The following is a 55347-nucleotide window of genomic DNA, read 5'->3' as shown; positions in this document are numbered from 1 at the left end:
GACCGGGTCGGTGAGGCCCGCAGGCCGGGTGGGGAAGGAACCACGAGGCCGGCGAGCCGTCCGTCGCGGGCGCGGGCGCGGTCCGAAGGAATCACCCCCAGTCCTGGAGGGACCACTTCACATGGCCAAGATCATCGCGTTCGACGAGGAGGCACGGCGCGGCCTCGAGCGCGGCATGAACCAGCTCGCGGACGCCGTCAAGGTGACGCTCGGCCCCAAGGGCCGCAACGTCGTCCTCGAGAAGAAGTGGGGCGCCCCCACGATCACCAACGATGGTGTCTCCATCGCCAAGGAGATCGAACTCGAGGACCCGTACGAGAAGATCGGCGCCGAGCTGGTCAAGGAAGTCGCCAAGAAGACGGACGACGTCGCCGGTGACGGTACGACCACCGCGACCGTTCTCGCCCAGGCCCTGGTCAAGGAGGGCCTGCGCAACGTAGCCGCCGGCGCCAACCCGATGGCCCTCAAGCGCGGTATCGAGAAGGCCGTCGAGGCCGTCTCCGCCGCCCTGCTCGAGCAGGCCAAGGACGTCGAGACCAAGGAGCAGATCGCCTCCACGGCCTCCATCTCCGCCGCCGACACCCAGATCGGCGAGCTGATCGCCGAGGCGATGGACAAGGTCGGCAAGGAAGGCGTCATCACCGTCGAGGAGTCCCAGACCTTCGGTCTGGAGCTGGAGCTCACCGAGGGTATGCGCTTCGACAAGGGCTACATCTCGGCGTACTTCGCCACCGACATGGAGCGTATGGAGGCGTCGCTCGACGACCCGTACATCCTGATCGCCAACTCCAAGATCGGCAACGTCAAGGACCTGCTGCCGCTCCTGGAGAAGGTCATGCAGTCGGGCAAGCCGCTGCTGATCATCGCCGAGGACGTCGAGGGCGAGGCCCTGTCGACCCTGGTCGTCAACAAGATCCGCGGCACCTTCAAGTCCGTCGCCGTCAAGGCCCCGGGCTTCGGCGACCGCCGCAAGGCCATGCTCGGCGACATCGCCATCCTCACGGGCGGCGAGGTCATCTCCGAGGAGGTCGGCCTCAAGCTGGAGAACGCGTCCCTGGACCTCCTGGGCCGCGCCCGCAAGGTCGTCATCACCAAGGACGAGACCACGATCGTCGACGGCGCCGGCTCGACCGACCAGGTCAACGGCCGCGTCAACCAGATCCGCGCCGAGATCGAGAACAGCGACTCGGACTACGACCGCGAGAAGCTCCAGGAGCGCCTGGCGAAGCTCGCGGGCGGCGTCGCGGTCATCAAGGCCGGTGCCGCCACCGAGGTGGAGCTCAAGGAGCGCAAGCACCGCATCGAGGACGCCGTGCGCAACGCGAAGGCGGCCGTCGAGGAGGGCATCGTCGCCGGTGGTGGCGTGGCCCTGCTCCAGGCCTCCCAGGTCTTCGAGAAGCTGGAGCTGACGGGTGACGAGGCGACCGGCGCCAACGCCGTGAAGCTCGCCCTGGAGGCCCCGCTGAAGCAGATCGCCGTCAACGGTGGTCTCGAGGGCGGCGTCGTCGTGGAGAAGGTCCGCAACCTGACCGTCGGCCACGGCCTGAACGCCGCGACCGGTGAGTACGTCGACATGATCGCCGAGGGCATCATCGACCCGGCGAAGGTGACCCGTTCCGCGCTGCAGAACGCCGCCTCCATCGCCGCGCTGTTCCTCACCACCGAGGCCGTCATCGCCGACAAGCCGGAGAAGGCCGCCGCGGGCGGCGCCCCGGGCGGCATGCCGGGCGGTGACATGGACTTCTGATCGACCTCTGGTTGATCGACCGTCCGTCACGTACCGAGGGCGGCACTCCCTGTTCCGGCAGGGGGTGCCGCCCTCGGGCGTTCCCGCGGGCCCCCGCGGCCGCGATGTGCGACGGATCACGCCGGTCGGGGGCCGTGGACGGAATGGCCGCGACGGGTGCGCCTGTTGTCGTGGAGGCACCCTCTATGCACGCGCACATACCCACTGGTACCTCCTTAGGAGCCCCCACGTGACCGTCACCGCCTCCGACACCGCCTCGCGCGCCGCGCACCTCCTCGCCCGCCCGGCCACCATCAACGGCCTGACCGTCCCGAACCGCGTCGCGATGGCGCCGATGACCCGGATGTTCTCCCCGGGCGGCGTCCCCGGCGAGGACGTGCTCTCGTACTACGCGCGCCGCGCCGCCGCCGGTGTCGGCCTGATCGTCACCGAGGGCACCTACGTCGGGCACGACTCCGCCGGGCAGAGCGACCGCGTGCCGCGCTTCCACGGCGAGGAGCAGCTCGCCGGCTGGGCGAAGGTCGCCGAGGCCGTGCACGCGGCGGGCGGCACGATCGTGCCGCAGCTGTGGCACATCGGCATGGTCCGCAAGCAGGGTGAGCCGCCCTTCGCCGACGCCCCCGCCGTCGGCCCCTCCGGCCTGCGCATCGGCGAGGACGAGGCCACCGGCAGGGCGATGACCCAGCGCGACCTGGACGACGTCATCGGCGCCTTCGCCGACGCCGCCGCCGACGCCGAGCGCATCGGCTTCGACGGCGTGGAGATCCACGGCGCCCACGGCTACCTCGTCGACCAGTTCCTGTGGGCGGGCACCAACCGCCGCACCGACGCCTACGGCGGCGACCCCGTCTCCCGCACGCGCTTCGCCGCCGAGATCGTGGCCGCCGTACGCGAGAAGGTCTCGCCGGAGTTCCCGGTGATCTTCCGCTACTCGCAGTGGAAGATGGACGCCTACGACGCCCGCCTCGCCGAGACCCCCGAGGAGCTGGAGACGATCCTCGCCCCGCTCGCCTCGGCCGGCGTCGACGCCTTCCACGCCTCCACCCGCCGCTACTGGACCCCGGAGTTCGACGGCTCCGACCTCAACCTGGCCGGCTGGACCAAGAAGCTCACCGGCAAGACCGCCATCACCGTCGGCTCGGTCGGCCTGGACGGCGAGTTCGGCAAGGCGTTCCAGGGCCAGGGTGCTGGGCTCGGCAGCCTCGACGACCTCCTGGACCGCATGGAGCGCGACGAGTTCGACCTCGTCGCCGTCGGCCGCGCGCTGCTCCAGGACCCGCTGTGGGCCCAGAAGGTCCTCTCCGGCCGCTTCGACGAGCTGGCGCCGTTCGACGCGTCCGCGCTGCGGACCCTGAGCTGACCCGCTCCGCCTGGGCCGCGCACCGCGGCGTAGGGTCCGTGGGATCACCAACTACTGCCGTACGTACGTCCAGCGGCGTCCAGTGAGGGAGTGATCCATGACGAACCCCGAGGTCCCGGAACCCGTGGTGCGCACCGCCGTCGGCCAGGTGCGCGGTCGGCGGGAGGACGGCCTGGCCGTCTTCCGCGGCATCCCGTTCGCCGAACCGCCGGTGGGCGGACTCCGGTTCGCCGCCCCGCGTCCCGCCCGCCCCTGGGACGGGATACGGGAGGCGTACGCCTTCGGCCCGCCGCCCCCGCAGGACATGGGCCTCGCGGGGCCGGCCGGGGCGCTCCCCGAGGGCGAGGACTGGCTGACCGTCAACGTCTGGACCCCCGCGCCGGACCCGGCCGCCCGCCGTCCGGTCATGGTCTGGATCTACGGCGGCGCCTACAAGCTCGGCCACTCCGGCAGCCCCGGCTACGACGCCCGCCGCATCGCCGAGGACGGCGACCTCGTCGTCGTCACCCTCAACTACCGCGTCGGCATGGAGGGCTTCGCCCACATCGACGGCGCCCCCGCCAACCGGGGCCTGCTCGACCAGGTGGCCGCGCTGGAATGGGTACGGGACAACATCGCGGCGTTCGGCGGCGACCCGGGCCGGGTCACGGTCTTCGGCGAGTCGGCGGGCGCCGGTTCCGTGGCCTGTCTGCTGTCCATGCCCCGCGCGGCCGGCCTCTTCCACCGGGCCATCGCCCAGAGCGTGCCGGGCACGTTCTTCTCCGACGCCCTCGCCCGGGACGTGGGCACCGCCCTCGCCGCCGAGCTGGGCCTCGGGCCCACCGTGGCCGACCTGGCGGCCGTGGAGCCCGAGCAGCTGGTCAAGGCGGGGCAGTCGCTCGCCCCGAAGATGCCCGGCATGGTCGCCCGCTGGGGCCAGGCCGCGCCCACGATCACCCCGTACGCGCCGGTCGTGGACGGCGACGTCCTGCCGGACACGCCCTGGCGGGCGCTGGCCTCCGGCGCGTCCCGGGACGTCGAGCTGATCACCGGCCACAACCGCGACGAGAACCGCCTGTTCACCGCCATGGCCGGGAAACTCGGGCAGATCTCCGAGGAACGCGCGAGCGCGGCGCTGCGGCTGTACGCGCCGGGCGGCGAGGCGGCCTACCGGGCCGCGTACCCGGACGCGTCCGCGAACGACCTGTACGAACGCGTCCAGACCGACTGGCTGTTCGCCATGCCGTCCCTGCACCTGGCCGAGGCCCATCTCGCGGGCGGTGGCCGGGCCCACGTCTACGAGCTGACCTGGCCGGCCCCGGGCGCCGGCGGCGCGCTGGGCGCGTGCCACGCGCTGGACGTCCCACTCCTCTTCGGCACGTTCCGCGCCGACCTGGGTCTGCTGCTCTTCGAGGGCGCGGAGCCGTCCGCGGAGGCGCTGGCGCTGTCGTCGCGGTTCCGTTCCGCGTGGACGTCGTTCGCCCGGACCGGCGACCCCGGCTGGCCCGCGTACGACACGCAGCGGCGGCTGGTCCAGGTCCTGGACGCCGAGCCGGTGGTGGCGCCGTACCCGCAGGAGGCGTCCCGGCGCCTGTGGGAGGGTTACGAGTTCGCTGCGCTGCCGCTCATCCAGGGTGCCGAAGGCTTTTGACGAACGCGGTCCAGGCGTCGGCCCGGAACGTCAATTTCGGGCCGAGGGGGTTCTTGGAGTCGCGGACAGCGGTGGAACGGCCTTCCGCTACCTCGACGCAGTCGGCGCCGTCGCCGCCGCTGTAGCTTGAGCTGTGCCATTCATGGGTGTGGTTCTCCATGCCCGTAATCCTGCGCCACCGACTCGATCAGTACCAGGGACTCCCGGGGGGAGAGCGCACTGGCCCTGACTAGGTCGAACGTCAACTCATGACGAGCGACGGTGGATGGATCGTCCGTCAGGTGACCCATGCCGACGCCCTCGACGTACGCGAGGGGAGCGGCGTCGGAGAAGTACATGAGCTTGATGCCGCTCACCAGGGACCCGACCTCTCCGGCGCTGAACATCAGGACCTGCATGATGATCCGGCGGCGGTGGACGAGGGCGGCGACGTGGCGCAGGGCCTCAGCCATCACCCGAGGGCTGCCCACCCTGCGCCGTAGAGCGGTCTCGTCGAGTACCGCCCACAACGTGGGGGTTGTTGGATCGTCGAGGAGTCGACCTCGTGCGATGCGGTCTCCGACCGACGCGTCGATCTTTTCCACCGGTGCCGTCGGCTCGTAAGCGCGGAACAGTGCCTGTGCGTAGCCCGGAGTTTGCAGCAGGCCGGGGATCAGCACGGGCGTGTACTGCTTGATCGAGGTGGCGCGGGACTCGGCTTCCACCGCTTCGGCGAAGTGGGTCGGGTAACTGGACTTGGCGGACACGCCGCAGTTCCGCTGGAAGAAACCCCCCGTCCCCAACACCTCGTCCAGCATCCGCGCATACTCCGGCTGCATCCTGCGCGTGCCGGACTCCAACTGGCCGATGAACGAGCCGCTGACGAACAGCCGCGCGCCCAGGTCCTCCTGGCTCAGTCCGGCCTTCTCGCGGGCGTGGCGCAACTCCGCGCCGAGCAGGGCGCGGGGTGACGACGAGGGGTCGAGGTCTTTCGGTCCCGGCATGGCAGCGGCACTCCCGGTCGCACAACAGGGGCTGTTGGGACGCCCCGTATGGCCAGGTTAGGGCCGTGACGGACACGCTGTGTCGAGAATCACGAACTCAGCGTGGAAGTGAGGAAGCGTGCGGTCGACCGAAGAAGTCGTCGAAAGCCTGCGGCAGGCCCTCGTGGGCGCCGGTGTCGTGCTGCCGTCCCTGGGGGTCGATCCGGTGACCGGCGCGAGTGACGAGCCGTTCCCGCTGGTGGAGTTGGGGCGGTGCAACGTCAGGGTCGCGGAGCGGCTGGCGTCGGTGGTGCGGGGCGAGCGGCCGGCGGTCGGTACGCACGCCGTGGACGTGCGGGACGGAAGGGTGGGGGAGGTCGCGGCGCACGTCGGGGACGGCGTGCGGATGCGGCCCGTCGGCGGGGGCCGGGAGTGGGACTGCCCGAAGGCGTCCGTGGTGGACGCGCGGCCGGAGGAGGTGATGCGGGCCCGGCTGCGCAGGACCAACCACGAGAGCGTCCGGGGTTAGTCGGGCGCGACGAGCCGTCCGGTCCGGGTCAGAGGCCGCCCATCGGCTCGATGTCCACCCGCACCGGCGTCCCCCACACCCGCAGTACCTCGTAGTCCGTGAACTCGTGGACCAGGCGGTACGCCATCGCCGCGCGGGGGGCGCGCAGTTGGGCCGCGATGTACAGCTCCGCCTCGCGGCGGTCGCGGCGCGGGGTGCCGCACAGCTGCCACGCCTGGCCGTTCCACAGCTCGGGCAGCCAGCGCTGCTGGGGCTGCGGCCGGTCGCCCCGGACGCCGTAGCGGGACTGGACCGGCTCGGTGGCGGGCCGGGCGGGCAGCGGGCCGCCGTTGTACTCGGCCCGGCGGGCGGTGCGGCGGCGGGTCTCGCACAGGAGGCACAGGTCGGGGGCGGCCTTGTCGACCGGGCCGTTGGGATGCTCGGGGCAGCGGGTGGTGGGGGCCGCCGCCGTGACGCTCTCCTCCAGCTGGTCCAGCGCGCGCTTCAGGTCAGCGCGGACCTCGTGCAGCTTGGCGTCCGGGGTGTCGGCGGTCAGGGCCTCGCCGTGCTCACCGAGGAGACGCAGGGCGCGGCCCAGGGCGGTCAGCTGGGCGTGGTTCATGTTCCTCAGGGTCGCACACGGCGCCGGCGGTCCCGTGCGCCCGTGACGCGCGCAGGGCCTCGCCGAGGCCGAAGAAGTACGTCGCCGCGAAGCCGACCGCGTATCCGGTGAGCAGGCCCCCGGCGTAGACCGCCGCCGTCGTCGCCCAGCCGGCGTCGCCCGCCAGGAGCGGGAAGAGGGCCCAGCCGGACGGGCCGATCGCCGTCGCCCCCACGTCGGTGCCGAGCATCGCGAACAGGCCGACGAAGGCGCCCCCCGCCGCCCCGCCCACGCAGGCGGTGAGGAAGGGGCGGCCGAGGGGGAGGGAGACGCCGTAGATCAGGGGCTCACCGACGCCCAGCAGGCCGGCGGGGAGCGCGGACCTGATCGTCGTCCGCAGGGACGTGTCGTGGCGCAGCCGGACGTAGACCGCCGCCGCCGCGCCGACCTGGCCGGCGCCCGCCATGGCCAGCAGGGGCAGCAGGACGGTGTGGCCCTGCTGCTCGATGAGGGTGGCGTGGATGGGGATCAGGGCCTGGTGCAGGCCCAGCATCACCAGCGGGAGGAAGAGGCCGCCGAGGAGCAGGCCGGCCAGGGCGCCCGTCGTCGTCAGGAGCCAGTCGGCCGCCGCGCCGACGGCCGTGGCGACCTCGCCGGCCGCGTACATGAGGACGTAGAGGGTGACCAGGCCGGAGACCAGGACCGTCAGGGTCGGGGTGAGCAGGACGTCCAGGGTGCCGGGGAGGCGGGCCCGGCACCACTTCTCGACGCGGGTGCCCAGCAGCGCCGCCGCCAGCGCGCCGAGGACGCCGCCCTGGCCGGGGACGAGCGTCATCCCGAAGGCCGTCACCTGCGCGACGCCGGGATAGACGACCACGGCGGCGACCGCGCCGCCCAGCACGGGTGTGCCGCCGAACTCCTTCGCCGTGTTGTGGCCGACGAACACCGCGATCAGCGCCATGAACGCGGAGGAGAGGGCGGCCAGGGCGGGGGTGAGGCCGGGGAGCCAGCGCAGGTTCGCCAGCAGCCCGGCGACGCCGGCGAGGATGCCGCAGCCGATCAGGGCGGGGATGAGGGGGACGAAGATGTTCGCGACCCGGCGCAGGGCCGCTTTCAGCGGCGTCGCGTTGCGGGCCCGCTGCCCCGCCTTCAGTTCGGCGCCGCGCCGGGCGAGGACGTCCGCCCCCGGCCCGGCGGGGGTCTCCGCCGGGCCGGCGCCCCCGGTGGCCAGCAGCGCCTCGAACGCCTCCGTCACCCGGCCGACCGCGCCCGGGCCCAGCACGACCTGGTACGCCTCGCCGTCCTCCACCACGCCGAGTACGCCGGGCAGCGCCCGCAGCGCCGCGTCGTCCACCCGGGAGCGGTCGGCCAGGCCCAGGCGCAGGCGGGTCATGCAGTGGGCGACGGAGGTGACGTTCGCGGGGCCGCCGACCAGGGGGAGGAGGGCGGCGGCCGTGGAGTGGGGGGTGTCCTTGTGCACCCCCCGAGCGTGCGGTCAGCCCCGCGCCGCCGCCAGCGCGGCGCGCAGGTGGCCGCCGGAGTCCTCCAGAAGGCGGGCGGCCGTCGGGCCGTCCACGTCGGCCAGCAGGGCCAGGATCGCGTGCTTGACCTCGCCGTCGGTGGCGGTCAGGGCGCGCTCGATCTCGTCGTCCCCGGCGCCGGTGGCGAGCGCGACGATACGGCGCGAGCGGGCCCGCAGCTTCTCGTTGGAGGCGCGGACGTCCACCATCAGGTTCCCGTACGTCTTGCCGAGCCGGATCATCGTGATCGTCGACAGCATGTTCAGGACCAGCTTCTGCGCCGTACCGGCCTTCAGGCGGGTGGAGCCGGTGATCAGCTCGGGTCCGGTGACGACCTCGATGCCGTGCTCGGCGGCGGCGGCCAGGGCGCTGCCCGCGTTGCAGGCGAGGCCGACGGTCAGGGCGCCGAGGGCGCGGGCGTGCTCGACGGCGCCGACGGCGTACGGCGTGCGGCCGGAGGCGGAGACGCCGACCACCGTGTCGTCGGCGGTGAGGCCGAGGGCGTCCAGGTCGGCGCGGGCCAGCTCGGCGGAGTCCTCGGCGCCCTCGACGGAGGTCACCATGGCGTCCGGGCCGCCCGCGATGAGGCCGACGACCTGCCCGGGGGCGGTGTTGAAGGTGGGCGGGCACTCCGAGGCGTCCAGCACGCCGAGCCGGCCGGCCGTACCGGCGCCCGCGTAGACCAGCCGGCCGCCGCGTGTCATCCGGGCGGCGATCGCGTCGACGGCGGCGGCGATCTCGGGCAGCCGCTCGGCGACGGCGGCGGGCACGGCGGCGTCCTCGCCGTTCATCAGCCGCGCGATGTCGAGGGTGGGCAACTGATCGATCTCGGCCAGCTCGGGGCGGAACGCCTCGGTGGTGAGACTCTCCAACTGGGAGCGGAGGTCGGGGTGGTGGGGGGTGGAGGTCATGGCCAGCGACTCTTTCCGGTCTCTTCTCGATGCTGGGTGGTGCGGCGCCCCGGGGGCTTCTACGGCCTCCCGCGCGCCCCATGCCGATGCGCCAACGCCTCATAGGACGCCGCCAGAGCCGGCGCCGCCGACTCGTACGTCCGCTGCGCCACCCCCACGAACAGACAGTCCACCACCAGCAGCTGACTGGTCCGCGACGACATCGCCGCCGGCCGCAGCTCGCTCTCCCGCGACGTGGACGTGGTCAGGACGTGGTCGGCGTACTGGGTGACGGGGCTGTCGGGGCGGCCGGTGATGGCGACGGTCGTCGCCCCGCGCTCGAAGGCGACCCGCAGCGGTTCGATGACGTCCCCCGTCGAACCGGAGTGCGTGATGGCGAGGGCGACGTCCCCGGCCCGCAACTGCACCGCGTTGGTGACGGCGAGGTGCGGGTCGCCGGGCGCGTGGGCTATCAGCCCTATGCGCAGCAACTTCTGGGTGAGGTCCTGCGCGACCAGCCCGGACGCGCCGATGCCGTACACGTCGGTGCGGCGGGCGGCGGCGAGCGCGGTGACGGCCGCGCCGAGCTGGACGGTGTCCAGGCCGGCGGCGGTGTCGGCGAGGGTCTGCTGCTCGTCGTAGGCGAGCTTGGCCACGACGTCGGCGATCGGGTCGTCGACCGCGATGTCGGTGGTGATGGCGGGCGCGCGGCCGGACTGCTGCTGGGCGGCGAGCCCGGCGAGCGCGAGGCGCAGGTCCCGGTAGCCGGGGTAGCCGAGCAGCCGGGCGGTGCGCACGACGGTGGCCTCGCTGGTGCCGGTCAGCTCGGCGAGGCCGGTGACCGTGAGCGCCGCGCAGCCGGCCGGGTCGCCCGCGACGGCCTCGGCGACCCGCTGCATGGAACGGGTCATCGACGGCGCCAGCGTGCGCACCTTGGCGGCGAGCGCGGCGGGCGCGGGCGGCGCGCCGCCGCTCCCCGCGCCGCGACGGCCCTGGACCGGACCGCCGCCGCCCACGCCGCCGAAAGTTTCCTTCACTTCATCGGTCACTCATGAAAGATATTTTCGTTTCGGTCCGTGGGTCAAGAGTGCGCACAATGGGTGCATGGACCCCATCAGCCCCCTGGAGCAGGCGCTGCACGCCGCGCGCGCCCTCGTGCTCGCCGATCTGGTGGCGGGCGAGGTCGCCGAGCCCGACGTCGTCTCGCTGGTCGAGGAGTCCGTCGCCCAGCGGCGCTGGTGGGTCGAGCAGTGGCCCGAGGGAGCCTCGTTCGTGGCCGGGCTGGTCGCGCAGGACGTCCAGGACGCCCTGCTGGAGCGGTACGGACGCTGGCCGTTGTGCCCGGTGTGCGGCTCCGGCGACCCGCACGCCCTGGACGTCGAGCCCGAACTGGGGCCCGACCCGCACTGGGTGTGCGGCAAGGCGGGCGTGAAGGTCGCGGCGGTCGGCTCGCTGGGCCCGGCGACCGGCGGCGGGTCCGCGTGAGGGCGGCCCGGTGACCGTCTACATCGACCCGCCGACCTGGCCGGGCCACGGCCGTATGTGGTCGCACCTCGTCAGCGACGTCTCGTACGCCGAACTGCACGCGTTCGCCGAGCGGCTGGGCGTGCCCCGCCGCGCCTTCGAGCGCGACCACTACGACATCCCCGCCCAGCGGTACGCGGACGCCGTGGCCGCCGGCGCGCGGGAGGTCGGCAGCCGCGAGGTGGTGCGGCTGCTGCACCGGGCGGGGCTGCGGCGCCGCAAGGGCTCGGCTCAGCCGCGCAGCTCGTAGGCGTACTGTTCGGCGCCCTCCCCGGCGACCCGGACCCGGCGGAAACCGGCGCGGGTGATCACGGCCTGCGAGGCGGTGTTGTCCGGTTCGGTCGTCGCGCACACGGACGTCACCTCGTCCCGCTCCAGCGCCCACGCCGTCAGCGCGCGCAGGCCCTCGGTGGCATAACCGAGGCCGCGGGCGGCCTCGACGAGGTCGTAGCCGACCTCCACCCGGCCGTCCTCGTCCGGCGGCCCGTGGAAGCCGATGCCGCCGACCGCGCGGCCGTCCTCGCGGCGCACGAGCGCGAACACGCCCCACTCGGGCCGGTGCACGCCCGCCTCGTACGCCTTCAGCAGCATCCCGGCGGCGTCCCGGGTGCCCTGGTAGGGGCCGCCGTCGACCCACGCGAAGCCGCCGTCGCCGCCCGCGGCCAGGTCGCCGGCGGCGGCGGGGGTGACGCCCTGGAGGGTGAGGCGGCCGGCCTCGATCACCAGGTTGTTGCGCCAGCGCCACTCGGTGAGCGGGGCGCGCCCGGGCAGGTCGCCGCGGCCGGTGGCCCACAGCAGGGTGCGCCAGGGGTCCTCGCCGGGCCTCACGTGCGGGAAGAGGCGGGCGAGGACGTCGGCGCACAGCCCGGCGGGCGGCTCGTAGGACAGCCCGACGCCCTCGGCGATGTCGTGCGTGTGGAGCAGGACTTCGGTGATCCCCATCGCGGCGAAGCCCTCGCGGTCCGCGCTGCGGAAGGGGTACGGGTGGAAGGCGCGGACCTCGCGCGGGGTGGTCCGCAGGGTGGCGGCGAGGAGGGCGCCGGTCGTCTCCACGACGTGCAGGACGCCCTCGTTGTCCGTGCCGTCGTCGAGGGTGATCTCGAAGGGGACGTACGCCTCGGTGGCGCGTCCGGCGAGCTGGCCCGCGTAGGCGATGAGGTCGCCCGCGATGTGCTCCGCCGTGTACCGGCAGCTCCACTCCAGGCGTCCGGCCCGGACCGCCTCCCAGTCCCGGTCCGTCGCCGTCCGCAGCAGCGCCACGGCGTCCGCGACGGCCTCCTCCACCTGATCCCCGCCCAAGCTCAGCATGCCGGGCAGGCTACGGGGCGGGAGTGTCCCCGAGCGACAGCATTTCCAGCTCGCCGGTGACGTTGTAGCGGGCGGTCGCCTCCCAGGCGCGCTGCCCGTGCGGGGTGTGGAACAGCCGGGGCAGGTCGAGGAGTCGGCGCAGGATCGCCGCCCGGCCCTCGCGGAAGGCGTCGTTCGGCACGAAGTGGTACTCCTCGCGGACGGCGGCCGTGTACGCGGCGTACGCCGACGGCGGCGAGGCGAGGACCGAAAGGTCGGCGTCGCACAGCACCTGCCCGTCGCGGTCGTCCTCGGCCGGGGCGTGGGTGACGGTGAGCCGGACCAGCCGGGCCACCTCGGCGGTCTTCTCCGCCGGGACGCCGGCCTCGGGCAGCGCGCGCTCGGCGAGGCGGGCCGAGCGCTCCTCGTTCTCGGAGCGGTCGGGGAGGTAGACGGCGTCGTGGAACCAGGCGGCCAGCCTGACCACGTCCGGGTCGTCGGCATGCTCCGCCAGCACGTCGACGTGGTCCAGGACCGCGGTGAGGTGCGTGAGCGTGTGGTAGCGCCGCTGGGGCTCCTGCCAGCGGGCGAGCAGGGCGTCGGCGTACGGCGCCGGATCGGGGCCGGTGCCGGCACCGGAGCCCCGGGCTGCTTCCAGGGCGCGGGTGAAACGGGAGCGCAGGGCGTCGAGGTCGGCCATGCGCTCATTGTTCCAGCGGGGCCGGTCCGCCGGCCCCGGGCGGCACCGGGGCGCCCGCGTTATGCACTGTTCTCTTAGTGAGAAGCTGTAATCGAGTGCAATCGAAGGTGTCAATAGCTTTCGTGATACCTTCTAACCGAATCGTGACCCCGCGGTCGCGCGGAGACGTGGAAAGGGATGCGGACCATGACGGAGGCGCGTACGACGACCCCGCGCGAGCGCTACCGCGGTCAGGTGCGTGCGGAGATCAAGGAGTACGCGCGGGAGCAGATCGCCACGGCCGGGGCGTCCGCGCTCTCCCTCAACGCGATCGCCAAGCGGATGGGCATGAGCGGACCCGCGCTCTACCGGTACTACGCCGGCCGCGACGAGCTGATCACCGACCTGATCAGGGACGCCTACCGGAGCCTCGCCGACACCTTCCGCGCGGCCGCCGGGTCCGGCGCCGACCTGGCCGGCCTGGCACACGCCCTGCGCTCCTGGGCGCTGGCCGACCCCCAGCGGTACTTCCTCGTGTACGGCACCCCCGTCCCGGGCTACCACGCGCCCGCCGACATCACGGACATCGCCTCCGAGACCATGGCCGTCATCCTCGACGCCTGCGCCGCGCTGCCGGACGGTGGCGGCGGCGGGACGCCGTTCGACGCACACGTCGGGGGCCACCGCCAGTGGGCCGACGGGCACCCCGCGACCCCCGCCGCCCTCCACCGGGCCCTGACCTTCTGGACCCGGCTGCACGGCGTGCTCTCCCTGGAGCTGGCCGGCCACTTCACCGGCATGTCCTTCGACCCGGCCCTGCTCTACGCCGCCGAACTGGACGATCTGGCGGCACGCTGACCGCGGGGCCGCCGCGCCCCTAACGTGGAGCCCATGACGACTCCTGCCGACGTGCACGACGTACGCGATCCCGAACGGCCCGGCCGGCTGCTGGCCGTCGAACGGGACGACCTGCTGCCGCTGCTGCGCTCCCGGGCGGACGGCGACTTCGCCCTGCCGGTGGCCGCCTGTCCGGGCTGGACCGTGCGGGACGTGCTGGCGCACTGCTCCAGCGCCCTCATGCGGGCGGTGGAGAACCGCTTCGAGGACGGTGTCTTCTCGCCCGAGTCCAACGACCGCGACATCGCCGAACGTGCCGACTGGACCAACGCCCGGGTCCTCGACGAACTCGAACGCGGCATGACCGAGGCCGGTCCGGTGATCGGCCGCGCGGGCGGCGCCCTGGACGGGCTGGCGCTGGGCGAGTGGGTGCACGCCGGCGACGTACGGGTGGCCCTCGGCGAGCCGGGCGCGTACGCGGGACGCGGGCTGCCCGAGGCCCTCGCGCTCCTCGGCACGCTCACCCGCGACCGCTCCCACGTGCCGCTGCACGCCGACCTCGACGACGTGGACGAGCCGCTGAAGCTGGGCGAGGTGAGCGGCGAGCGGCCCCCGGGGCGGTACATCGGGGACGCGGCGACGCTGGTGCGGCTGTACGCGGGCCGGCCCCTGGACGGCGCGGCCGGGTACGAGCTGGCCGGGGTGGAGGCGGCGGAGCTGAACCTCTTCGGCGGCTGACCGGCGCCGACCGGCGGCGCGGGGGAGTCCTGGCCGGCCTTCGGGGCGTAGTCTGGGATTGGACTAGACCTGTAGTAGGCCGACGAATGGGGTCCCATGAGCAAGCGTGCAGTCCTGGAGGTGATCGCCCTCGACGTCGAGGACGCGGTCGCCGCCCAGGCCGGAGGCGCGGATCGCCTCGAACTGGTCACCGACATGGCGGCCGACGGACTCACCCCGTCGGCCGGGACCGTCGCCGCGATCCGCGCCGCCGTCGACATCGACCTGCGGGTGATGCTGCGGCTCGCGGACGGCTTCGCCGCCGGGGACGTCGAGCGGCTGGCGGAGGTCGCCGGGCGGATGCGGGAGGCCGGGGCCACGCAGTTCGTGCTGGGTTTCCTCGACGCCGACGGTGACGTGGACCTCCGGGCCGTGGAGCGCGTCGCCGGGGTGCTGGACGGGTGCCGGTGGACGTTCCACCGCGCCATCGACCGCGCCGCGAACCGGGACGCCCTGCGCAAGCAGCTCGCGGACTTCCCCGGGCTGGACACGTACCTCACGGCCGGGGCGGCCGGCGGGGTCGACGAGGGCCTGCCCGTCCTGCACGCCGAGGCCCGGCGGCGGGGGGAGCAGGGGTACGAGCAGCGACTGCTGGTCGGGGGCGGCCTGCGACTGGACCACGTTCCGGGCCTGCTGGCGGCGGGCATCGACGCCTTCCACATCGGCGGCGCGGCGCGGCCCACCGGGTGGGACGGGCCGGTGTCGGCGCAGGCGGTGGCGGACTGGCGCCGAGCGCTGGACACCCCCCGCCCGTAGCCGCGTGGCACGGGTGGGCGGTGGGGGCCCCTCCCGCGCGAGCGAAGCCGAGCGTGGGGGAGGCACCCGGCCGGCGCCGGGCCGCGTCACCCACCCCCTGGCGCACCCCGGCTCACTCGCCCAGCTGCGCCGGCAACCCCGCCGCATGCGTCACGATCAGCCCCGACACCGCCCGCGTCAGGCAGACGTACAGCCGCCGCAGCCCCGTCCGCTCGTCCGGCTCGCCGTCCACCACGGCCCGGGGCTCGTCCAGGACCACGTAGTCGTACTCCAGGCCCTTGGCCAGCGAGGCCGGCACCAGGGTCAGCCGGGTCGCCCGGGTCGTCTCCTCGCCGGGTCCGACGAAGCCGATCCCCGCCGCCCCGAGGGCCTCCGCGAGCCCCGGCACCCGCGCGTCCGCCGCGATCAGGCCGACCGAGCCCTCCCGCTCCAGCAGCTCCTGACAGGCCGCCACCACGTCGGCCGTGCCGGCGTCCGCCGCACGGACGTCGAAGAAGCCCGGGTTCTCGCGGATCGACGCCACCGGCGTCAGCCCGGGCGCGATGTGCGGCAGCAGCCGGGACGCGTACGCGATCACGTCCGTCGGCACGCGGAAACCGGCCGTCAGCTCCTCGACCACGGCCCCCTCCTTGCCCAGGTGACCCAGCGCCTCCTCCCAGCTCCGCGTCGCCCACGGCGTGGTGCCCTGCGCCAGGTCGCCGAGGACGGTCGCCGAGCCGGTGGTGCAGCGCCGGCCCACCGCGCGGTACTGCATCGGGGAGAGGTCCTGCGCCTCGTCGAGGACCACGTGCCCGAGGGAGTGCGTGCGCTCGATCAGGTCGGTCGCCTCGTCGATCAGCACGGCGTCGGCGGGCGACCACTTGGCGGACCTCACCGACCGGGCGGGCCTCACCCACAGCACCGCCTTCTGCTCCTCCTCGGTGAGCACACCGTCCGCGTGCTCGGCGAGGAAGTCCGCGTCGGAGAGCAGCCGCAGGACGAGCTTCGCGGGATCGACCTGCGGCCACACGCTCTTGACCACCGCCTTCACGGCGGCGTCGCGCGCCACCGCGTTCTGCGTCCGGTCGTCCGGCGCCTCGCCGGCCCGCTCCATCTGCACCAGCACGGCGTGCGCGATGCGCTGCGGAAGGGCCTCGCGGGCGGCGCCGTAGCGGATGTCGCGGGCGAGCAGCTCGCGGACGATCTCCTCCACCTCGTACGCCGCCACCCGCCAGCGGCGCGAGCCGCGCACCACGACGAGCCCCTCGGCGGGCGGGGTGACGTGCGCGTACAGGGCCCGGCGCAGGACCTCCGCCATCCGCGCGTCGCCCTTGACCACCGCCGCCGTCGCGTCGTCCGCGCCGCGCACCTCGACGTGCGCCACCAGGTCGTCGACGGTGGACTGGCGGACCGTCAGCTCGCCGAGCGCCGGGAGCACCTGCTCGATGTAGTGCAGGAAGGACCGGTTCGGCCCGATGACCAGGGTGCCGGTGCGGGCGAGGCGCTCGCGGTGGGCGTAGAGGAGGTAGGCGACCCGGTGCAGGCCGACGGCGGTCTTCCCGGTGCCGGGGCCGCCCTGCACGCAGACCGAGCCGGACAGTCCGGCGCGCACGATCTCGTCCTGCTCGGGCTGGATGGTCGCCACGATGTCGCGCATCGGGCCCACGCGGGGGCGTTCGATCTCCCGCTGGAGCAGCTTGCTGGTGACCGCCGCCTCGGCGGGGTCGGACAGGTGCTCGTCCTCGTAGGCCGTGAGGTCCCCGCCGGTGTAGCCGAAGCGGCGGCGCAGGGAGACGTCCTGCGGGTCCTTCTTCGACGCCCGGTAGAACGGCTGCGAGACCGGCGCCCGCCAGTCGATCACCATCGGGTCGCCGTCCGCGTCGTGCACGTGCCGGCGCCCGACATAGAAGCGTTCCCCTTCCCCGCCCTCGGCCTGCTCGGCCCCCGGCGCGTGCAGGTAGTCGAGCCGGCCGAAGAACAACGGGGTCTCGCTGAGGTCGGCGAGCGCCTTGACGCGATCCTCGATCTGCCTCTCCAGCACGGCGGCGTTGACCCAGTTCGCGGTGACGTCGGTGATGTCGAGGGACTCGACGTCCTCGCGCATGGCGCGCAGCGCGGAACGGGAGGCGGCCAGGTGGGAGCGCTCTTTGGCGAGGGGGTCGTCGTGGACGGGCGTGGACAAGGGGGTGCCTCCGGATGACCTGCGGTGCGGTGGGCGCGGGTGCGCGCGGCGGGCCGACCGGTTTCCGTCCGGACGGCGGCACTCCGTGGGGAGGCGGGCAAGAGCGGAGATTCTAGAGGGCCGAAGGCGGCACGGGCCAACGGTTTTTCCGTCCCCGCTCGCCGTCCGCGCTCGCCGTCCCCTAGGGGATCGCGTCCTCCGTCGCGGCGGACGCGCTCCCTTCGCTCCCCCCACGGTCGTAGCGGAGGGCGGCGGGGGTTCGGTCCGCGGGCCGATGCCGGTACGGGGGGCGCGGTCGCACCATGGAGACATGAGCGCAGCAACCATCTCCCCCGCCCCGGCACCGGGCCGCGCGTCCGGTGCCACGCCCGTGGCCGGCAGCCACCGGCACCGGCTCGGTGACACCCTGCGCGCGGTCAGGGTGTTCGCGGGCGCCGCCTTCGACGTGGTCGTCCTCGGCGAGTACGGCGAGGAGGCCGGCGTCCGCCGCCGGCCCTAGGGTCCGCGGGACCCGTCAGGCGTCCTCCGCCAGGACCTCGTCCGCGTCCATGATCCGGTACGCGTAGCCCTGCTCCGCCAGGAAGCGCTGGCGGTGGGCGGCGAAGTCCTGGTCGAGGGTGTCGCGGGCGACGACCGAGTAGAAGTGCGCCTGGTGGCCGTCGGCCTTGGGCCGCAGCACCCGGCCGAGGCGCTGCGCCTCCTCCTGCCGGGACCCGAAGGTGCCCGACACCTGGATGGCGACCGTCGCCTCCGGCAGGTCGATGGAGAAGTTCGCGACCTTCGACACGACCAGGACGCTGATCTCACCCTGCCGGAAGGACTCGAAGAGCTTCTCCCGCTGGGCGTTGGACGTCTCGCCCTTGATGACCGGCGCGCCCAGGTGCTCGCCCAGCTCGTCCAACTGGTCGATGTACTGGCCGATGACGAGGATCTGCTGCCCGGCGAAGCGCCGCACGATCGCCTCGGTCACCTTCCGCTTGGTGTCGGTCGTCGCGCAGTAGCGGTACTTCTCCTCCGTCTCGGCGGTGGCGTACGCGAGCCGCTCGGAGTCCGTCAGGTTGACCCGGACCTCCACGCAGTCGGCGGGCGCGATGTAGCCCTGCGCCTCGATCTCCTTCCACGGCGCGTCGAAACGCTTCGGGCCGATGAGGGAGAACACGTCCGACTCGCGCCCGTCCTCGCGGACCAGGGTCGCGGTCAGCCCGAGCCGGCGCCGCGCCTGGAGGTCGGCGGTGAACTTGAAGACCGGCGCCGGCAGCAGGTGCACCTCGTCGTAGACGATCAGCCCCCAGTCCCGGGAGTCGAACAGCTCCAGGTGCGGGTAGACGCCCTTCCGCCGGGTCGTCAGCACCTGGTAGGTGGCGATGGTGACGGGCCGGATCTCCTTGCGCGTCCCGCTGTACTCGCCGATCTCGTCCTCGGTCAGGCTGGTCCGCTTCACCAGCTCGTGCTTCCACTGCCGGGCGGAGACGGTGTTGGTGACCAGGATCAGCGTCGTCGACCTGGCCTGCGCCATCGCCCCGGCGCCGACCAGCGTCTTGCCCGCGCCGCAGGGCAGGACGACGACACCGCTGCCGCCGTGCCAGAAGTTCTCCACCGCCTGCTTCTGGTACGGGCGCAGCGCCCACCCGTCCTCGGCCAGGTCGATCGGGTGCGCCTCGCCGTCGACGTACCCGGCGAGGTCCTCGGCGGGCCAGCCCAGCTTCAGCAGGGTCTGCTTGATCTGCCCGCGCTCGGAGGGGTGCACGGCGACCGTGTCGGCGTCGATGCGGTTGCCGACCAGCGGCGCGATCCGCTTCGACTTCAGGACCTCCTCGAGGACCGGCCGGTCGGTGGTCGTCAGGACCAGCCCGTGCGCCGGGTGCTTGGAGAGGGTGAGGCGCCCGTACCGGTCCATCGTCTCGGCGATGTCGACGAGCAGCGCGTGCGGCACCGGGTAGCGGCTGTACTCGACGAGGGCGTCCACGACCTGCTCGGCGTCGTGGCCCGCCGCCCGCGCGTTCCACAGGCCCAGCGGGGTCACCCGGTAGGTGTGGATGTGCTCCGGCGCCCGCTCCAGCTCGGCGAACGGCGCGATGGCCCGACGGCAGTCACCGGCCTGCTCGTGGTCGACCTCGAGGAGCAGGGTCTTGTCGGACTGGACGATCAGCGGACCATTCACGGGCGGCACCCTTTCGCGCGCGTACGGCCGACGAGACTGGACGGATCGGCCAAACGTCCAGTGTGCCTGATCGCCGGGCGGGGCTACCTGAGACTGATGTTGTTGATCAGCGGCCCCTCGATGGTGAGGCCCTCCGTGACCAGGGGTTCCACCCCGGTGGCCGGCAGGGGCAGCGGCAGCGCGGCGGCCTCGGGGGCGAGGGCGCCGAAGAGCGCGGCGGCGGTGATCAGGGCGGCGAGGGAGACGGCGACGGCGGAACGGGCGGTGGCACGGGCGGCGGTGCGGTCGGGATCGGGGAGCTGCGAACGCATGGGAACCGGCCTTTCGGGGCGGAGGAGTGCTTCCAGGGGGGAGGGGCGACGGGAGGGGAATCCGGAGCGGGCCGGGCCCAGGGGGACTGGGACCCGGCCCGCGGTCGGGAACGCGGACCGGCTAGAGGACCTCTGGCGGCCCCCAGCGGGCCACTAGAGGGTCACGCCTCCGCCGAGGTCGATGCCGATGGCCGCGGCCTCGGCGGCGAACGCCGCGATCAGCGTGGCGGTGGAGGTCAGGACGGTGGCGACTCGGCGAACGGCAGTACGCATCGGGTTCTTCCCTTCGGTTCGATTGCAGGGCACCCGGTGGCTGCCCGACCGCCGTCGGCTCGATGCGGAAGATGAAAAAAGCTCCCTCTCAGGTGCGAATCACCCGGCGTGGCGTGCATGAACCACCGCGTACGCCCGAAAGTGCGCAACAGGGCGGAATTCCCGCACGGCGGGCGTAAAACCCCGGGGGACGGATCGCCGCAGGCCCGCCTCAGGTCGCCTCGTCGGCCAGCTCGGCCACGCCGGTGATCCGGTGCAGCGGATACGTGCGCACCTCGTCCGCCGTGTGGTCGTACGCCGTGACGAAGCCGCCCTCCACCCTGATCGGGGAGATGACGCGCTGGCTGGCGGCGCCCTCGGCGTTCACGTAGCCGATCCACAGCGCCTCGCCGGTCAGCACGGCCGCCTGCGTGGTGGCGAGGGTCTCGGCGGCCCCCGTGCGCGGCAGCTCCCCGCCCGTGACCGGACCCTCGCCCGCACCGGCCCCGGGGCCCGGCTTGCGGGGCGCCGTGGCGGCCAGGTCACCGGCCCGGATGGCCCGCACCGCCGCCGTCAGGAGCGTGTCGTCGGGCACCGGCGGACCGTCGGGAACCGGCTCCGGCGCCGCGCGCGGCGGGGTGCGGTGGGCGTCGGCCCGCGCGATCAGCACGTCACCGGCGGCGGACTCCGCGGCCGGCGCGAACCCCATCGCGCGCAGCCCCTCCAGCAGCGCCGCCGGATCGGTCTGCGCGGCCAGCACGGTCGGCGCGAGGCGGCGCAGGCCGAGACCGGCGGCCCGCTTGTCGGCGAGGATCTCGTCCAGCGTCGCGTCGTCGTCGCAGCGCACGTACGCCGACGCCGCGCCCACCCGCAGCCGCCCGTGCCGCCGGGCCACGTCGTCGATCAGGTACGTCAGCGGCTGGGGCACCGGCGTGCGGGAGTGCCGGGCGAGGAAGGCGTGCAGGTCGGCGGCGGTCCGGCCGGCGTCCAGCGCGCGGCGCACCGACCCCGGCGTGAACCGGTAGACGGTCGCCCCGCCCTTGGACTCCACGTCCGCGAGCACCCCCAGCACGTCGGCCAGTCCGCGCTCCAGCGGCCCCGGCGCCACCGCCGTCAGGTCGGCCTGAAGCAGCACGTGGTCCAGCGGTTCGGGGAAGAGCGGCGCGAGCAGCCGGGCGGCGGCCGCGGTGGCGGCGGCCCGCTCGGCGGGGCTCGCGGGCAGGGGCACGGCGGGCGTGCGGTGATGGACGGGGAGCTTGTCGCCCGGGCCCTCGGGTTCCCCGGGCTCCGGGCCCGCGCCGGGCGCCTGGGGTGCCCCGATCAGGGCCCGCCCCGGCGACGCCAGCGCACCGCGCCCGGTGACGCCCAGCAGCTCGGCCTCCGCGAGCGTCCACCGGGCGAGCCGGTCGCGCAGGTCCTCCTCCTGCGGCTCCCGCTGCTCCCGCTGGGGCGCGCGCGGCGGACGCTCCCAGCGCAGCCGGGCCAGCAGCGACTCCGCGGTGGGCGCGGCGCCCTCGGGCAGCCCCGCCAGCAGGGCCAGCACCCGGTGCCGTACCTCCGGCGCCGCCGAGCGGTCCAGGTTCGGGCCCAGCGCCGACAGCGTCCGGTCCTTCGCGTCCCGCCCCCCGACCACACCCGGTGTCCGCGTCGCCGTCAGCCACGGCCCGGCGAGCCACGCCCAGCGCTCGGCGGGCGGCAGCTCCCGCCACTCGTCGTACGCCGGGGTCGCCGCGTACCGCTCCTCGTCCCCCGCGCCGGCCGGGCCCGCCCCGCCGTCGGAGGCGATCAGCCCGGCCCCGTAGGCCAGCTCGGCCCAGAACGCGGCCACCGGTTCGGGCACGTCCAGCGCGACGGCCGTCCGCTTCAGGTCGCGCACGCTCAGGCCGCCGGCCCGCAGCACCGTCGGACCGCCCTCGTCCCACTCCTTCAGCAGCTCCTCGACGGTCGCCAGCGCCGCCAGCGCCTGGCCGGCCGCGGTGGCGTCCACAACCTGTGGACGGTGCGTGGCCGCGGCCTCCACCGGCGGCGGCACCGGCTGCGGCGTGCGGTGCGCGCGGCCCCCGCGCAGGTGCAGGGCCACCTCGCGGGGCAGGACGACCGTGCCGGGCGCCGTCGGCAGCAGCAGCCCGCGGTCCAGCAGCGCCCGCAGGTGCGGCGCCGGATCGTGGGTGACCTGCCCGTACGGCGGCCCCCACACCAGCCGGGCCAGCACCTCGCGCGACTCCTCGGGCAGCGAGGCCAGCAGCGCCGCCATCCGCGGCCGGTCGGCGAACAGGTCGCCGAGCGCGGACACGGCGGACACGGAATCGTGCGTCGACGGCAGCCCGACGGTGGTGAGGATCTCCTGCATCCTGCCCGGCGACATCCCCGCCGTCGCCTCCCGCACGGCCGGGCCGAGCCCCGTCGGCGAAGGGTGCTGCGGGGACGGCGCGAGCAGCTCACGGGCGGTGCGCACCAGCCGCAGCCGGTCGTCGGCGCCCCACACCAGCGCCTGTTCCCGCAGCAGGGCGACGGCCCGGGGCAGCGCGGCGCGGACGGCCGGGTCCTGCTCGTCGCCCGCCATCAGGCGGAGCAGTTCGTCGTACGGGGCCGGGTCCGAGGCCACGGCCAGCGCCTGGGCCGTCTGCAACGCGAACCGGTCCAGCCGCTCCAGCGCCCGGACGACCGAGGCGCGGGTGCCGGCGCGGGTGGCGAGCTGCGTGAGGTCCGTCGGCACGGGTGTGATGAGGTCCGGGCGGCTGCGCAGGAGGGCGGCCAGCGAGACGTCGTCCCTCACGCGGAGCGCCTCCGCGAGGGACCGGGGGGCCGCGGACTTCTCCTCGGTGCTCATCCGGTCCACGTTAGCGGGTGGGTACGACGCCGGGGCGGCGCGTGCGCCGGTGGACACCACCGCGCGGGGGTGTCCGCCACGGCCGGGAGGATTCGGTACCTTCGTCCGGCGGGGTACCACAACACACCGCCCCGGAGGGGTTCGTGGGGATCGAGAGCGACCAGGTCGTCTTCGAGTATCTGAGCCGCGTCGGCGACGTGGCCCAGCAACGCCAGCTGCCGTCGGCCACCCGCATGCGGCTGGTCGCCGATCTGCGCAACGAGATCGACCGGCACCGGGCCAGGACCACCGTGGACAGTCCCGCCGCCGTCCGCCGCATCCTGGACCGGCTGGGCAGCCCCGACGACGTCGTCGACGCGGCGGGCGGCACGAGCGGTGTCCGCCGGCCGCCGGTGCCGCCGCCCACCGCCGTACCCGAACAGCCGTCCCGCGGACCGCGGGACGCGGACAAGCGCCGGGGCCTGCGCCGCGCCGTACCGCGCCCCCGGCCCACCGCGCCCGCGCCCGAACCCGGTGCCGCGCCCGCGCCGGCCGCCTCCCCGCCGCACCTGGCGGGCGCCCACGAACTGGGGGACACGGCGGCGCGGCCGGACTGGTGGCGGGTGGACGGCGGCCCGTTCGCGGACGCCGGCGACCGGGTGCCGGGGTTCGTCGGCGGAGTGGAGATCCCGGAGCTGCTCAAGCCCCCGCCCAGGGACCGGGACGACCCGGACGCGGCCCACAAGGCGCGGCGGGCCCCCGAGAGGCCCGAGGCGGTGGAGGTGGTGGAGGCCGCGGAACCGGCCGTCGTGGAGACGGGCGGGACCCGGCGCCGCCGCCTGCGCCGCCTGTGGCCCGAGGGCGGCTGGAACAACCCCCTGCTGCTCCTCGCCGCCGCCCTGCTCCTCAGCGGCGCGGTCCTGGGCAGCCTCCTCCCGCTGGGCCTGGGCTGGCTGATCGTCCACCTCTCCCGCCGGCTCACCCCGGCCCAGGCGAAGTGGGCGGTCCTGGGCCTGCCCGGCACGGTCGCCGCGGCCGGTGCCGTCTGGCTGTGGGGCCGTACGGAGGGCCGCTGGGGCGACCCCGTCGCCGAGGGCCACATGAACGACGCCGTGGCCGAGACCTGGCCCTGGGTCCTGCGCACCGCCGCCGTCGCCACGGCCCTCTACCTCCTGTGGCGCTCCCGCCGCCCCCGCTCCTGACCCCGGGCCGGCCGGAGGCGCCGGTGGGACCGGCACAATGGGCCCCATGGCCTCCACGACCCGCCGCCCCGCGCCCACCGTCGGTTTCGATCTCGACATGACGCTGATCGACTCCCGCCCCGGCATCCGCGCCTGCTACCTGGCGCTCACCGAGCGGACGGGGACGTACGTCGACGCCGACCTGGCCGTCACCCGGCTCGGGCCGCCGCTGGAGGAGGAGCTGGCCCACTGGTTCCCGGCCGAGGACATAGCGGCCACCGCCGACCTGTACCGGGAGATGTACCCGTCCTACGCCGTCGCCGCCACGCCCGCGCTGCCCGGTGCCCGCGAGGCGGTCGAGGCGGTGCGGGAGGCCGGCGGGCGGGCGATCGTCGTCACCGCCAAGTACGAGCCGAACGCCAAGCTGCACCTGGCCCACCTCGGCATCGAGCCGGACGCGGTGATCGGCGACCTGTGGGCCGAGCAGAAGGCCGTGGCGCTGCGCGAGCACGACGCGGACGTGTACGTCGGCGACCACGTCGGCGACGTCCGGGGAGCGCGCGCCGCCGGCGCCCGCTCCGTGGCGGTGGCCAGCGGCCCGTGCGACGCCGAGGAGCTGCGCGCGGCCGGCGCCGACGTCGTCCTCGCCGATCTGACGGAGTTCCCCCGGTGGCTCGCGGGCTACCGCGAAGGCGACGCCGACGGCCCCGCCGCCGCCCGCGCCTGACGCCGGCCCGCCGCGATCGACCGGAAGACGCCCGCGCCGGCGATGAGGAAGCCCACCCCCATCAGCATGCTCAGCACGAACATGTAGGTGGGAAAGGGCGTCGTCCCCAGAAACAGCGGGGCCACCGTGACCAGGGTGGCCACCGTGCCGATGAAGAAGACGATCGCACCGGCGCGGATCAGCCGGTCGCCGGGCGCGGCGGAATTCGTTCGGGTTTTGTCACGCACCCGACCAGGGTAGTTCCCAGGCCTGGAGAACGACCGGGCGACGTCTTGTCACCGGCCTGCAGACCATTAGCCTTGGTACCGGCGGGTCCGGACGACCCGCCCAAGTGCTATCAAAAGCCGTTTCCGAGCGGTTCCCGAGCAGTTTTCCGACGAGTACGAGGACGAGGACAGACGTGCCTACCGGCAAGGTCAAGTGGTTCAACAGCGAGAAGGGCTTCGGCTTCCTCTCCCGCGACGACGGCGGTGACGTCTTCGTCCATTCCTCGGTCCTCCCCGCCGGAGTCGAGGCACTGAAGCCGGGCCAGCGCGTGGAGTTCGGCGTGGTCGCCGGGCAGCGCGGCGACCAGGCCCTGTCCCTGACCCTGCTGGACCCGGCCCCGTCGGTCGCGGCGGCGCAGCGCAAGAAGCCCGACGAGCTGGCCTCCATCGTCCAGGACCTGACCACCCTCCTGGAGAACATCACCCCGATGCTGGAGCGCGGCCGCTACCCCGAGAAGACCGCCGGCAAGAAGATCGCCGGTCTGCTGCGCGCGGTCGCCGACCAGCTGGACGTCTGACCGCGCGCCGTCCGACCGCGCGCCGCGCCTACGGGAACGCCAGCGCGTCCGGGCCGAGGGCCGGTACCAGGCCCTCGGCCGCCGCGCGGGTCAGCAGGCCCCGGACCGCCGCGTAGCCGTCCTCGCCGAGGTCGGCCGTGAACTCGTTGACGTACAGCCCGATGTGCTGGTCGGCGACGGCCGGGTCCATCTCCTGGGCGTGCTCCATGACGTACGGCCGGGAGACCTCCGGGTCCTCCCAGGCCGCCCGCACGGACGCGCGGACCGCGTCGGCGAGCCGCGTCAGCCTCTCCTCGCCCAGCGACCGCCTGGCGATGATCGCGCCGAGCGGGATCGGCAGCCCGGTGGTCGCCTCCCAGTGCTCGCCCATGTCGGCGAGCTTGTGCAGCCCGTAGTTCCGGTAGGTGAAGCGCGCCTCGTGGATCACGAGCCCGGCGTCGACCTTCCCGTCCCGCACGGCCGGCATGATCTCGTGGAACGGCATGACGACGATCTCGCCGACCCCGCCGGGCACGGTGTCCGCCGCCCACAGCCGGAACAGCAGGTACGCCGTCGACGTCTCGCTCGGCACCGCGACCGTCCGGCCCTTCAGGTCGGCGCCGGCCTCCCGGGTCAGCACCAGCGGGCCGCAGCCCCGGCCCAGCGCGCCGCCGCAGGGCAGCAGGGCGTACTCGCCGAGGACGTACGGCAGCACGGCGTACGACACCTTCAGTACGTCGAACTCGCCGCGCTCGGCCATGCCGTTGGTGATGTCGATGTCCGCGAACGTCACGTCGAGGGCGGGGGCGCCGGGGACGCGGCCGTGGGCGAGGGCGTCGAAGACGAAGGTGTCGTTCGGGCAGGGGGAGTACGCGATCTGCAGGGTCTCAGTCGTCATGGGGGTTCCAACTCGTGAGGACGGGCGCGAGCTTCCCGAAGGCGTCCGTCAGGGCGGTGAGCGCGTCGCCGATGCGCCAGGCGGCGCGGTCGCGCGGGCCGACCGGGTTGGAGACCGCGCGCAGTTCCAGTACCGGTACCCCGTGCGCGGCGGCGGCCTCCGCGACGCCGAAGCCCTCCATCGCCTCCGCGAGGGCGCGGGGGTGGCGGGCGCGCAACTGCGCGGCGCGTTCGGCGGTGCCGGTGACGGTGGACCCGGTCAGGACGGTGCCGGGGCGGGCGCCGGTCGCGGCGGCGACGGCGCGGACCAGGCCGGGCGGCGGGTGGTGGGTGACGGTGCCGAAGCCGAGGCCGGTCACCGGCACGAAGCCGTCGGCGGTCTCGGCGCCCAGGTCGGCGGCGGTGATCTCGTCGGCGACGACGAGCGAGCCGACGGGCGCCCCGGGCGCGAAGCCGCCGGCGATGCCGGCCGAGACGACCAGGCCGTAGGGCGCGTCGTCGAGGGCCGCGGCGGTCAGGGCGGCGGCGGTGGAGGCGGCGGCGAGGGCGGGGCCGACACCGGCGGCCAGCAGGTCCCAGCCGCCCGGGAGCCGGTGGAGGACGACCCCGGGACGGGCCACGTCGGTGCCCGGCTCGGGAAACGCCCGGGCCACCGCGTCCCGTTCGACGGGGACCGCGGTGGCCACGAGGACGCGCACGGAGGACGTGGTCAGCTGTCCTTCTTGAGCCGGAAGGACCACAGGCCGGTCGCCGCCTCGCTGCCTTCCTTGCCGTCGCCCGCCTTGATGGTGACGAGCGTCGAGTCGCCCTGGGCGCCGTACTGGGCGTTGAAGAACACGCTGCCCGGGACCGTGCGGTACGTGTTGTCCGTGTCGTCGGTGAGCTGCTGACCGTTCATCAGGATCGTCCAGCGCTCGTCGGCGACCTCCGGGTCCACGCCGAAGCGGACGGTGTCGTCCGGGTCGACCGTGATGGACTCGACGTCGTCGTTCTCCAGGCACTTCTGGATGTCGGCGGTCTTCAGCACCTCGCCCTCGCCACCACAGGTGGCCTCGGAGCTGACCGAATCGCTGCCGACCGTGACCGTCGACATCGGGGTCGGCTGGTCGCAGGCGGACAGCAGCAGCAGTCCGGCGGATACGGCGCCGGCGGCGGCGACGGCGCGGCGGCGTCGCACAACGCGGTGTTGATCAGCGGCTGCGCCGCGGGGCAACGTGGTCATGGACGAAGGCTATACGGCGCCCGCGACCGGCCCCCCACCTGGGTGCGGCGTGGCGTGATCACGCCACTCTCGGCCGCGCCGGGCCCCCGTGCCGCGCCGAGCCGATCAGGCCCCGTACGGTCGTCAGCCATCCGGCGGCGATGATCGCGGCCGCCACCGACAGGCCCAGCGTGCCGTTCAGCGGCAGCACGATCCCGACCGCCCCGCCGAACACCCACGACACCTGGAGCAGCGTCTCCGCGCGGGCGAACGCCGAGGTGCGGACCTGCTCGGGCACGTCCCGCTGGATCAGCGCGTCCAGGGACAGCTTGGCCAGCGCCTGCGCGAACCCGGCGACCGCCGCCAGGCACGCCACCAGGACCGTGCTGAAGAAGACCGCGGCCGTGACCGCCGTACCCAGCACCACCGCGACGACCGTCACGATGATGATCTCCGGTGCCCGCGACCGCAGCCACGCCCCGACCGCCGTGCCCAGCGCGTTGCCCGCGCCGGCCGCGACGCCCACGATGCCCAGCGACACCGCCGCGCTCTGCCCGGACAGCGGGTGCACTCGCAGCAGGAAGGCCAGGAAGAAGATCAGGAAGCCGGACAGGCAGCGGATTCCGGCGTTGGCGGCCAGCGCGTGGGTCACCGCCGGCCCCACCGTGCGCAGCCCGGGACGCTTGACCGGCTTGCGGTGCGGCCCGTGCAGGTGCCGCTCGTCGGCGGCGAGCAGCGCCCGGTCCTCGCCGCGCGCCGAGTCCACCTTCGGCGGCAGCGTGAACGACAGGACCGTCCCCACGACGAAGATCACGAAGGCGCCGTACAGCGGCCAGCGCGGACCCACCTGCTGGAGCCCCGCCGCGACCGGCGCGGCGACACCGGTGGCGAGCAGCCCGCACAGCGTGACCCGCGAGTTCGCCTTCACCAGCGAGAAGCGCGGTGGCAGCAGCCGCGGCACCACCGCGCTTCTGACCACGCCGTACGCCTTCGACGCGACCAGCACGCCCAGCGCCGCCGGATACAGCTCGATGCCGCCGCTGATCACCGCTGCCGACAGCACCAGCGCGAGCAGCGCCCGGGCGCCCATCGCGGCTGCCATCGCCGCGCGGCGGCCGTGCGGCAGGCGGTCCAGCAGCGGGCCGATCACCGGCGCCAGGAGCGTGAAGGGCGCCATGGTGATGGCCAGGTACAGGGCGACCCGGCCGCGCGCCTCGTCGGTGGGGACGGAGAAGAAGACCGTGGAGGCGAGCGCGACGGTGATCATCACGTCCCCGGCGCCGTTCACCCCGTGCAGCTCGATCAGCTTGCCCAGGCCGGATTCACCGGCGCCGTGCGCGTGTGTCGCCCGGCGGATGCCGCGCGCGGTCCCGGTGAACGGCAGGCGCAGGGCCCGGCCGAGCGCTCGGAACCGGGAGCCGGGACCCCGCCCCCGGCTCCCGCTCTTGAACTCCGTCCGTGCGGCTGCCACCCCGTCATAGTGCCCCGAGTGCCGGGGCTATAGCGTCCGTACGGCACGGATGGCGGTGATCGAGTCGGGTGACGCCGGCGCCGTCACGGCCGGAGAACGCGGTACCGTACCCCGCCGAAACTCCCGTCGGTGTAGGCCCAGCGCAGCTGAGCAGGTAGCGTGCCTAGCGCGCCGTGGCGAACGTTCTCGGCCGCGCGCCTTACGGCCATCCCGCAGAATGGATGACGTAGGTGTGCCCGAGCGCGATCGGGCGCGGACGTCGACGCGGTCCACAGGTCCGCTCCGTCCGCCCCTCGCAGGCAGCGGCGCACTCGTGAGACGGCGTATGGAGAGAAGCGATACCTGTGAGCGCAGCGACAACGCGAAGCCGCACCCCTGACCGTCTGTGCGCCGAGGCCGTCGACCTCGCCCGCGCCGCAGCCGAGGAGGCCGCCGCCCCCGGCGTCGTCGGCGAGCACGAGGGGATGGTGTCGGAGGGCGACCGGGTCGTCACCCACCACTTCGCCTGCAAGGAACTCGGCTACCGCGGCTGGCGCTGGGCGGTGACCGTGGCCCGCGCCTCCCGCGCGAAGATCGTCACGGTGGACGAGGCGGTGCTGCTGCCCGGCCCGGACGCCCTCCTCGCGCCCGAGTGGGTGCCGTGGAGCGAGCGGCTGCGGCCCGGCGACATGGGCCCCGGCGACCTGTTGCCGACCGACGCGGAGGACCTCAGGCTGGAGCCCGGCTGGACCGGCGAGGACGAGCCGCCGCCGAACTCCGCCGTCTCCCACGAGATGGCCGAGCTGGTGGAGGCGGAGGACGCCGAGGTCACCGCCGGGCCGCCCGCCGAGCTGTCCGCCGTCCCGGCCCGGGGCACGATCTCGGCCGTCGCCGAGGAGCTGGGCCTGCGCCGCGCGCGGGTGCTGTCCCGGTACGGGCTGCACGTCGCCGCCGACCGCTGGGAGGAGTCCTTCGGGCCGAAGACGCCGATGGCGCAGGCCGCCCCCGCGGCGTGCGTGAGCTGCGGCTTCCTGGCGCGTATCGGCGGCTCGCTCGGGCAGGCCTTCGGGGTGTGCGCCAACGAGTTCTCCCCGGCGGACGGCCGGGTCGTGTCGCTGGCCTACGGGTGCGGCGGGCACTCCGAGGCGGCGGTCATGCCGAAGCCGCCGCGGGTGGCTCCGCCGGTGATCGACGAGACGCGGGTCGATCCGTTCCCGTTGCGGCCGGCGGCGGACTCCGGGTCGGTGTCCGTGGGCGAGGACGAAGCGGCGGATCTGGGGCACTCGTAGGTTCTGGCGCGGGTTCCGTGCCGGTTCCGTGCCGGGCGGTACGGGGTTCGGTGCGGGTGCGTCGTGGCTCGGGTTCCTGGGGGCTGCGCCCCCAGACCCCCCTTCGGTCTTGACGGCCTCGTCCTCAAACGCCGGACGGGCTGAATGGCGCCGGCCGCCGACGTCCAGATCGGTGAGGGCGTTTCGTCGCGGTACCTTCGTGGTCCGTCGATGAGGAGAGTCACCGTGAGCATGTTCGTGCGGCCTGCCGCCGAGGGCGCCGATCCGTTCGGTACGGCACGTCTGCGGCGCGGGGTGCTGGACGCCTGGGCGACGAGCCCGGCCCGCTTCCGTGAGGACGCCAACGCGGAGGAGGACCTCGTCCTCGGCGGCTACCGCGACCGGCTGGTGGTCGAGCTGGCGCAGAACGCCGCCGACGCCGCCGCGCGGTCCGGTGTGCCCGGCCGGCTCCGGCTCACCCTGCGCGACGGCGTTCTCGTCGCCGCCAACACCGGCGCCCCGCTGGACGCGGCCGGCGTCGAGTCGCTGTCCACGCTGCGCGCGTCCGCCAAGCGGGACGCCGGACAGGGCGCGGTCGGCCGGTTCGGGGTCGGCTTCGCCGCCGTCCTGGCCGTCACCGACGAGCCCGCCGTCGTCGCCCGGCACGGCGGGGTGCGCTGGTCCCTGGCCGAGGCCCGCGACCTGGCCGCCGACACCGCCCTGCACAGCCCCGGCCTCGGCGACGAGATCCGGCGGCGCGACGGGCACGTCCCGCTGCTGCGGCTGCCGTTCCCCGCCGAGGGCAGCGCCCCCGGCCCTTACGACACCGCCGTCATCCTCCCGCTGCGCGACACGGCCGCCGCCGACCTCGCCGAACGGCTCCTGCACGCCGTGGACGACGCCCTGCTCCTCGCCCTGCCGGGCCTGGAGGAGGTCGTGGTGGAGGCCGGGGACGAGACGCGCACGCTCGCCCGCCGCACCGAGGGCCCCCTGACCGTCGTAGAGGATTCGAGGGAGGGCACCACCCGCTGGCGGACCGCCGCCGCGCACGGGCCCCTCATCCCGGACCTGCTCGCCGACCGGCCCGTGGAGGAGCGGCTGCGCCCCCACTGGTCGGTGACGTGGGCGGTGCCCGTGGACGCCGACGGCGGCCCCGCGCGGCCCCGCACCAGTCCCGTCGTGCACGCGCCCACGCCCAGCGACGAGCCCCTCGGCGTGCCCGCGCTGCTCATCGCGTCCTTCCCGCTGGACTCCACCCGCCGGCACGCCGCGCCCGGTCCGCTGACCGACTTCCTGACGGAGCGGGCGGCGGACGCCTACGCCGGGCTGCTCGCCGACTGGAGCCCGGTCGCCGCCGGCCTCATCGACCTCGTGCCCGGCCCGCTGGGCAAGGGCGAGCTGGACGGCGTACTGCGCCGGGCGATCCTCGAACGGCTGCCCCGCACCTCCTTCCTGCCGCCCGCCCTCCCGCCGCGCGAGGACGACCCCGACCTGCCCGAGTCCCTGCGCCCCCGCGACGCCGAGGTGGTCGAGGGAGCGGGTGCCGACACCGTGCGCGTCCTCGCCGAGGTGCTGCCGACGCTGCTGCCCGCCGGGCTGGAGCGCCGCGCGGAGCTGCGCACGCTGGGTGTGGCCCGGGTGCCGCTGACCGACGCGATCGACCGGCTGGCCGGGCTGGAGAAGGCCCCCGACTGGTGGCGGCGGCTCTACGACAGCCTCGCCGGGGTCGACCCCGACCGGCTGTCCGGGCTGCCGGTGCCGCTGGCGGACGGCCGGACCACCATCGGTCCGCGGCAGGTGCTGCTGCCCGCTCCGGACGCCGCGTCCCTGGACCCGGAGATCCTCACCCGCCTCGGACTCAAGGTCGCCCACCCGGACGCCGCCCACCCGCTCCTGGAGAAGCTGGGCGCCCTGCCGGCCACGCCGCGCGCGGTGCTGACCACCCCGCAGGTGCGGGCCGCCGTCGCGGCCTCCCTGGAGGACGACGGCGGGACGAACTGGGAGGAGGACGCCCCCGACGCCGAGGAACTGGCCGACACCGTCCTCGGCCTGGTCCGCGACGCCGGGCTCGAACCCGGTGACGAGCCCTGGCTCGGCGCGCTCGCTCTGCCCGACGAGGACGGCGAGCTGTCCCCGGCGGGCGAACTCGTCTTCCCCGGCGGCCCGTTCGCCCGGGTGATGCGCGAGGACGAACTCGCCGCGGTGGACGCCGAGCTGGCCGCGAAGTGGGGGCCGGAGCCCCTGGCCGCCTGTGGTGTCCTGGTCACCTTCGCGCTGGTCCGCGCTACCGACGTCGTCCTCGACCCCGACGAACTGGAGCCCCGCGAGGGCGACTTCGCCGAGCCGGACGACGCGGGGCTGCTGGACGCCGTGGACGTGTGGAGCGAGGACGTCCTCGACCGCTTCCCGGACAGTCCCGTCCCGCCGGTCGCCACCGAGATCGTCGCCGTGCGCGACCTGGACCTGGTGGACGACGACCGCTGGCCCGAGGCCCTGGCCCTGCTCTCCCGGCCGCCGCTGCGGGACGCGCTGGTCCAGCCGGTGCGCGTCCTCCTGCACGACGGCACCCACGAGGTCGTACGGCCGTACACCGCGTGGTGGCTGCGCGGGCACCCGGTGCTCGGCGGGCGGCGGCCGGCCGGTCTGCGCGCGGCCGGCGGCGACCCGCTGCTGCGCGGCCTGTACGACGAGGCCGACGCGTCCGGCTTCGAGGACGAGCAGGTGCTGCGGGCGCTCGGCGTACGGACGTCGGTGGCCGCCCTGCTCGACGAGCCCGGCGGCGCGGCCGAGCTGCTGGAGCGCCTGGCCGACCCGGACCGCCCGGTCACGGCCGCCCAGCTGCACGCCCTGTACGGCGCGCTGGCGGAGCTGGACCCCGAGCGGGTGACCCTGCCGGACGACGTGCGGGCCGTGGTCGACGGGCGGGTGGAGGTGGTGGACGCCGCCGACGCCGTGGTCGTCGACTCGCCGGACCTGCTGGCCTTCACGTCCGGCGTGCCGCTGCTGCCCGTCCGGCCGGCCCGGGCGGCCGAGCTGGCGGAGCTGTTCCAGGTGCGGCGGCTGAGCGAGTCCGTCACCGGCCGGGTGGACTCCGAGGGCGCCGAGCACGACGTACCGGAGCCGGTGCGGGTCCTGCTCGGGGCGCGGACCCCCGCCTCCTACGTGGAGCACGAGGAGCTGGTCGTCGACGGCGTGGAGATCGACTGGCGGCTGACGGACGACGGGGTGCTGCACGCCGCGACCCTGGAGGGCGTGGCCGCGGGGCTCGCCTGGGCGGCGGGGCAGTGGCCGCGGCGCTTCGAGGTGGCGGCGCTGCTGGAGGACGAGTCGCGCACGGAGGAGCTGGCCAGGGACCGCTGGTTCGACTAGGAATCCGCGAAGACGTGAGCAGATGGGGCCTGCCTGTCCTCGGCGCTCTCAGATGAGCGCATCGAGGACAGTCAGCGCCCATCTGCTCACGCTTTCCCGGCAGACAGCCCTCCCCTCCGCGGGCGGCTCCGCTGCCGGCTAGGCCGGAAGCCGCCGGTCCACCCACCTCCACGCCAGCTCCAGGACGGCCGCCGCCCCCGCCGCGATGCCGACGGCCGCCCACGGCATGGTCACGCCCACCAGCTTCAGCGCGAAGAAGTCCTGGAGCCACGGCACCACCAGGACCACCACGAACCCCAGGCCCATCGCCGCGACCAGCCCCACCCGCCACCAGGTGTAGGGGCGGGCGACGATCGCCAGCACCCACATCGAGACCAGGAACAGCGTCAGCGTCGCCGCGCTGGTCTCCGCGTCCAGCGCCCCGGGTCCGGAGTAGTGCTGCCGGGCCACGAGGTACGTCGTGAAGGTCGCCGCCGCGGCCACCACACCGCCCGGGATCGCGTACCGCATCACCCGGCGCACGAAGTGGGGCCGGGCCCGTTCCTTGTTCGGGGCGAGGGCCAGGAAGAAGGCGGGGACGCCGATGGTCAGCGTGGAGAGCAGGGTGAGGTGGCGGGGCAGGAACGGGTACTCGACCTGCGAGCAGACCACCAGGATCGCCAGCAGCACCGAGTACACGGTCTTCACCAGGAACAGGGTCGCGACCCGGGTGATGTTGCCGATGACCCGGCGGCCCTCGGCCACCACCGACGGCAGCGTGGCGAAGCTGTTGTTCAGCAGCACGATCTGCGCGACCGCCCGGGTGGCCTCCGAGCCCGAGCCCATCGCCACGCCGATGTCGGCGTCCTTGAGGGCCAGGACGTCGTTGACGCCGTCGCCGGTCATCGCGACGGTGTGGCCGCGCGACTGGAGGGCGCCCACCATGTCCCGCTTCTGCTGCGGGGTGACCCGGCCGAAGACCGTGCCCTCGTCGAGCGCCCCGGCCATCTCCTCCCGCCCGGCGGGCAGCCGGCGCGCGTCGACCGCGGCGCCGGACAGACCGAGCTTGGCGGCCACCGCCCCGACCGACACCGCGTTGTCGCCGGAGATCACCTTGGCGCGGACGTCCTGGTCGGCGAAGTAGCGCAGGGTGTCGGCCGCGTCCGGGCGCAGCCGCTGTTCCAGGACGACCAGGGCGGTGGGCGTGACGTCCTCGCTCACCGCGGGGTCGTCCAGCTCGCGGGCCGCGCGGGCGAGCAGCAGCACCCGCAGGCCCCGCTCGTTGAGCCGCGTGGTCTCGGCGAGGGCGGGGTGGTCCTCCGCCAGCAGGACGTCGGGCGCGCCCAGCAGCCACGTGCTCAGGACGCCGTCCCCCTCGCTGAAGGTGGCGCCGCTGTACTTGCGGGCGGAGGAGAAGGGCAGCGACTCGGTGCAGCGCCACGCCTCGGCGGGCTCGGCGGGCCGGGCGGGCTCGCCGGACCCGGTGGGCTCCGTGGACGCGGCCGGCTCCGTGAACTCGGCGACCGGATAGCTGTCGATGATCGCCTGGAGGGAGGCGTTGGGCCGCGGGTCGGACTCGCCGAGGGCGCCGAGCACCGTGCGGACGTACCGCTCGTCGGCGCCGTCGAGCAGGCGCAGGGCGGTGACGTCCATGCCGCCCTCGGTGAGGGTGCCGGTCTTGTCCAGGCAGACGGTGTCGACGCGGGCGAGGCCCTCGATCGCGGGCAGCTCCTGGACCAGGCACTGCTTGCGGCCCAGCCGGATGACCCCGATCGCGAAGGCGACGGAGGTGAGCAGGACCAGGCCCTCGGGGACCATCGGCACGATGCCGCCGACCGTCCGGGCGATCGAGTCGTCCAGCTCGTCGTCCTTGGCGACCAGCTGGCTGACGATCAGGCCGATCGCGGTCGGGACCATCATCCAGGTGACGTACTTCAGGATCGTGGAGATGCCCGAGCGCAGCTCCGACTGGACCAGCGTGAACCGGGACGCCTCCTCGGCGAGCTGCGCGGCGTACGCCTCGCGTCCCACCTTGGTCGCCCGGAACGCGCCGCCGCCCGCGACCACGAAGCTGCCGGACATGACCTGGTCCCCCGGCTGCTTGACGACGGGGTCGGCCTCGCCGGTCAGCAGTGACTCGTCGATCTCCAGCCCGTCGGCCTCGACGCACACCCCGTCGACGACGGCCTTGTCCCCGGGGCCGATCTCGATGACGTCGTCCAGCACGATCTCCGAGGTGCTCACCTCGGCGGCCGTGCCGTCCCGGCGCACGGTCGGCCGGGCCTCGCCGATCAGGGCCAGGGAGTCGAGGGTCTTCTTCGCCCGCCACTCCTGGATGATGCCGATGCCGGTGTTGGCGAGGATCACGAAGCCGAACAGGCTGTCCTGGACGGGCGCGACGAACAGCATGATCACCCAGAGCACGCCGATGATGGCGTTGAACCGGGTGAAGACGTTGGCCCGGACGATGTCGGCGAGCGAGCGGCTGCTGCGCACCGGTACGTCGTTGACCTGACCGCGCGCCACCCGCTCGGCGACCCCGGCGGCGGTCAGCCCGGTGACCGGGGAGAGGGCGTGCGGGGGACCCGCGGGATCGAGTCGGCCGCCCGCGTCGAGATGCGTCATGCGTTCGACGGTACGGGCGGATTTACGGCTTCACCCGCCGAATGCGGCGAAGATCCCACCGGGGTAGGAGGGGCCGGTCCGCCCGGTGGTGCCGTGGTACTACGCGGTGTCGTACCACGCGGTGTCGTACTACGCCTCGTCCTCCGCCGCGCGCCGCTTCAGCGCGGCGTCGCGCCTGCGGACGTACCAGATGCCGATCAGGCCGAGCCCGGCTCCGGCCAGGCAGGTCCACACCCACCAGGTGTGCCCGTGGTCGTCGAACCAGCCGTAGAAGGGCAGCTGCGCGAGGAAGAGGACGAACCAGAGGATGGTGCCGCCGACGATGGTCGCGACCACGGGGCCCTCCAGGGGCTCCGGCGCCTCGTGCGTGGGTGTCCACTTCTGCATGCGTACAGCTTACGAGGCCCCGCGCCGCCCCCTCGCGGCATGTCACCACGCGGATCTACGCGCGGAGATAGCGATCGAGGACTCATACCTTCATACTGAATCCGTTTGTCTCTGACCGCTTTCATTCGTAGAAAACACCAACCAGGCCGTGGGGGAACCTGGTGGTGATGAGGTCCTCGCATGTCCACCTCGGCCTCCGCCAAGGTCCCCCCGTCCCCCGAGTCGCCGGAGGACCGGCGGCCCCCGCAGAACGCCCTCGACCGCTATTTCCGGATCTCCGAGCGCGGCAGCACGCTGCCCCGTGAGATCCGCGGCGGTCTCGCCACCTTCTTCGCGATGGCGTACATCATCGTGCTGAACCCGATCATCCTGGGCAGCGCGAAGGACATGTACGGCAACCAGCTCGACAACGGTCAGCTGGTCACCGCGACCGCCCTGACTGCGGCGTTCACCACGCTGCTGATGGGTGTCATCGGCAACGTCCCGATCGCGCTGGCCGCCGGTCTCGGCGTGAACTCCGTCGTCGCCCTCCAGCTCGCCCCGCGGATGTCCTGGCCGGACGCCATGGGCATGGTGGTGCTGGCGGGCTTCGTCGTCATGCTGCTGGTCGCCACCGGCCTGCGGGAGCGCGTGATGAACGCCGTTCCCTACGGTCTGCGCAAGGCCATCGCCATCGGTATCGGCCTGTTCATCATGCTGATCGGCCTCGTCGACTCCGGCTTCGTGACCCGGATGCCGGATGCCGCCCAGACCACCGTCCCGCTCCAGCTGGGCACCGGCGGTCACCTGCTGGGCTGGCCGGTGCTGGTCTTCGCCCTCGGCGTGCTGCTCACCCTGGCGCTGATCGTCCGCAAGACCCCCGGCGCCATCCTGATCTCCATCGTGGTGATGACCGTCGTCGCGATGATCATCAACGCGATCGCCGACATCCCCTCCTGGGGTCTGACCACGCCCGAGTGGCCCGGCAACCCCGTCGCCACCCCCGACTTCGGCCTGGTCGGCGAGGTCAGCCTGTTCGGCGGGTTCGAGAAGGTCGGCATCCTGACCGGCGTGCTGTTCGTCTTCACCGTCCTGCTGTCGTGCTTCTTCGACGCGATGGGCACGATCATGGCGGTCAGCGACGAGGCGAAGCTGACCGACGGCGAGGGCCAGATGCCGGGCATCAACAAGGTCCTGTTCGTCGACGGCATCGCGGTCGCCGCGGGCGGCGCCAGCTCCGCCTCGGCCACGACCTGCTTCGTCGAGTCCACGGCCGGTGTCGGCGAGGGCGCGCGCACCGGTTTCGCGAACATCGTCAGCGGCGCGCTGTTCGCCGTGGCGCTGTTCCTCACGCCGGTTGCCACGATGGTGCCGTCCCAGGCGGCCACCCCGGCGCTGGTCGCGGTCGGCTTCCTGATCCTGGCCGGCTCGATCCGGGAGATCGACTGGAGCGACTTCACGATCGCCGTCCCGGCCTTCGTGACGATGCTGATGATGCCGTTCACCTACTCGATCACCAACGGCATCGGCATGGGCTTCATCGCCTTCTCGGTGCTGCGCCTGGCGGCCGGACGGGGCCGGGAGGTCCCGGTCACCATGTACGTGGTGTCGGCGGTGTTCGCCTTCTACTACCTGATGCCGGCCCTGGGCCTCACCTGACCGGCGGGGGCTCCACCGCCGAGGTGACCCCGTAGAACCGTTCCGTCTCCTCCACGGCGGACTGGAACCGCTCGTCGAAGTCATCGCGAATGAGCGTCCGGACGACATAGTCCTGGACGCTCATTCCCCTTTTCGCCGCGTGGTGCCGGAGCCGGTCGAGCAGCTCCCCGTCTATGCGCAGGCTGAGCACAGTGGTCCCCATGGGCACGAGGGTCGCCCCCGCCGACCGGGTGATGCTCCGGTTTCCGATAACAGGTCACTCGTACGGGTGAAGTGCGGGTTTCAGTGGCGGGAGTCACGGGCACGCGGCCGGGTGAGCGGTGGTATTTCGCGAGACTAATGAGTTACGCTAAGGAACATGCCGGACCTCAAGCATGGCGACGACGCCGCCGCCGTGAACTCCCTGCGCTCCGCCGTGATGCGGTTGTCCCGTCGGCTCAAGCACCAGCGGGTCGACGAGTCGCTCAGCCCGACCGAGATGTCGGTGCTGGGCACCCTGGCCACCTGCGGCAGCGCGACCCCGGGCGAGCTGGCCCGCAAGGAACACGTCCAGCCGCCCTCGATGACCCGCATCGTGGCGCTTCTGGAGGCCAAGGGACTGGTCCGTCTGGAGCCGCATCCGGAGGACCGGCGCCAGAAGGTCGTGACGCAGACCGAACAGGCCGTGGTGATGCTCGAGGAGAGCCGCCGCAAGCGGAACGCGTTCCTGGCCACGCTGGTCGAGGGACTCGACGAGGACGAGTGGGCGAAACTGCGCGCCGCCGCCCCCGTCCTGGAGAAGCTCGCACACCGGTAAGCAGTCATCGCGAGGAGGCGAACCTTTTTGAGTACGGGACCCGGAGCAGCTTCCGCCCCCGCACCCGACGGCCACGACGACCCGACCGCCCCCGACACCCCTCGCCGGACCCGGACGTCGATGTTCGCCTCCCTGAAGGTCAGGAACTACCGCCTGTTCTTCGCGGGGCAGGTCGTCTCCAACATCGGCACGTGGATGCAGCGCATCGCCCAGGACTGGCTGGTGCTCAGCCTCACCGGCTCGTCGGCCGCGGTGGGCATCACCACGGCCCTGCAGTTCCTGCCGATGCTGCTCTTCGGCCTCTACGGCGGCGTCCTCGTCGACCGCCTGCGCAAGCGCCCCACGCTGCTGGTCACCCAGTCGTCCATGGCCGTCACCGCGCTCTTCCTCGCCGTCCTCACCCTGACCGGCCACGTCCAGGTCTGGCACGTCTACGTCGCCGCCTTCGCGATGGGCCTGGCGACCGTCGTCGACAACCCCGCCCGCCAGTCCTTCGTCTCCGAGCTGGTCGGCCGGGACCAGCTCCAGAACGCGGTCAGCCTCAACTCGGCCAACTTCCAGTCCGCCCGCCTGGTCGGCCCCGCCGTCGCCGGCGTGATGATCACCGGGGTGGGCACCGGCTGGGCGTTCCTCGCCAACGGCCTGTCCTTCGTCGCGCCGCTCACCTGCCTGCTGCTGATGCGCGCCCGCGACCTGCACGCCGTCCAGCGCGCCCCGCGCGGCAAGGGCCAGCTCCGGGAGGGCCTGCACTACGTCGCGGGGCGCCCCGAGCTGATCTGGACGATCGTGCTGGTCGGCTTCATCGGCACCTTCGGCTTCAACTTCCCGGTCTTCCTGTCCGCCTTCGCCGACGACGTCTTCGACGCGGGGGCCGGTGCCTACAGCCTCTTCAACACCCTCATGGCCGTCGGCTCGGTCACCGGCGCCCTGCTCGCCGCCCGGCGCGGCACGGCCCGGCTGCGCGTGCTGATCGCGGCGGCGCTGGCCTTCGGCACCCTGGAGATCGTGGCGGCGACGGTGCCCGCGCTGTGGCTGTTCGCGCTGCTGATGGTCCCGATAGGCCTCTTCAGCATGACGGTCAACGTCACCGCCAACACCAGCATCCAGATGTCCACCGACCCGGCCATGCGGGGCCGCGTCATGGCCCTGTACATGATGGTCTTCCTCGGCGGCTCCCCGGTCGGCGCCCCGATCGTCGGCTGGGTCACCGACACCTACGGCGCCCGGGTCGGCTTCGCCGCGGGCGGCGCGGTGGCCGCCACGGCCGCGCTCGTCATCGGCCTGGTCCTGGCCCGCGTCGGCAACCTGCGCCTGTCGGTCGGCTGGCACCGGGGGCACCCGCGGGTGCGGTTCGTACCGCGCGAGCGGCGCGAGGAGCTGGCACCGGCGGCGTGACCCGGTGCGCGCGGGCCGGTGCGCGCGGGCCGGTCGCGGGGGCGGGCACGCCGGGCAGACTGTGGCCCATGAGACTGTTCGCCGCCGTACTGCCCCCGGAGGACGTCGCCGCCGCCCTCGCCGCCGAGGTGGCCGCGTTGCGCAGGCTGCCCGGCGCGGACGGGCTGCGCTGGACGGGCCGCCCCGGCTGGCACCTCACGCTCGCCTTCTACGGGGAGGTCGACGACGCCCTCGTACCGGATCTGTCGGCCCGGCTGGAGCGGGCCGCCCACCGCACCGCGCCCTTCGGGCTGGCGTTGCGCGGCGGCGGCCAGTTCGGGCACGGGCGGGCCCTGTGGGCGGGCGCGGAGGGCGACCTGGCGACGCTGCGGCTGCTCGCGGACCGCGCGGAGGCGGCGGGGCGCAAGGCGGGCGTCGCGATGGGCGAGCACCGGCGCTACCAGCCCCACCTGACGGTGGCCCGCGGCCGGGCGGCGTACGACGTGCGGCCGTACGTCGAGGCCCTGCACGGCTTCACGGGCCCCGCCTGGACCGTGACCGACCTGGCGCTGGTGCGCAGCAACCTGCCGAGGTTTGGGGTGCCGGGCGAGCAGCCCCGTTACGAGACGGTCGCCCGCAGCCCGCTCGGCGCCGCCGGTTAGGCTCGGGGCGTGGACCCGAAGACCCGTAACCGGATCATGGCCGGTGTGCTCGTGCTGATGCTCGTCGTGGTGGCGGTGGCGGCGGCCCTCGGCTGAGCGGCCGTGCGGCGGCCGCCACCCCCGCTCACGCCGCTACCAGGCGAACGCCTCCGGCGAGGGACCCGGACCCGGGAAGACCTCGTCGAGGCCGGCCAGCAGCTCGTCCGACAGCTCCAGCTCCACGGCCCGCAGCGCCGACGCGAGCTGCTCGGCGGTGCGCGGACCGACGATCGGGCCGGTCACGCCGGGCCGGGTCAGCAGCCACGCCAGTGCGGCCTCGCCGGGCTCCACGCCGTGCTTGTCGAGCAGGTCCTCGTACGCCTGGACCTGCGCCCGCTTCGCCGGGTCGGCCAGGGTGTCGGCGGCCCGTCCGGAGGCACGGCGCCCGCCCTGGACCTCCTTCTTGATCACGCCGCCGAGCAGCCCGCCGTGCAGCGGCGACCACGGGATGACGCCGAGGCCGTAGTCCTGCGCGGCCGGGATGACCTCCATCTCGGCACGGCGCTCGGCCAGGTTGTACAGGCACTGCTCGCTGACCAGGCCGATGGTGCCGCCGCGCCGGGCGGCGGTCTCGTTGGCCTGGGCGATCTTGTAGCCGGGGAAGTTCGAGGAACCGGCGTAGAGGATCTTGCCCTGCTGCACCAGCGTGTCGATGGCCTGCCAGATCTCGTCGAAACCGGTGGCGCGGTCGATGTGGTGGAACTGGTAGAGGTCGATGCGATCGGTCCGCAGCCGCTTGAGGCTGGCGTCGACCGCCCGCCGGATGTTCACGGCGGACAGCTTGTCGTGGTTGGGCCACGCCTCGCCGTCGGCGCCCATGTTGCCGTACACCTTGGTGGCGATCACGGTCCTGTCGCGCCGGTCGCCGCCCTGGGCGAACCAGTTGCCGATGATCTCCTCGGTGCGGCCCTTGTTCTCGCCCCAGCCGTACACGTTGGCGGTGTCGAAGAAGTTGATGCCGGCGTCCAGCGCCGCGTCCATGATCGCGTGGCTGTCGGCCTCGTCGGTCTGCGGACCGAAGTTCATCGTCCCGAGGACGAGCCGGCTGACCTTGAGTCCTGTGCGTCCGAGCTGCGTGTACTCCATGGTCCCCAAGCCAACGGCTTGGAGTGCGCTCCAGGCAAGCGGGTTCGGTCGGTCAGTCGCGGGGGAAGGCGTCGGTCCGGAGGGTGAGGCCGAGGACGGTGCCGGTGAGGTCCAGTTCCTGTCCGAAGGCGACGCGGGTCTCGGTCGTGTAGTCGCCGTCCTTGGGGTGCGTGAAGATGTGACAGCGGCCCTGGTACGGGTCGGCGATGAGGTAGAGGGGGACCTCGGCGGTGGCGTAGGCGAGCTTCTTGGGGCCGTAGTCGTTGGCGGCGGTGCCTTTGGAGATGACCTCGGCCACGAACTCGACGTCCTGGAAGCGCCAGTGGCCCGTTTCGTCCTGCTCCGCTCCGTCGCGGAGCTTGGCCACGTCGGGGCAGAAAGCGTTGCCGAGTCCCGGGAAGTCGATGCGGACGTCCGATAGAAGTTCGACGTCCATGCCGAAGCGGTCTTCGATGGATCGTTCGATACGGCGGATGATTTTGTGGTGGGTGCTGCGCTGCGGTGTCATGTGGACGTTGCCCCCGACGATCTCGACCCTGAATCCTTCGGGGACGGGCATCCGCTCCAGGCGCTCGAACCATTCGTCTAGGCGCTGGGTGTTGGCGTCGGCCATGTCGATCCTGTCGTCAACGACGGTCATCGTGGCACTCCTCCCCGGCTGTCCCACGGGCGAGAGCAGCCGTGCGGTACAACGATACGCACGGTGACTTGGGCACGGGAGGACGCGCATATGCCAGAGCGGGACCGGGACCGCACCGACCACCTCGTCGCCCTCGTCCGGCGACACCTCGGCGACGGCAACGTGCTCGGCGTCTACGCGCACGGCTCCGCCACCCTCGGCGGCCTGCGCCCGCACAGCGACCTCGACCTCCTCGCCGTGGTACGGCACCCCACGACGCACGCGCAACGCGCCACGCTCACGGAAGAGTTGCTGAAGCTGTCCGGCGGCGAAGGGCGCCGCCCCGTCGAGCTGATCGTCGTCGTCCACGGCGACGTCCGGCCGTGGGGCTATCCGCCCCGCCGGGACTACCTCTACGGCGAGTGGCTGCGCGAAGCCTACGAGCGCGGCCACGTGCCCGAGCCGGAGGACGACCCCGACCTCGCCCCGCTCCTGACCATGGTGCTGCGCGCCGACGCCCCGCTGCACGGCCCGCCGCCCGCGACCCTGCTCGACCCCGTGCCGCCCGCCGACCTGCGGCGGGCGATCACCGCCGGGGTGCCGGAGCTGACGGCCGGGCTGGAGACGGACACCCGCAACGTCCTGCTCACCCTCGCCCGGATCTGGAGCACGCTCGCCACCGGCGGGATCCGGTCGAAGGACGCGGCGGCCGACTGGGCCCTCGCCCGGCTGCCCGCCGCGCACCGGCCGCCCCTGGCCCACGCCCGCGCCGTCTACGTCGGGGACGAGCGGGAGGACTGGAGGGGCCGGGCGGTGCGCCCCTGTGCCGACCGCCTGGTCCGGGAGATTCGGACGGCCTACGGGGCGGGGGAGTAGGGCCCGCCCAGCCCCCACCCCTCGTGCATCGCCTCCGCGAACGCGCCCGCGATCTTGTGCTCGCCGCTCTCGCCGGGATGCGTGCCGTCGTAGGTGTCGACGTGGAAGTCGTACGACTTCGGTGGCGGGACCAGCAGCAGAGAGGAGCCCGGTTCGTCGAGGTCGGCGACCGTCTTCGCGAGGAGGTCGTTGAAGCGGTGGACCTGCTCGGCGAAGGGCTCGTCGGTGTCCGCCCGGACGTTGTGCAGCACCGGCATCACGGCCATGCGGACCCGCGGGTCGGCCGACCGCGCGTGGGCCACGAAGGCGCGGACGTTGTCGGCGGTCTGCTCGGCGTTGGTGTAGAAGCCGAGGTCGATCAGGCCGAGCGAGACCAGGAGCACGTCCGCGCGGCAGGACCGTACCGTCTCGCCGATCAGCGGGGTCATGTGGTGCCAGCCCTCGCCCCAGCCGGCCAGGTGGGCGCGGGGGAAGCCGGGGTCGGCGTAGGCGTACGAGGTCGGCTCGTCCGTCGACGGGTCGTGCAGCGTCTCGCGCGGGCCGACGAACGTGAACGGGCGGCCGTAGGAGTCGCGCAGGTGCTGCCACATGCGGTAGCGCCACGTGTGTTCGCCGGCGCTCCCGATCGTCATGGAGTCACCGACGAACATGAACCTGAGCATCCGCTCATCATGGACGATCACCCCGGCCGGCGCGATGTGAGCCCGACCACGCACGGTGACCGCCGGCGTGAACGCCCGTGCGGGATGGCAGGCTTGGGCGCATGCGCCGATCTCTCGCCGTCCTCGCCTCGGCCCTCCTCGTGGGCGCGTTCGCCGTGCCCGCCTCCGCCGCCGACGGGGACGACGGGAGCGGCGGGTTCACGATCCGGGACCCGCGCATCACGGAGTCCAGCGGCCTCGCCGCCTCCCGCCTGCACCCCGGCGTCTACTGGACGCACAACGACCAGGACAACGGCCCCTACCTCTACGCCGTCGACGGCGCCACCGGCGAGACCGTCGCCCGCGTCGCGCTCTCCGGCGTGGGCACGCCCCGGGACATCGAGGCGATCTCCGTCGGACCGGGCAACAGGATCTTCGTCGGCGACATCGGCGACAACCTCGGCGGCACCTGGCCCTACGTGTGGATCTACGAGCTGCCCGAGCCGACCGAGCTGAAGGACCAGACGGTCAAGGCGACGCAGTACGTGGTGAAGTACGCGGACGGCGCGCGCGACGCCGAGTCGATGGCCGTCCACCCGAAGACCGGGCGGGTCTACCTGATCGACAAGAACGAGGACGGCGGGCACCTGTACGAGGGCCCGGCGAAGCTCTCCGCCTCGGGGACGAACGTCTTCCGGCGCGCCGCCCCCGTCGAGCTGTGGGCCACCGACGCCGCCTTCTCCCCCGACGGCGGGACGCTCGCCGTACGCGGGTACCTCGGGGGCGTCTGGTACGACTGGAACGGCGGGAAGATCCAGCGCAAGGGGCGGATCAGCGTGCCCCTGGGGCAGGGCGAGTCCGTCACCTACACGCCCGACGGCGCGAAGCTGCTGCTCGGCATGGAGGGCGCGAACAGCCCCGTCAAGGCCGAGGACGCGCCCGGAGGGGGCGGCGGATCGGGCGGCGGCTCCGACGCGTCCGGCACGGGCGGGGACGCGGACGGAGCCGACGGTCCGGGCGGCGACACCCTCAAGATCGGGGCGGTCGGACTGCTCGTCGTGGTCGCCTTCTTCGGGCTACGCCGACTGTTCCGGCGGGGCTGAGCCGGCGGGGGCGTCGGCGGCGCGCCGCGCGGCCACCAGCACCTCCAGCCCGTCCAGGACGCGCTGCAGCCCGAACTCGAAATGGTCGAAGCCGGTGCCGAAGGCGTCCTCGGAGAGGGAGGCCAGGACGGGATAGCGCCCGCTGGTCATGGCCTTCACCAGCACCGGCTCCTGGGCCTGCCAGAACTGCGCGTCCGTCATCCCGGAGCGGCGCTCGGCCTCCTCCTGGTACACCTGCGTGCGGGCGGCGCCGACCACGTACCCGTCGATCATGATGATCGCCGAGATCAGCTCGGGGTCGGTCAGGCCCATCGGCTTGATCCGGGTGAGCACCTTCTCCATCCCGTCCAGGGCGGCCGGGCCGAGGACCGGGCGGGACTGGTTGACCTCCAGCAGCCAGGTGTGGCGGCGGTAGAGGGCCAGGGTGGCGTGGCCGAGGGCCTCCAGCGCGGAGCGCCACCCGCCGTCCCCGAGGTCACCGGGGTCCTCGGAGGTGCGCTGCACGCGGTCCAGCATCAGGTCGATCAGCTCGCCCTTGCCGGGGACGTAGCGGTACAGCGACATCGTGCCGGTGCCCAGCTCCGTGGCGATCCGGCGCATCGAGACCGCGCCGAGCCCCTCGCGGTCCGCGACCTCGACGGCGGCCTCCACGATCCGTTCCAGCGTCAGACCGGGGCGGGGCCCCCGGCTGGGCCGCCGGCCGGTGTCCCACAACAGTTCGAGGGTGCGGCCGATGTCGCCGCTGCCGCTGGTCTCCGTGCCGCTCGCCATGGGGTCAGTCTAGGACCGCGCGAAAAAACTGGGTACGGCGTACGCGTAATCGGGTACGGTGTACTCAGTAAGGAATCGAGAGGGGGACCCATGAGCGACGGACACGCGGTACGGGCCGAGGGGCTTCAGAAGCGGTACGGCGGCAGACGCGCCCTCGACGGCTTCGACCTGGCCGTCCGCGAGGGCACCGTGCACGGCCTGCTGGGGCCGAACGGCGCGGGCAAGACCACCGCGGTGCGCATCATGTCCACGCTGATCCGGCTGGACGGGGGACGGGCCGAGGTGGCCGGACTGGACGTGGCCCGGCGGCCACGCGAGGTGCGGGCGCGGATCGGGCTGACCGGGCAGTACGCGGCCGTGGACGAGGTGCTCACCGGCCGGCAGAACCTGGAGATGTTCGGGCGGCTGTTCCACCTGGGCGGCCGGCGGGCCAGGCTGCGGGCCGCCGAGCTGCTGGAGCGGTTCGACCTGACCGACGCCGCCGACCGGGGCGTCGCCAAGTACAGCGGCGGCATGCGGCGCCGCCTCGACCTGGCGGCGTCGATGATCCTCGCGCCGTCCGTGCTGTTCCTGGACGAGCCGACGACCGGCCTCGACCCGCGCAGCCGCGGCGAGGTCTGGGACTCGGTGCGGGCCCTGGTGGCGGGCGGCACGACGGTGCTGCTGACCACGCAGTACCTGGACGAGGCCGACAAGCTCGCCTCCCGCATCACCGTCATCGACCAGGGCCGGTCCATCGCCGACGACACCCCGGACGGACTGAAGGACCTCGTCGGCGGCGATCGCGTCGAGGTCCAGGTCGCCGAACGGGCGGACATCCCGAGGGCGGTGAAGGTGGTCGCCCGGGTCTGCGACGGCGAACCCGAGGCCGACGAGGAGACACTGCGCGTGCACGCCCCCGTCACCGACCGGGTGGCCGCGCTGACCGAGGTGGCGCGCACCCTCCAGGACGAGGGGGTCGCGGTGGAGGACATCGGGCTGCGCAGGCCGAGCCTCGACGACGTGTTCCTGCGCCTGACCGGACACCGCACGAGCCCGCAGCGCGCGGAGAAGGAGGCGGTGGCGGCATGAGCGCCCTCGACCCGGCGGCCGGGACGGGCGGCGAGCGCGGCCGGCTGTACTGGCCGCTCGCCGACTGCGGCAACATCGTCCGCCGCGGCCTGACCCACTATCAGCGCCAGCCCGTCAACATCGCCTGGCAGCTGGGCTTCCCGATCCTGTCGGTCCTCCTGTACGGCTACGTCTTCGGCAGCGCGATGACCGTGCCCGGCGGCGGGGACTACAAGGACTTCCTGATGCCCGGCATGTTCGTGATGACCATGGCCTTCGGCTTCATCAACACCGCGACCGTCGTCGTCCACGACTCCACCAAGGGCGTCATCGACCGCTTCCGCTCCATGCCGATGTCGTCGTCGGCGGTGGTGGCCGGGCGGGGGGTCACGGACCTGGTCGTCGCCTGTGCCGAGCTGGCCATCATGATGCTGACGGCGCTGGCCATGGGCTGGCGGCCGGACGGCGGCTGGGGCTTCGCCGCCGCGTTCGGGCTGCTGCTGTGGCTGCGGTTCGCGCTGATCTGGATCGGCGTGTGGCTCGGACTGCTCGTCCCCAACCCGGAGGCCGCGGGCGGCCTGTTCGCGGTGGCCTTCCCGCTGACGATGATCTCCAGCATCTTCGTCGCCCCGCAGCTCATGCCCGACTGGCTGGGCTGGATGGCCGCCTGGAACCCGATCTCTTCCACGGCCGCGGCGGCCCGCGAGCTGTTCGGCACGCCCGTCGGCGGCGGCGACTCGTGGGTGGAGCAGCACGCGCTGCTGATGGCGGGCGTGTGGCCGGTGGTGCTGACGGCCGTCTTCCTGCCGCTGGCGGTACACCGGTTCCAGCGGCTCAGCCGGTAGCGGCGGGGAAGCGCGAGGGGCGCCCGGCGAAATGCCGGGCGCCCCTCACGGTCGTACCGAGAGCGTGGTGATCAGAGCTTCTCGATCACGTAGTCGACGCACTTCGTCAGCGCCTCGACGTCCGCCGGGTCGATCGCCGGGAACATGGCGACGCGCAGCTGGTTGCGGCCCAGCTTGCGGTACGGCTCGGTGTCGACGACGCCGTTGGCGCGCAGCACCTTGGCGACTGCGGCGGCGTCGATGTCGTCGGAGAAGTCGATGGTGCCGATGACCTGCGACCGCTTGGCCGGGTCCGAGACGAACGGGGTGGCGTACTTGGATTCGTCCGCCCAGGTGTACAGGCGGGACGAGGAGTCCTTGGTGCGGCCGGTGGTGAAGTCCAGGCCGCCCTGGCCGTTCATCCACTCCAGCTGCTCGTTGAGAAGGAACAGGGTGGCGAGCGCCGGGGTGTTGTACGTCTGGTTCTTGCGGGAGTTGTCGATCGCCGTGGGCAGCGAGAAGAACTCCGGGACGTGCCGGCCGGACGCGTGGACCCGCTCGGCGCGCTCGATCGCGGCCGGGGAGAAGACGCCGATCCACAGGCCGCCGTCGGAGGCGAAGGACTTCTGCGGGGCGAAGTAGTAGACGTCGGTCTCGGCGATGTCGACGGGCAGGCCGCCGGCGCCGGACGTCGCGTCGACCAGCACGAGGGCGTTCTCGTCGGCCCCGGCGACCCGCTCGATCGGCATGGCGACGCCGGTCGAGGTCTCGTTGTGCGTGAACGCGTACACGTCCACGCCGGCCTCGGCGCGCGCCTCGGGGTGCGTGCCCGGGTCGGAGGAGACCACGGTCGGCTCGGCCAGCCACGGGGCGAGCTTGGCGGCCTTGGCGAACTTGGAGGAGAACTCGCCGAAGGTCAGGTGCTGCGACTTGTTCTCGATCAGGCCGTGCGTCGCGACGTCCCAGAACGCGGTGGAGCCGCCGTTGCCGAGGACCACCTCGTAGCCGTCGGGGAGCCGGAACAGCTCGGAGATGCCCTCACGGACCTTGCCGACCAGGTTCTTGACCGGGGCCTGGCGGTGGGAGGTGCCGAGCAGGGACGTACCGGTGGCGGCCAGGGCGTCCAGCGCCTGAACCCGCACCTTGGAGGGACCCGCGCCGAATCGACCGTCCGCGGGCTTGATGTCAGCAGGAATCTGGATCTCAGCCACGTCCCGGAGCGTATCCCGTCGGCGAAACCGGACGGCGACATGTCCGTCCGATGAGACGAGATCTCCGCCTTGCGGACCTGTGGAGAGCTACGAGAGCCCATCCTGGTCGCATGACCGATCTGGAGGCAGCACTGCGCGGGGCCGTCCGGGGCGAGGTCGGATGCGACGTCACCTCCCGGGCGCTGACCACCATGGACGCGTCCAACTACCGGCGGGTGCCGCTCGGCGTGGTGGCGCCGAGGGACGCCGACGACGTGGCGGCCGTGCTGGAGGTGTGCCGGGAGCGGGGTGTGCCGGTCGTGGCACGCGGCGGCGGCACGTCGATCGCGGGCCAGGCGACCGGCACGGGCGTGGTCCTGGACTTCACCCGGCACATGAACCGGCTGCTCTCGCTGGACCCGGACGCGCGCACCGCCGTCGTCCAGCCGGGCCTGGTCCTCGACCGGCTCCAGGAGGCCGCCGCCCCGCACGGCCTGCGCTTCGGCCCCGACCCCTCCACCCACGGCCGCTGCACGCTCGGCGGCATGATCGGCAACAACGCGTGCGGCTCCCACTCGGTGGCGTGGGGCACGACGGCCGACAGCGTGCGCGAGCTGTCGGTGCTCACCGCGCGGGGACGGTCCCTGCGGCCGGGGCGGGACTGGGCGGGGGCGCCACCGGGCCTGCGGGAGCTGGTCGACGGCGACCTGGCCCGGCTGCGCACCGGCTTCCCGGACCTGCCCCGCCGCATCTCCGGCTATGCGCTGGACGCGCTGCTGCCGGAGCGGGGCGCGGACGTGGCCCGCTCCTTCTGCGGCTCGGAGGGCACGCTGGGCGTGCTGACCGAGGCCGTGGTCGGCCTGGTCGAGGCACCGAGGGCACGCGCGCTGGCGGTGCTGGGCTACGCCGACGAGGCCGGGGCGGCCCAGGCGGCGGCCGGGCTGCTGCCCCTCGGGCCGCTGACGGTGGAGGGCATGGCGGTGGACCTGGTGCCGTCCCCGTCGGCGGCCGGGCTGCCGCGGGGCGGGGCCTGGCTGTTCGTGGAGACGGGCGGCGGTACGGCGGCCCAGGCGCGCGCGCGGGCCCAGGCGGTGGTCCGGGCGGCCGACGTCGTCGACGCGCTGGTGGTGACCGACCCGGCGAGGCAGCGGGCACTGTGGCGTATCCGGGAGGACGCGAGCGGTACGGCGACGCGGATGCCGGACGGCACGGAGGCGTGGCCCGGCTGGGAGGACTGCTCGGTGCCGCCCGCCCGGCTGGGCGCCTACCTGCGGGACTTCCGGAGCCTGCTCGCCGCCCACGGCCTGCGCGGCACGCCCTACGGCCACTTCGGCGACGGCTGCATCCACGTCCGCGTCGACTTCGACCTGCTCACGGACCCCGGGGTGGCCCGCTTCCGCCGCTTCTCCGAGGAACTGGCCGACCTCGTCGTGGCGCACGGCGGCTCCCTCTCCGGGGAGCACGGCGACGGGCAGGCGCGGGCCGAGCTGCTGCCGAGGATGTACGGCGAGGAGACGGTGGCCCTCTTCGAGCGGGCCAAGGCCGTCTGGGACCCGGACGACCTCCTCAACCCGGGAACGCTGGTCCGCCCGGCGCCGCTCGACGCGAACCTCCGCTTCGCCGTCCTGCCGCGCGAGCCGGTGGACGTGGAGTTCGGCTACCCCGCCGACGGCGGCGACTTCTCGGCGGCGGTGCGCCGCTGCGTCGGGGTCGCCAAGTGCCGTACGACGTCGGTGTCCGGCCCGGCGGTGATGTGCCCGTCGTTCCGGGCGACGGGCGACGAGGAGCACTCGACGCGCGGGCGCGCCCGCCTGCTGCACGAGATGCTCGCCGGGGAGCTGGTGACGGACGGCTGGCGCTCCACGGAGGTCCGCGACGCCCTGGACCTGTGCCTGTCCTGCAAGGGCTGCCGCTCCGACTGCCCGGTCGGGGTCGACATGGCCACGTACAAGGCGGAGTTCCTGCACCACCACTACGCGGGCCGGCGCCGGCCCGCCGCCCACTACGCGATGGGGTGGCTGCCGGTGTGGCTGCGCTGGGCGGCGCGGACCCGGACGGCGCCGGTCGTCAACGCCCTCGCCCGAGTGGGGCCGTTGGCGGCGGTGGCGAAACGGCTGGGCGGGATCGCGGCCGAGCGCCAGGTGCCGCGACTGGCGGGGGAGACGTTCAGCCGGTGGTGGCGCGGGCGCGGCGGGCCCGGCGGCGAGGGCGAGCTGGTGGTGCTGTGGCCCGACACGTTCACCGAGCACCTGTCGCCGTCCGTGGGCCGGGCGGCCGTACGGGTGCTGGAGGCGGCGGGACTGCGGGTGGTGCTGCCGCCGACGCTGCGGGGGCGGGCCGTCGGGGACGGTGCCTCCCGGTCGGCGGCCGCCCTGCTGGCCGCCCGCCGGGGCCGGGTCTGCTGCGGACTGACGTACGTGTCGACGGGCCAGCTGGACCGGGCCCGCGCGGTGCTGCGCCGCACGCTGGACCTGATGGCCCCCGTGCTGGAGACGGCGGCACCGGTCGTCGTCCTGGAGCCGAGCTGTGCCGCCGCGCTCCGCACCGACCTGCCGGAACTGCTCCACGACGATCCGCGTGCCGCCCGGCTCGCCGCCCGCGTCCTCACCTTCGCCGAGGCGCTGGAACGCCACGCGCCCGGCTGGACGCCGCCCGCCGTGGACCGTCCGGTCACCGGCCAGACCCACTGCCACCAGCACGCGGTCCTCGGCGACGCCGCCGACCGCCGGCTGCGCGAGTCGGCGGGCCTGACCGGCGAGCTGAGCGGCGGCTGCTGCGGTCTCGCCGGCGACTTCGGTTTCGCGGACGGCCACTACGAGGTCTCGGCCGCCTGCGCCGAGGAGCGGCTGCTCCCGGCGGTGCGCGAGGCGCCCGACGGGGCGGTGGTCCTGGCGGACGGCTTCTCGTGCCGGACCCAGCTGGAGCAGCTGGCGGGGGTGCGGGGGCGGCACCTGGCGGAGGTGCTGGCGGAAGGGCTGGAGGCCGGGGACGGCCGCGGCGCCGGGTGACCGGCCGTGCCCGGGCTCGGCACCCGGTACAGGTCCGCGAGGGCAGCACACCGGGTGCGCGTGCCTGTCCGTACGGACCTGGACGGGGCGGGCGCGGACGGGATGCAATGGCGGGCCACGAGCCGGAAGGGGGCACCATCGTGCGTCTGCGCAGAAGTGCTTCACGCCCGCACGGGACGCAGGACCCCGCGCACGCGGAGCGCGAGGGCGCGCTCGTCCTCGCCGACCGGCCGTCGGCCGCCACGATGACCGCGCTTCAGGGCAGGGCGGGCAACGACGCCGTCGCCCGGTGGAGGCAGCGGTCCGCCCCGGCGGGCGGCGCCGCGCCGGTGCAGCGCGCGCTGGACCCCGCGCCCGAGCGGCTGGAGCACTACCTCGACGCGATGGAGAAGCCCGGCGGCGAGCGCGACGCCATGCCCGCCAAGAACTCCGCGGCCCTGACCGAACTGGGCCGTGCCATCCCCGGACAGCTCGTCCAGCTGGAGGAGCAGACCGGGGACTACGAGCCGAACGCCAAGGACTCGATGGGCGGGGAGCCGGAGGCCGGCGGGAGGTTCCAGAACCTCTACGGCCGGGACGAGCACGGCAGCGTCGCGGTGATGATGGAGAACTACCGCTCCAAGAAGGAGAAGTACACGGCGAGCGAGGCGTTCATCCACCAGTGGTCCCGGGCCAACGCCCTCTTCGAGAGCGGCGGCCCGGTCAAGTCGAAGGCCGCCACCAAGGAACTCGGCAACCGGACCGATCCGGGCCGGCTGCCGGACCGGCTGCCGGACAGCATCTTCCGGCAGAACGTCTCCGGCCCCCGGGCCAAGGAGGTCCTGAACGCCCTGCTGCCGGAGGGCCGGTCGGAGCTGAGCTTCACCGCGCAGGGCGACCGGGCGGCGTACGACGCCGTCATGGCGACCGTCAACGGCAAGTCGACGCTGAACATCGTGCGCACGTTCAACGAACTCCACGGCCTGTCCGGCACCGCCGCCCACCGCATCACGGGCGGCCGCGTGAAGCGCGACGGGAACGGCAACTTCCAGCTGCGGTTCGACATCACCCACGGCTGACGCCCCCGGGTCCCGCGCCGGCGGATCAGGCCGGCGACGGGCGGGTCACGCGGTAGCGGAGGTGGGTGACGCCGGAGGCGAAGGTGCGGGTCCCGGCGAGTTCGAGGTCCACCCGGCGCTCGTGGTGGGGGAAGTACGGGGTGCCGCCGCCGACCAGTACCGGATAGACCATGAGCCGGTACTCGTCGATCAGGTCCGACGCGGCGGCCTCGGCGGCGAGGGCGGCGCCGCCGATCGCGATCTGGCCGTCCCCGGGTTCGGCCCGCAGCCGCTCGATCTCCTGAGCCAGACTCCCGGTGGCCAGCCGGGCGTTTCCCCGCACCGCGGACAGCGTGGTGGAGAACACCACCTTGGGCAGCGGGTTCCACAGCGCGGTCCACTCGCGCTCGGCGTCGTCGAGGGGGGTGTCCTGGCCGGCGGTCTCCCAGTACAGCATCGTCTCGTACAGCCGTCGTCCCAGCAGGTGGACGTCGACCTGCCGGATGTCGTCGATCCAGAAGCGGAAGACCTCCGGGTCGGGTCCCGACCAGTCGATGCCGCCGTCCGGTCCGGCGATGTAGCCGTCGAGCGAGGTGTTCATCGAGTAGGTCACGCTGCGCATGGAACATCCTCCTCGGTACGGGGCGACCGTTTCCGACCGTACGCCCGTGACACCCCTGCCGCCCGGGACACTCCCACAAGCGGTACGTCAGGGTGCCGTCTCGCCCCGGATCAGCGGACCGCACACCGGCTGGACGTCCTCGGGGAGGTCGTCCGGGGCGCACCAGCGGGCCTCCAGGATCTCGAAGGGGTCCAGGCGCAGCTCGCCGCCGAGCAGGCGGGCCTCGTAGGCCACCTCCAGGCGGGTACGCAGGCCGCTGTTCAGCATCACCAGGCGGCCCACCTCCACGTCGAGGTTGGTCTCCTCCCGGACCTCGCGGACCACGGTCCGGCGGAAGTCCTCGCCCTGGTGCGCGAAGCCGCTCGGCAGACCCCACTGGCGGCCCGGCGGCCACATCCGGTGCTTGAGGAGCAGGACCCGTCCCTCGTCGTCCCGTACGACGCCGGTCACGCCGACCACGAACTTGGCGTTCACGAGCCACATGACGCGGCTCTGCACGGGGCGCAGGAGGCGCCACAGGCGGGTCAGGAGTCGTCTCACAGAGGGACGGTACCCGGTCGGTGCCGGGGGCCCGTCGGGTGCGTCCCGCTCGCCCGGCGGAGGTCCGCCGAGGATGTCCGTTGACATCCGCGCTCCCCGCCCGCGACAGTTGCGTAAGTGGCTATACGCCTGACCGAGTCCAGCAGGGTGGACCCTGTCGTGCAGTACGATGAACCAAGCCTGCCCTCATACCGTCCCGGAGCCCACGTGAGCACCCCCAGCGCCACCCCCGGCACCCCGTCCCCGGCCCCCGCACCCGTGGTGGGCGCCGGCGCGGTCCCCGCCACCGGCCACGGGCCCGCGCCGGACGACGCCCCGGGCGGCCGGTGGGGCGCCCTCGGCCCCGTCGGGCTGGTCCTCGCCGGCGGGCTGTCCGTGCAGTTCGGCGCCGCGCTCGCGGTGAGCCTCATGCCCCGGGCGGGCGCGCTCGGCGTGGTGACGCTGCGGCTGGTCGTGGCCGCCGTCGTGCTGCTGCTGGTGTGCCGCCCCCGGCTGCGCGGGCACTCGCGGGCCGACTGGGGCACGGTCGTCGTCTTCGGCATCGCCATGGCCGGCATGAACGGCCTCTTCTACCAGGCCGTCGACCGCATCCCCCTCGGCCCCGCCGTCACCCTGGAGGTGCTCGGCCCGCTCGCCCTGTCCGTCTTCGCCTCCCGGCGCGCGATCAACCTGGTCTGGGCCGCGCTCGCCCTGGCCGGCGTCTTCCTGCTCAGCGGCGGCGGCTTCGACAGCCTCGACCCGGCCGGCGCCGCCTTCGCGCTCGGGGCGGGGGCCATGTGGGCGGCGTACATCGTCTTCAGCGCCCGCACCGGCCGCCGTTTCCCGCAGGCCGACGGGCTGGCCCTCGCGATG

Annotated in this window: 53 protein-coding genes (1 of these 53 only partly in view); 26 read left to right on the top strand and 27 right to left on the bottom strand. The window is 73.8% G+C overall.

The genetic code is table 11. From position 1 onward, the window contains the following. Positions 1 to 121: 121 nt before the first annotated feature. The 3 genes from groL (at position 122) to ACFIF2_RS19300 (ending at position 4737) form a co-directional block, all read left to right on the top strand. On the top strand, positions 122 to 1747 hold the full coding sequence (gene groL / locus ACFIF2_RS19310) for a chaperonin GroEL (RefSeq protein ID WP_395574213.1): 1626 nt from the start codon (positions 122 to 124) through the stop codon (positions 1745 to 1747). 229 nt (positions 1748 to 1976) lie between these two features. Continuing rightward, on the top strand, positions 1977 to 3107 hold the full coding sequence (locus tag ACFIF2_RS19305; RefSeq protein WP_395574211.1) for an NADH:flavin oxidoreductase: 1131 nt from the start codon (positions 1977 to 1979) through the stop codon (positions 3105 to 3107). 97 nt (positions 3108 to 3204) lie between these two features. Beyond that, a complete protein-coding gene (locus ACFIF2_RS19300; protein ID WP_395574209.1) occupies positions 3205 to 4737 on the top strand; it encodes a carboxylesterase/lipase family protein in 1533 nt (510 codons plus the stop codon). Here the strand turns inward: ACFIF2_RS19300 and ACFIF2_RS19295 are convergent. Together ACFIF2_RS19295 and ACFIF2_RS19290 are read right to left on the bottom strand one after the other, a co-directional pair. Further along, positions 4712 to 4897 (bottom strand): DUF397 domain-containing protein, encoded by a 186-nt coding sequence (locus ACFIF2_RS19295; protein WP_395574207.1) that lies wholly within the window; start codon positions 4895 to 4897, stop codon positions 4712 to 4714. The genes ACFIF2_RS19300 and ACFIF2_RS19295 overlap by 26 nt on opposite strands. After that, positions 4878 to 5720, bottom strand: a complete 843-nt coding sequence (locus ACFIF2_RS19290) for a Scr1 family TA system antitoxin-like transcriptional regulator (RefSeq protein WP_395574205.1) — start codon at positions 5718 to 5720, stop codon at positions 4878 to 4880. The genes ACFIF2_RS19295 and ACFIF2_RS19290 overlap by 20 nt, the downstream gene beginning before the upstream one ends. Before the next feature lie 118 nt (positions 5721 to 5838). Here ACFIF2_RS19290 and ACFIF2_RS19285 point away from each other — a divergent pair, with 118 nt between their 5' ends. After that, the gene (locus ACFIF2_RS19285; RefSeq protein WP_395574203.1) at positions 5839 to 6228 is read left to right on the top strand and encodes a hypothetical protein; all 390 of its coding nucleotides are present in this window, start codon (positions 5839 to 5841) and stop codon (positions 6226 to 6228) included. A gap of 28 nt (positions 6229 to 6256) precedes the next feature. Here the strand turns inward: ACFIF2_RS19285 and ACFIF2_RS19280 are convergent, their stop codons facing one another. The 4 genes from ACFIF2_RS19280 to ACFIF2_RS19265 are packed head-to-tail and all read right to left on the bottom strand — an operon-like array spanning position 6257 to position 10267. Further along, on the bottom strand, positions 6257 to 6829 hold the full coding sequence (locus ACFIF2_RS19280) for a hypothetical protein (protein WP_395574201.1): 573 nt from the start codon (positions 6827 to 6829) through the stop codon (positions 6257 to 6259). Further along, the gene (locus ACFIF2_RS19275; RefSeq protein WP_395574199.1) at positions 6777 to 8288 is read right to left on the bottom strand and encodes a PTS transporter subunit EIIC; all 1512 of its coding nucleotides are present in this window, start codon (positions 8286 to 8288) and stop codon (positions 6777 to 6779) included. The genes ACFIF2_RS19280 and ACFIF2_RS19275 overlap by 53 nt, the downstream gene beginning before the upstream one ends. 15 nt (positions 8289 to 8303) lie before the next feature. Beyond that, entirely contained in the window at positions 8304 to 9239 is a 936-nt protein-coding gene (murQ, locus tag ACFIF2_RS19270; RefSeq protein WP_395574197.1) for an N-acetylmuramic acid 6-phosphate etherase, read from the bottom strand. Between the two features lie 59 nt (positions 9240 to 9298). Next, positions 9299 to 10267: a MurR/RpiR family transcriptional regulator gene (locus ACFIF2_RS19265; protein ID WP_395574195.1), complete on the bottom strand. Its 969-nt coding sequence runs from the start codon at positions 10265 to 10267 to the stop codon at positions 9299 to 9301. Positions 10268 to 10322: 55 nt separating this feature from the next. Between ACFIF2_RS19265 and ACFIF2_RS19260 the strand changes: the two genes are divergently transcribed. Together ACFIF2_RS19260 and ACFIF2_RS19255 are read left to right on the top strand one after the other, a co-directional pair. Then, positions 10323 to 10703, top strand: coding sequence for a hypothetical protein (locus tag ACFIF2_RS19260; RefSeq protein ID WP_395574193.1), 381 nt, complete (start codon positions 10323 to 10325; stop codon positions 10701 to 10703). 10 nt (positions 10704 to 10713) lie between these two features. Further along, the gene (locus tag ACFIF2_RS19255) at positions 10714 to 10992 is read left to right on the top strand and encodes a DUF4031 domain-containing protein (protein ID WP_395574191.1); all 279 of its coding nucleotides are present in this window, start codon (positions 10714 to 10716) and stop codon (positions 10990 to 10992) included. Here the strand turns inward: ACFIF2_RS19255 and ACFIF2_RS19250 are convergent. Further along, the gene (locus ACFIF2_RS19250) at positions 10974 to 12050 is read right to left on the bottom strand and encodes a GNAT family N-acetyltransferase (protein ID WP_395574189.1); all 1077 of its coding nucleotides are present in this window, start codon (positions 12048 to 12050) and stop codon (positions 10974 to 10976) included. The two genes, ACFIF2_RS19255 and ACFIF2_RS19250, sit on opposite strands and share 19 nt — an antisense overlap. Positions 12051 to 12060: 10 nt before the next feature. Continuing rightward, positions 12061 to 12729, bottom strand: a complete 669-nt coding sequence (locus tag ACFIF2_RS19245; RefSeq protein WP_395574187.1) for a hypothetical protein — start codon at positions 12727 to 12729, stop codon at positions 12061 to 12063. A gap of 186 nt (positions 12730 to 12915) precedes the next feature. On the opposite strand from ACFIF2_RS19245, the gene ACFIF2_RS19240 reads away from it, so the two are divergent. The 3 genes from ACFIF2_RS19240 to ACFIF2_RS19230 all read left to right on the top strand — a co-directional run bounded on the left by ACFIF2_RS19240 (position 12916) and on the right by ACFIF2_RS19230 (position 15078). Further along, the gene (locus tag ACFIF2_RS19240) at positions 12916 to 13566 is read left to right on the top strand and encodes a TetR/AcrR family transcriptional regulator (protein ID WP_395574185.1); all 651 of its coding nucleotides are present in this window, start codon (positions 12916 to 12918) and stop codon (positions 13564 to 13566) included. 33 nt (positions 13567 to 13599) lie between these two features. Then, positions 13600 to 14283 (top strand): maleylpyruvate isomerase family mycothiol-dependent enzyme, encoded by a 684-nt coding sequence (locus ACFIF2_RS19235; RefSeq protein WP_395574183.1) that lies wholly within the window; start codon positions 13600 to 13602, stop codon positions 14281 to 14283. Positions 14284 to 14379: 96 nt separating this feature from the next. Further along, entirely contained in the window at positions 14380 to 15078 is a 699-nt protein-coding gene (locus ACFIF2_RS19230) for a copper homeostasis protein CutC (RefSeq protein WP_395574181.1), read from the top strand. 112 nt (positions 15079 to 15190) lie between these two features. On the opposite strand, the gene ACFIF2_RS19225 is transcribed toward ACFIF2_RS19230, so the two are convergent. Beyond that, positions 15191 to 17239 carry a HelD family protein gene (locus tag ACFIF2_RS19225; RefSeq protein WP_395574179.1) on the bottom strand — a complete coding sequence of 683 codons (2049 nt, stop codon included), beginning with the start codon at positions 17237 to 17239 and terminating at the stop codon, positions 15191 to 15193. Between the two features lie 310 nt (positions 17240 to 17549). On the opposite strand from ACFIF2_RS19225, the gene ACFIF2_RS19220 reads away from it, so the two are divergent. Next, on the top strand, positions 17550 to 17738 hold the full coding sequence (locus ACFIF2_RS19220) for a hypothetical protein (protein ID WP_395574177.1): 189 nt from the start codon (positions 17550 to 17552) through the stop codon (positions 17736 to 17738). Positions 17739 to 17753: 15 nt separating this feature from the next. Here the strand turns inward: ACFIF2_RS19220 and ACFIF2_RS19215 are convergent, their stop codons facing one another. The 3 genes from ACFIF2_RS19215 to ACFIF2_RS19205 form a co-directional block, all read right to left on the bottom strand. Beyond that, positions 17754 to 19400 carry a DNA repair helicase XPB gene (locus ACFIF2_RS19215; RefSeq protein ID WP_395574175.1) on the bottom strand — a complete coding sequence of 549 codons (1647 nt, stop codon included), beginning with the start codon at positions 19398 to 19400 and terminating at the stop codon, positions 17754 to 17756. A gap of 83 nt (positions 19401 to 19483) precedes the next feature. Then, a complete protein-coding gene (locus ACFIF2_RS19210; RefSeq protein ID WP_395574173.1) occupies positions 19484 to 19711 on the bottom strand; it encodes a hypothetical protein in 228 nt (75 codons plus the stop codon). A gap of 484 nt (positions 19712 to 20195) precedes the next feature. Then, complete coding sequence (locus tag ACFIF2_RS19205) at positions 20196 to 22793, bottom strand: helicase-associated domain-containing protein (RefSeq protein WP_395574171.1); 2598 nt, start codon at positions 22791 to 22793, stop codon at positions 20196 to 20198. 143 nt (positions 22794 to 22936) lie between these two features. On the opposite strand from ACFIF2_RS19205, the gene ACFIF2_RS19200 reads away from it, so the two are divergent. Both ACFIF2_RS19200 and ACFIF2_RS19195 read left to right on the top strand, forming a co-directional pair. Further along, complete coding sequence (locus ACFIF2_RS19200) at positions 22937 to 23974, top strand: hypothetical protein (protein ID WP_395574169.1); 1038 nt, start codon at positions 22937 to 22939, stop codon at positions 23972 to 23974. Between the two features lie 46 nt (positions 23975 to 24020). Next, positions 24021 to 24680 (top strand): HAD family hydrolase, encoded by a 660-nt coding sequence (locus ACFIF2_RS19195; RefSeq protein ID WP_395574167.1) that lies wholly within the window; start codon positions 24021 to 24023, stop codon positions 24678 to 24680. Here the strand turns inward: ACFIF2_RS19195 and ACFIF2_RS19190 are convergent. Continuing rightward, positions 24635 to 24907 (bottom strand): hypothetical protein, encoded by a 273-nt coding sequence (locus ACFIF2_RS19190; RefSeq protein ID WP_395574165.1) that lies wholly within the window; start codon positions 24905 to 24907, stop codon positions 24635 to 24637. The two genes, ACFIF2_RS19195 and ACFIF2_RS19190, sit on opposite strands and share 46 nt — an antisense overlap. 173 nt (positions 24908 to 25080) lie before the next feature. Here ACFIF2_RS19190 and ACFIF2_RS19185 point away from each other — a divergent pair, with 173 nt between their 5' ends. After that, complete coding sequence (locus tag ACFIF2_RS19185) at positions 25081 to 25464, top strand: cold-shock protein (RefSeq protein ID WP_053132946.1); 384 nt, start codon at positions 25081 to 25083, stop codon at positions 25462 to 25464. 28 nt (positions 25465 to 25492) lie between these two features. On the opposite strand, the gene ACFIF2_RS19180 is transcribed toward ACFIF2_RS19185, so the two are convergent. The 4 genes from ACFIF2_RS19180 to ACFIF2_RS19165 are packed head-to-tail and all read right to left on the bottom strand — an operon-like array spanning position 25493 to position 29012. Continuing rightward, positions 25493 to 26341 (bottom strand): 1,4-dihydroxy-6-naphthoate synthase, encoded by an 849-nt coding sequence (locus ACFIF2_RS19180; RefSeq protein ID WP_395574163.1) that lies wholly within the window; start codon positions 26339 to 26341, stop codon positions 25493 to 25495. After that, positions 26331 to 27038, bottom strand: a complete 708-nt coding sequence (locus tag ACFIF2_RS19175) for a futalosine hydrolase (RefSeq protein ID WP_395574161.1) — start codon at positions 27036 to 27038, stop codon at positions 26331 to 26333. Before ACFIF2_RS19175 ends, ACFIF2_RS19180 begins: the two co-directional genes overlap by 11 nt. Positions 27039 to 27049: 11 nt before the next feature. Then, positions 27050 to 27562: a DUF2771 domain-containing protein gene (locus ACFIF2_RS19170; protein WP_395574159.1), complete on the bottom strand. Its 513-nt coding sequence runs from the start codon at positions 27560 to 27562 to the stop codon at positions 27050 to 27052. 58 nt (positions 27563 to 27620) lie between these two features. Beyond that, positions 27621 to 29012 (bottom strand): MFS transporter, encoded by a 1392-nt coding sequence (locus ACFIF2_RS19165; RefSeq protein ID WP_395574157.1) that lies wholly within the window; start codon positions 29010 to 29012, stop codon positions 27621 to 27623. A 344-nt stretch (positions 29013 to 29356) separates the two neighbouring features. On the opposite strand from ACFIF2_RS19165, the gene ACFIF2_RS19160 reads away from it, so the two are divergent. Further along, the gene (locus ACFIF2_RS19160; RefSeq protein ID WP_395574155.1) at positions 29357 to 30280 is read left to right on the top strand and encodes a DUF3027 domain-containing protein; all 924 of its coding nucleotides are present in this window, start codon (positions 29357 to 29359) and stop codon (positions 30278 to 30280) included. Positions 30281 to 30505: 225 nt separating this feature from the next. Further along, a complete protein-coding gene (locus ACFIF2_RS19155) occupies positions 30506 to 33628 on the top strand; it encodes a sacsin N-terminal ATP-binding-like domain-containing protein (protein ID WP_395574153.1) in 3123 nt (1040 codons plus the stop codon). Positions 33629 to 33766: 138 nt separating this feature from the next. Here ACFIF2_RS19155 and ACFIF2_RS19150 read toward each other — a convergent pair whose 3' ends face one another. After that, the gene (locus ACFIF2_RS19150; protein WP_395574151.1) at positions 33767 to 36232 is read right to left on the bottom strand and encodes an HAD-IC family P-type ATPase; all 2466 of its coding nucleotides are present in this window, start codon (positions 36230 to 36232) and stop codon (positions 33767 to 33769) included. A 129-nt stretch (positions 36233 to 36361) separates the two neighbouring features. Then, positions 36362 to 36619 carry a DUF2530 domain-containing protein gene (locus ACFIF2_RS19145; protein WP_395574149.1) on the bottom strand — a complete coding sequence of 86 codons (258 nt, stop codon included), beginning with the start codon at positions 36617 to 36619 and terminating at the stop codon, positions 36362 to 36364. Between the two features lie 180 nt (positions 36620 to 36799). On the opposite strand from ACFIF2_RS19145, the gene ACFIF2_RS19140 reads away from it, so the two are divergent. After that, positions 36800 to 38257 (top strand): NCS2 family permease, encoded by a 1458-nt coding sequence (locus ACFIF2_RS19140; protein WP_395574147.1) that lies wholly within the window; start codon positions 36800 to 36802, stop codon positions 38255 to 38257. Here ACFIF2_RS19140 and ACFIF2_RS19135 read toward each other — a convergent pair. Continuing rightward, positions 38250 to 38465, bottom strand: coding sequence for a ribbon-helix-helix protein, CopG family (locus ACFIF2_RS19135; RefSeq protein ID WP_395574145.1), 216 nt, complete (start codon positions 38463 to 38465; stop codon positions 38250 to 38252). The two genes, ACFIF2_RS19140 and ACFIF2_RS19135, sit on opposite strands and share 8 nt — an antisense overlap. A gap of 150 nt (positions 38466 to 38615) precedes the next feature. Here ACFIF2_RS19135 and ACFIF2_RS19130 point away from each other — a divergent pair, with 150 nt between their 5' ends. From ACFIF2_RS19130 to thpR, 3 genes are all read left to right on the top strand, one after another. Continuing rightward, positions 38616 to 39053, top strand: a complete 438-nt coding sequence (locus ACFIF2_RS19130) for a MarR family winged helix-turn-helix transcriptional regulator (protein WP_395574143.1) — start codon at positions 38616 to 38618, stop codon at positions 39051 to 39053. 27 nt (positions 39054 to 39080) lie between these two features. Then, positions 39081 to 40448: an MFS transporter gene (locus tag ACFIF2_RS19125; RefSeq protein WP_395574141.1), complete on the top strand. Its 1368-nt coding sequence runs from the start codon at positions 39081 to 39083 to the stop codon at positions 40446 to 40448. 68 nt (positions 40449 to 40516) lie between these two features. Next, complete coding sequence (gene thpR, locus ACFIF2_RS19120) at positions 40517 to 41089, top strand: RNA 2',3'-cyclic phosphodiesterase (protein ID WP_395574139.1); 573 nt, start codon at positions 40517 to 40519, stop codon at positions 41087 to 41089. 132 nt (positions 41090 to 41221) lie between these two features. Here the strand turns inward: thpR and ACFIF2_RS19115 are convergent, their stop codons facing one another. Together ACFIF2_RS19115 and ACFIF2_RS19110 are read right to left on the bottom strand one after the other, a co-directional pair. Further along, a complete protein-coding gene (locus ACFIF2_RS19115) occupies positions 41222 to 42214 on the bottom strand; it encodes an aldo/keto reductase (RefSeq protein ID WP_395574137.1) in 993 nt (330 codons plus the stop codon). A gap of 52 nt (positions 42215 to 42266) precedes the next feature. Beyond that, positions 42267 to 42854 carry a Uma2 family endonuclease gene (locus ACFIF2_RS19110; protein ID WP_395574135.1) on the bottom strand — a complete coding sequence of 196 codons (588 nt, stop codon included), beginning with the start codon at positions 42852 to 42854 and terminating at the stop codon, positions 42267 to 42269. A 90-nt stretch (positions 42855 to 42944) separates the two neighbouring features. Here ACFIF2_RS19110 and ACFIF2_RS19105 point away from each other — a divergent pair, with 90 nt between their 5' ends. Continuing rightward, positions 42945 to 43709, top strand: coding sequence for an aminoglycoside adenylyltransferase family protein (locus tag ACFIF2_RS19105; RefSeq protein ID WP_395574133.1), 765 nt, complete (start codon positions 42945 to 42947; stop codon positions 43707 to 43709). Here ACFIF2_RS19105 and ACFIF2_RS19100 read toward each other — a convergent pair. Then, positions 43691 to 44371 (bottom strand): GDSL-type esterase/lipase family protein, encoded by a 681-nt coding sequence (locus ACFIF2_RS19100; protein ID WP_395574131.1) that lies wholly within the window; start codon positions 44369 to 44371, stop codon positions 43691 to 43693. The two genes, ACFIF2_RS19105 and ACFIF2_RS19100, sit on opposite strands and share 19 nt — an antisense overlap. A gap of 101 nt (positions 44372 to 44472) precedes the next feature. Between ACFIF2_RS19100 and ACFIF2_RS19095 the strand changes: the two genes are divergently transcribed. Then, positions 44473 to 45453, top strand: coding sequence for a WD40 repeat domain-containing protein (locus tag ACFIF2_RS19095; RefSeq protein WP_395574129.1), 981 nt, complete (start codon positions 44473 to 44475; stop codon positions 45451 to 45453). On the opposite strand, the gene ACFIF2_RS19090 is transcribed toward ACFIF2_RS19095, so the two are convergent. Then, entirely contained in the window at positions 45427 to 46224 is a 798-nt protein-coding gene (locus tag ACFIF2_RS19090) for a TetR/AcrR family transcriptional regulator (protein ID WP_395574127.1), read from the bottom strand. The genes ACFIF2_RS19095 and ACFIF2_RS19090 overlap by 27 nt on opposite strands. 90 nt (positions 46225 to 46314) lie before the next feature. Between ACFIF2_RS19090 and ACFIF2_RS19085 the strand changes: the two genes are divergently transcribed. Together ACFIF2_RS19085 and ACFIF2_RS19080 are read left to right on the top strand one after the other, a co-directional pair. Continuing rightward, the gene (locus ACFIF2_RS19085) at positions 46315 to 47295 is read left to right on the top strand and encodes an ATP-binding cassette domain-containing protein (RefSeq protein WP_395574125.1); all 981 of its coding nucleotides are present in this window, start codon (positions 46315 to 46317) and stop codon (positions 47293 to 47295) included. Further along, the gene (locus ACFIF2_RS19080) at positions 47292 to 48119 is read left to right on the top strand and encodes an ABC transporter permease (protein ID WP_395574123.1); all 828 of its coding nucleotides are present in this window, start codon (positions 47292 to 47294) and stop codon (positions 48117 to 48119) included. The genes ACFIF2_RS19085 and ACFIF2_RS19080 overlap by 4 nt, the downstream gene beginning before the upstream one ends. A gap of 71 nt (positions 48120 to 48190) precedes the next feature. Here the strand turns inward: ACFIF2_RS19080 and serC are convergent, their stop codons facing one another. Further along, positions 48191 to 49309 (bottom strand): phosphoserine transaminase, encoded by a 1119-nt coding sequence (gene serC / locus ACFIF2_RS19075; protein ID WP_395574121.1) that lies wholly within the window; start codon positions 49307 to 49309, stop codon positions 48191 to 48193. A 110-nt stretch (positions 49310 to 49419) separates the two neighbouring features. Here serC and ACFIF2_RS19070 point away from each other — a divergent pair, with 110 nt between their 5' ends. Next, positions 49420 to 52296: an FAD-binding and (Fe-S)-binding domain-containing protein gene (locus ACFIF2_RS19070; protein ID WP_395574119.1), complete on the top strand. Its 2877-nt coding sequence runs from the start codon at positions 49420 to 49422 to the stop codon at positions 52294 to 52296. A 140-nt stretch (positions 52297 to 52436) separates the two neighbouring features. Continuing rightward, the gene (locus ACFIF2_RS19065) at positions 52437 to 53354 is read left to right on the top strand and encodes a hypothetical protein (RefSeq protein ID WP_395574117.1); all 918 of its coding nucleotides are present in this window, start codon (positions 52437 to 52439) and stop codon (positions 53352 to 53354) included. Between the two features lie 25 nt (positions 53355 to 53379). On the opposite strand, the gene ACFIF2_RS19060 is transcribed toward ACFIF2_RS19065, so the two are convergent. Together ACFIF2_RS19060 and ACFIF2_RS19055 are read right to left on the bottom strand one after the other, a co-directional pair. Then, complete coding sequence (locus ACFIF2_RS19060; protein ID WP_395574115.1) at positions 53380 to 53955, bottom strand: dihydrofolate reductase family protein; 576 nt, start codon at positions 53953 to 53955, stop codon at positions 53380 to 53382. An 87-nt stretch (positions 53956 to 54042) separates the two neighbouring features. Then, positions 54043 to 54495 (bottom strand): NUDIX hydrolase, encoded by a 453-nt coding sequence (locus ACFIF2_RS19055; protein ID WP_395574113.1) that lies wholly within the window; start codon positions 54493 to 54495, stop codon positions 54043 to 54045. A gap of 207 nt (positions 54496 to 54702) precedes the next feature. Between ACFIF2_RS19055 and ACFIF2_RS19050 the strand changes: the two genes are divergently transcribed. Beyond that, a protein-coding gene (locus tag ACFIF2_RS19050; RefSeq protein WP_395574111.1) for an EamA family transporter crosses the window boundary here: on the top strand, positions 54703 to 55347 show its 5' portion. Its footprint extends 342 nt past the window's final position; the window shows 645 of its 987 coding nt (coding positions 1-645); the start codon lies at positions 54703 to 54705; the stop codon falls past the right edge of the window.

The sequence above is a fragment of the Streptomyces sp. BK79 genome, from assembly GCF_044142145.1.
Lineage (GTDB): Bacteria > Actinomycetota > Actinomycetes > Streptomycetales > Streptomycetaceae > Streptomyces.
This window is presented reverse-complemented; position numbering and strand designations above follow the sequence as displayed.

Excerpts from the sequence above, each read along its gene's own strand:
- ACFIF2_RS19180 (WP_395574163.1), bottom strand. The coding sequence starts at position 26,341 with ATGACGACTGAGACCCTGCAGATCGCGTACTCCCCCTGCCCGAACGAC.
- ACFIF2_RS19230 (WP_395574181.1), top strand. The coding sequence starts at position 14,380 with ATGAGCAAGCGTGCAGTCCTGGAGGTGATCGCCCTCGACGTCGAGGAC.
- ACFIF2_RS19220 (WP_395574177.1), top strand. The coding sequence starts at position 17,550 with ATGAGCGCAGCAACCATCTCCCCCGCCCCGGCACCGGGCCGCGCGTCC.
- ACFIF2_RS19210 (WP_395574173.1), bottom strand. The coding sequence starts at position 19,711 with ATGCGTTCGCAGCTCCCCGATCCCGACCGCACCGCCGCCCGTGCCACC.
- ACFIF2_RS19080 (WP_395574123.1), top strand. The coding sequence starts at position 47,292 with ATGAGCGCCCTCGACCCGGCGGCCGGGACGGGCGGCGAGCGCGGCCGG.
- ACFIF2_RS19090 (WP_395574127.1), bottom strand. The coding sequence starts at position 46,224 with ATGGCGAGCGGCACGGAGACCAGCGGCAGCGGCGACATCGGCCGCACC.
- ACFIF2_RS19140 (WP_395574147.1), top strand. The coding sequence starts at position 36,800 with ATGTCCACCTCGGCCTCCGCCAAGGTCCCCCCGTCCCCCGAGTCGCCG.
- ACFIF2_RS19240 (WP_395574185.1), top strand. The coding sequence starts at position 12,916 with ATGACGGAGGCGCGTACGACGACCCCGCGCGAGCGCTACCGCGGTCAG.
- ACFIF2_RS19235 (WP_395574183.1), top strand. The coding sequence starts at position 13,600 with ATGACGACTCCTGCCGACGTGCACGACGTACGCGATCCCGAACGGCCC.
- ACFIF2_RS19115 (WP_395574137.1), bottom strand. The coding sequence starts at position 42,214 with ATGGAGTACACGCAGCTCGGACGCACAGGACTCAAGGTCAGCCGGCTC.
- ACFIF2_RS19145 (WP_395574149.1), bottom strand. The coding sequence starts at position 36,619 with ATGCAGAAGTGGACACCCACGCACGAGGCGCCGGAGCCCCTGGAGGGC.
- ACFIF2_RS19105 (WP_395574133.1), top strand. The coding sequence starts at position 42,945 with ATGCCAGAGCGGGACCGGGACCGCACCGACCACCTCGTCGCCCTCGTC.
- ACFIF2_RS19260 (WP_395574193.1), top strand. The coding sequence starts at position 10,323 with ATGGACCCCATCAGCCCCCTGGAGCAGGCGCTGCACGCCGCGCGCGCC.
- ACFIF2_RS19095 (WP_395574129.1), top strand. The coding sequence starts at position 44,473 with ATGCGCCGATCTCTCGCCGTCCTCGCCTCGGCCCTCCTCGTGGGCGCG.
- ACFIF2_RS19110 (WP_395574135.1), bottom strand. The coding sequence starts at position 42,854 with ATGACCGTCGTTGACGACAGGATCGACATGGCCGACGCCAACACCCAG.
- groL (WP_395574213.1), top strand. The coding sequence starts at position 122 with ATGGCCAAGATCATCGCGTTCGACGAGGAGGCACGGCGCGGCCTCGAG.
- ACFIF2_RS19060 (WP_395574115.1), bottom strand. The coding sequence starts at position 53,955 with ATGCGCAGCGTGACCTACTCGATGAACACCTCGCTCGACGGCTACATC.
- murQ (WP_395574197.1), bottom strand. The coding sequence starts at position 9,239 with ATGACCTCCACCCCCCACCACCCCGACCTCCGCTCCCAGTTGGAGAGT.
- ACFIF2_RS19250 (WP_395574189.1), bottom strand. The coding sequence starts at position 12,050 with ATGCTGAGCTTGGGCGGGGATCAGGTGGAGGAGGCCGTCGCGGACGCC.
- ACFIF2_RS19085 (WP_395574125.1), top strand. The coding sequence starts at position 46,315 with ATGAGCGACGGACACGCGGTACGGGCCGAGGGGCTTCAGAAGCGGTAC.
- ACFIF2_RS19130 (WP_395574143.1), top strand. The coding sequence starts at position 38,616 with ATGCCGGACCTCAAGCATGGCGACGACGCCGCCGCCGTGAACTCCCTG.
- ACFIF2_RS19100 (WP_395574131.1), bottom strand. The coding sequence starts at position 44,371 with ATGCTCAGGTTCATGTTCGTCGGTGACTCCATGACGATCGGGAGCGCC.
- ACFIF2_RS19295 (WP_395574207.1), bottom strand. The coding sequence starts at position 4,897 with ATGGAGAACCACACCCATGAATGGCACAGCTCAAGCTACAGCGGCGGC.
- ACFIF2_RS19170 (WP_395574159.1), bottom strand. The coding sequence starts at position 27,562 with ATGACCACGTTGCCCCGCGGCGCAGCCGCTGATCAACACCGCGTTGTG.
- ACFIF2_RS19195 (WP_395574167.1), top strand. The coding sequence starts at position 24,021 with ATGGCCTCCACGACCCGCCGCCCCGCGCCCACCGTCGGTTTCGATCTC.
- ACFIF2_RS19150 (WP_395574151.1), bottom strand. The coding sequence starts at position 36,232 with ATGACGCATCTCGACGCGGGCGGCCGACTCGATCCCGCGGGTCCCCCG.
- ACFIF2_RS19280 (WP_395574201.1), bottom strand. The coding sequence starts at position 6,829 with ATGAACCACGCCCAGCTGACCGCCCTGGGCCGCGCCCTGCGTCTCCTC.
- ACFIF2_RS19300 (WP_395574209.1), top strand. The coding sequence starts at position 3,205 with ATGACGAACCCCGAGGTCCCGGAACCCGTGGTGCGCACCGCCGTCGGC.
- ACFIF2_RS19290 (WP_395574205.1), bottom strand. The coding sequence starts at position 5,720 with ATGCCGGGACCGAAAGACCTCGACCCCTCGTCGTCACCCCGCGCCCTG.
- ACFIF2_RS19070 (WP_395574119.1), top strand. The coding sequence starts at position 49,420 with ATGACCGATCTGGAGGCAGCACTGCGCGGGGCCGTCCGGGGCGAGGTC.
- thpR (WP_395574139.1), top strand. The coding sequence starts at position 40,517 with ATGAGACTGTTCGCCGCCGTACTGCCCCCGGAGGACGTCGCCGCCGCC.
- ACFIF2_RS19205 (WP_395574171.1), bottom strand. The coding sequence starts at position 22,793 with ATGAGCACCGAGGAGAAGTCCGCGGCCCCCCGGTCCCTCGCGGAGGCG.
- ACFIF2_RS19245 (WP_395574187.1), bottom strand. The coding sequence starts at position 12,729 with ATGGCCGACCTCGACGCCCTGCGCTCCCGTTTCACCCGCGCCCTGGAA.